Here is a 49,624-nt window from a genome sequence, read left to right on the forward strand (position 1 = left end):
CCGGTGACGGTCGCGGTCGTGGCCGCACCCCGGCACGCCGCCCGCCCGGTCGCCTTCGACGCCCCGCCCGCGGGGCTCGGCTATCCCGCGCCGACGGCCTACCGCCCGCACCCCGTCACGGGGGTGCCGACGCCGCCCGCGATCCCCGCGCCGGCCCGCACGCCCGCGGCGCCCCGCCGATCCGCCCGCCGCTCCGCCGGCACCCGCGCCCCGCTGACCGTCGCGGTCGCGGGCGCGGCCATGGCGCTCGTCGGCGTCGGCTCGCAGCTGCCCGACCTCGTCCACGCCGTCGCGACCACGGCCGCGAGCTCGCCGGCGCCCGCCGCCGCGCCGAGTGCCCCGGCGACGCCGGTGAACGCCCCCGCCGTCGCCCGGCAGTGCGCCGCGGTCGTCGCCGACGCCCTCGACGACACCGTCGCCACCCTCGGCCGCACCCCGAGCTCGCAGTGGACCGGTGTCCTCGACGCGCGCGGCGACGCGCTGGCCGCGACCTACGGCGAGACCTCGCCCGAGCACCGCGCCTTCGAGCGCGGCGCCGACGACATCCTCGCCTGGATGCGCGCCGACACCTCGGAGGACTACGGCGCCGTGACGATGCGCGTCGCCCGCTCCGTCGCCGCGACCTGCGGCGCCTGACCACTATGTGAGCGAACTTCGGTGCCATAGCACCAGAGTTCGCTCACGTACGGGGGCGGCGCGGGCGGACGATGCCCGCCGCGGCGAGCAGGGCGGAGACGCCGCCGGTGGCGACGGCGACGTGCTGCAGCACGATCGGCAGGAACACCACGCCCGTCGAGCCCTCGGAGATCAGGGCGCCCCGCATCTCGCGGAGGCCGGGCTTGCCGACCGCCGCGTCGGCGGGCGGCGTGCCGCCGGCCGCGGAGGGGTCGGTGCCCTCCGCGGGCACCGGGTGGGTCGGGGCGTTGTCGGCGGGCGCCGTGTGCGGCGGGGCCGTGTCGGTCACGAGCATCTCGTGGTCCGAGTCGCTCCACGCGTCCTCGAAGGTCGCGCGCGGCACGACGGAGACCGCGCCGCTGGGGTCGCCGGGGTCGGCGAGGTAGACGTTCTCGTCGTCGATGCCGGTCACGACCACCGCGTGGTTGGCGTCGGCGCCGCCGTCGCCGGCGTCGTCGTCCTGGTGGTACCAGATCTCGTCGGCGTCGACGTAGGCGATGATGTCGCGGTCCTGGTCGAGCAGGAGCTCGAGGTCCTTGAGGCTCCCGTGCGTCGTCGTCGCGGGGATGCCGTAGCTCTCCAGCAGCGCCTCGCCCTCGGACGAGGTCATCCCCGACGCGTCGTCGGGGCGCCCGTCGCCGTCGGCGTCGGTGGTGGTCAGCCAGCCGTGCCGCACGGCGCGGTCCACGACCTCCTGCTCGCCGACGTTGTGGCCCTGCCACTCGCCCACGACCTGCGCCACCGACGCCGGGACGCAGTAGCCGTTCGTCGACTGCGCGTACCAGTACGACGACGCCTGCGCCGGGTCGCCGTGCATCCCGTCGTCGCGCGCGGCGGAGGCGTCGGCCGGGAGGGCGCCGTCGCGGAAGTTGTCCTCGTGGCGGTACCAGTCGGTCGACCAGCCGCCGTCGGTGATCGGGTGCACCTCGTCGTCGGTGACGAGCCCGTCGCCGTCCGCGTCGGTCCACCCGAGGTCGAGCACGCCGTCCCCGTCGGTGTCGACCGCGGTGACGTCGACGCGCCCGTCGCCGTCGAGATCGGTGAACAGGTCCGTGGGCTCGGGGGCGTCCTCGGCGACCATCTCGGTGACGTCGTCCACGGCGCGCTCCCTCGTCGGTGACGCCACGCCCCTCCGGCACCGGCGTCGGCCCTTCGACGCCGCGGCGGACCGGGATTGTTCCCCGCTCAGGCCTGCGAGATCAGGGCCTCGGTGCGCACGGCGTTGAGGTGCCGCTCGCGCGCGGTGCGACGGGCCCGGTCGGCGGCCTGGTTCTGGGCGACGGTGACGCCCAGCAGCGCCCCGCCCAGGAAGATCACACCGACGACGACCACGGCCACGATCACGAACATCCGACTCTCTCCTTCGTCCCCCGAGCGCCGGGAACGCCCCGCACTCACGGATCCAGACGGGTGTCGGGCCCTCCGGTTGACGGTCACGCTGCGTCGGCAACGTCACGACCGCGAACCTGTCCGGTGGACGCAACCTCACCGCCGTGACGCGCCCGTGACCGGACACCTGCCCGTCACGCCCGCGGGCGCATCGCCACGGGCGCGCCCGGGTAGGCAGTGCCGTGATGGACAGCGAGCCCCGCACCCCCGACGAGCCGGATCGTCCCGACGACACGGCTCCCGACGCCGACCCCGACGAGGTCGAGCCGGCGTTCGACATCGACCTGGAGCCGGACGAGCAGGGCACCGCCGAGGCCGGCGAGGAGCCGACCGGCTAGCCGCTCACCAGCCCAGCAGCGCCGGCATCCGCTCGCCGACGACCGGCGCCATCGTCCGGCTGTACGATGCCGAGACGTGGTTGTCGTCGAGGTAGACGAGCACGTTGCCGATCTCGGGCGGGCAGCTCACCGGCCCGCAGAGCTCGCCCGACAGATCCAGGAACGCCACGTTGTCCGGCACGTCCAGCGCGGTCCAGGGCGGGTCGTCGGCCAGCAGTTCCGCCCGCGGGATCGCGCACTCATCGGCGCCCCGGCCGTACTTCTCGAGACATTCCGCGGGCTTGTGGTCGAAGCGCGGGTTGTCGCGCACGGCGAGCACCGGGACGCCGGCCTCGTCGAGGCGCTGCCAGCCGGCGACGAACCCGTCGGGGGTCTGCTCGGTCAGCCCGGCCCGGACGTCGCGGGTGGCGCTGACGACCACGGCGTCCGGCGGATCGGCCGCCAGGTGTTCGATCGCCGCCGCGTTCCAGTCGACGCACGTCACGTCGGCCGGGTCGGTCTCCGAGGTGGTCCCGAAGGGGCACCGGGCCCGGACGAGGGTGGTGACCTCCCAGTGCTGCTCGCGGGCGACGGGCTCGAGCGCGGGCAGGAACTGCTGCATGTGGGAGTCGCCCACCACCGTGATCCGCCGCGCCGGCTCCCCCTCGGCGCGCACGGGCACGCACTGCTCGAGGACGGGGTGGTCGGGCACCGGGGCGCAGCCGTCGCGGTACTGCGCCCAGTCGTCCTGGATGCGGGCCACCGACGGCTGCACCGGCACGCTCTCCCCGGTGTCGGCGACGTAGTCGGGGCCGAGGGCGACGGCCCCGGGGTGGCGCTCGTCGCCCACCGACGGGTCCGCGCCGGCCGCGACCACCGCCGACCACACGCCCAGTGCGGCCAGCGCCGGCGCCAGGCACGCCGCGACGACGAGCGGCGCGCGGACCGGGCCGCCGAGCCGCTCGCGGGGCAGGCGGCGCAGCGGTTCCTCGAGGACGTGGTGGGTGCCGACCGCGAGGGCGACCGAGACCGCCACGACCAGCAGGCCGCGCGTCACGCCCGCCGTCGCGCTGCCGGTGAGCACGAGCAGGGTGACGAGCACCGGCCAGTGCCAGAGGTAGAGCGGGTAGCTGATCCGGCCGAGGTACTGGGCGGTCGGGCTGGTCAGCAGCCGGTCGGCGACGCCCGCGCGCCCGGCCACGATGACCGCGACCGCCGAGAGCACCGGCCACAGCGCGAGGTAGCCGGGGAAGGCGGCACCGACGTCGAGCACCGCACCACACGTCACGAGCCCGGCGACACCGAGCACGCCGAGCACCGCGCGGGCCGCCCGGCCCAGCCGGATGCGGTCGGCGACCAGGGCGAGGACGCCGCCGACCGCGAACTCCCACACGCGGGTGCGGGCGTCGAAGTAGGCGACGGCCTGGTCGGACGCCGTCGCGGCCACGGAGTACGCGAACGACGCGAGGCCGGCGCCGGTGAGGACGACGAGCAGCGCGGCGCGCACATCGAACCCCCGCCACCGCGCCCACCGCGCGACGAGCAGCACGAGGACCGGCGCCAGCAGGTAGAACTGCGCCTGGATCGACAGCGACCAGAAGTGCTGGGCGACGCTCGCCGAGCCGTGGTTCGCGTAGTAGTCGACGGCGTCGGCCGCCAGGCGCCAGTTCTCGACGAAGAACGCCGACGCGAGCAGCTCGTGGAGGTTGCGCGTCCACGTCGAGGCCGGCAGCAGGACGGCCGCGACGACCGCGCTCACCACCAGGACCAGGCCGGCGGTCGGGACCAGGCGCCAGAACAGACGCGTCCACGTCGCGGCCACCTCGACGCGCCGGCCCCGGATCGCGGTGCGCGAGAGCATCCCGAGCACGAAGAAGCCCGAGAGCAGGAAGAACACGTCGACGCCGCCGGAGACCCGCCCGACCCAGACGTGGTACACGACGACCAGGACGGCCGCGAGACCCCGCAGGCCCTCGATCTCTCCGCGGCGCTCGGTCCGCGAGGTCGTACCGGGCGTACCGGGCGTGCCGGACGTGCCGTGGTCGGCGGTCGCGAGCCCGCTCACGTCCTCTGGTCCTCCTCGCCGGTGCCGGGATCTCCGCGTCCAGCCTCCCCGACGGCCCCGGGCGGGCCGACGGCGGGCAGGTCGTCGGAGTGATCATCCAACCGGGACACTGGTCGGGTGAGCGTGACGCGGCGCCTCGTCGTCTGCTGCGACGGGACCTGGAACACGGCCACCGACCGCACCAACGTCCGGCGGCTGTACGACCGGCTGGCCGCGACCGACGACCAGGTGCCCCGCTACTTCCCGGGTGTCGGCACCGACGGCGGACCCGTGCGCCGGGTGCTCGACGGCGCGCTCGGGCTCGGCCTCGCCGCCCACATCGCCGAGGCCTACCGCTGGCTCGCCGAGACCTTCTCCCCCGGCGACGAGCTGGTGCTGCTCGGGTTCAGCCGTGGCGCGTTCACCGTGCGCAGCCTCGTCGGGATGCTCGCGCGCTGCGGGCTCGTCGCCTTCACCGCCGACCAGGACGACGCCGCGCGGAACGCGGTCGTGGCGCGGATCTACGCCGAGGGCTACCGCGCGCAGCAGGACCTCGAGGGCCTCACCTTCCACCGGGGATTCGGTCCCGAGGACCGCGCGCCCGTCGCGTTCCTCGGCGTGTGGGACACGGTGGGCGCGCTCGGCGTCCCGAAGACCTTCGGGCTGGTCTCGTCGCTGGTCGGCGGCGAGCGCGTCCAGTTCCACGACCTCGAGCTCACCCCCGACGTCCGGAACGCCCGCCAGGCGCTGGCCCTCGACGAGATGCGCGGGCCGTACGTGCCGTCGGTGTGGCGGACGCCGCCCGAGGGCCGGCACGACTCGTTCGCCCAGGTCTGGTTCCCGGGCGGCCACGGTGACGTCGGCGGCGGCAAGCCCGACACCGACCTCTCCGACGGCGCGCTGCGCTGGATGATCGACGAGCTCGACGCGACGATCGCGCCGCGCTGGGCACCGGACGCCCCGGCCCGCCCGGAGGGCCGTCCGTGCGGCGCGCTGGACGACGGCGTCGACGGCGTCTGGCGGCTGCTGAGCCCGCGGCCCCGGTCGGCACCGCACGTCGTCGACGGCGCCGACGACGTCAGCGCCTCCGCCGCCGCCCGCCGTCGCTGCGACCTGACCCCGCCCTACCGGCCCGGGACGGTGCCCTCCGGCGACGGCGAGACGGTCACGGTCGGCGCGGCCGAGCCCTGGGTCGAGACGGGGCTCTACCTGCCGCCCGGCCGCTACGCGCTTGCGGTGTCGGGGTCGTGGCGCGACCACGGTGCCGCCTCCCCGGCGACGGGGGCCTCGCCCTGGCCGGTCACCTCGTGGCCGTCCTACGCGGTCGGGACGGTGCTCGACGGGGTGCGCGCGCTCGTCGAGCGGGCCACGGGCAACCCGCGCGGCGACGTCGTCGGCAGCCGCCGGGTGCCCGAGGCCCGGTGGCTCGAGCTGGTCGCCGCCGTGGCGGACGACGTCGTCGACCTCGACGGCACCGTGCACGAGGGCACGACCGTGCCGATCGGGTCCCGTGGCGAGCGCGAGCTGGTCCTCACCCGCGGCGGCTACCTCTACGCCTTCGCCAACGACGCCTGGACCGGCTACGGCTCCAACCGCGGTGCGGTGACGCTGCGGGTCGCGCGGCTCGGCTGACCCCGTCCACCCGGTCGGCTCAGCCCCTGCTCCCGCGCACGTCACGGCGAGGTTGTCCCTCGGTCGTGTGAGTTCCGAGATCGGGCCGTTATCGAGTCGTGACATCACTCGTTGGTCGACTCAAGGGAACGCCGCGTCACGTTCCCGGACGTCCAGGGTCTGCGACCCCGTGCGTCGACCACGCTTCCCACCCTGACGCGAGAGGTTCCCGAACATGGGCACGCACTCCGCCCGCCGCTCCGGCGGCGCCATGACCACCGTCGCGAGCCGCGGGCTCTTCACCGCCACCGCCGCGTTCGCGCTGGTCGGCGGCAGCGCCGGCATGGCGTTCGCCGGCGAGGCCCCGTCGCACGGCCACGAGAGCTCGAGCGACAGCGAGCACGGCAGCGAGCACAAGAGCAGCGAGAGCTGCGAGATCCCGATCGTCGACAAGAGCGGCGAGACGGTCGACCACGTCGCGAACGCCGCGACCGGCAACGCCACGGCCTCGACGCTCGAGACCGTCAACGCCGCGAGCAAGCCGGTGCACGACGCCGCCTGCCCGCCGGCGAAGGAGATCCTCGGCGCGGTCGACAGCAGCGTGCCCGGCGCCTCGCAGGCCTCGAGCACGGTGCAGTCCACGGTCGACACCCTGGCGGGCTCCGTGCCCGGCGGGTCGGACGGCGGCGACTCCGAGTAGGTCGCACCGCACGCAGGACCCTCACGGCCCGGGTGGCATCCCCGAAACGCCACCCGGGCCGTGTGCTGTCCGGGGTCGGATCCTCCCGACCGCGGAGCCGCGTCGGCCCCGGCCCGTCGGGGGTCGGGCCGGGGCCGTGCGGCGCCGGGGAGCGGAGTCTTTCCGGGAGGCGAGCGGGTGCTCCGCTCAGCGCACGCTGTGCGTGCGCCGGCTGCGGGTGTTCGCCTCGAGCTGCTGGCGCCAGAGCTCCCAGGTGTCGGGGTCCATCGACTGGCCCGCCGGCGGGGTGTGCGGGGCGCGCGGACCGGGCAGCGCGAGCTGGCGCCCGGTGGTGATGGCCGGGAACTGGCCGGTCAGCGGCTTCCAGGGCCAGGCGCTGCGGACCGCGCGGGACCGGTGGAAGCCCAGGCCCATGATGAAGCCGAAGATCAGGTGACCGATCAGCGACAGCGTCAGCGTCACCCAGGTCAGCGGGAACATCATCGTCTGTCCCCGCGGCGCGATCGCGACCGTGCCGATGAGGCCCGCCCACACCGGGAACACCGAGAACGCGACGGCCGCCCCCACGACGGCGCGCCGGGACCAGCTCTGCATGCCGACCGCGCAGGCGAGGGCGAAGAACGTGATCCCGATGCCGCCGCCGTCGCCGATGTAGCGCCACAGGTAGCCGACCACGGCGCCGGAGGTGAGGTCGTCCGGATTGCCGGTGATCCAGGTGCCCATGGTCGGGATGAAGTCGGCCCACCAGCCGAAGACGTGCACGGTGGTCAGGCGGAACCCGTCGTAGATCGCGCAGCCGACGACGCCCCACCACATGCCGCTCGCGACCACCCGGTCCCCGCCGTGCGGGGCGAGGACGGTCAGCGCCACGATGGCCGTGGCCAGCGGGATCACGAGGATGCCGGCCGAGTACTGCATCTTGATCACGCCGAAGACGTGCGCGGAGATCGCGAGGAGCGGCAGTGCCGCCAGCAGCAGGTGCAGCCCGATCCGCACCAGCCCGGCGCCGTCACGGAGCCCGGGGACACTCGTGGCGGCCGGACCCGGCCCCGCGGTGGGGCGCTCCGGCGTGGTCGTCGTGTTCATCGCCGGGAACGCTAGGGAAGCGCCTGGCCACGCACGGCGAACCTGAGAGACCCTGAGGACACCGACGCCCACGCGCCGCCGGGACGCGACGACCGGCCGGGCTGCTCACCCGTTCGGCCTACCTCACGCGACGACCGGGGCGAGGCCCTTTCAGGTCCCGATCCACGCCCCGGACGCGGCGACGACCCGCACGGGACGCGCGCCGAGCGGGGCGGTCCGACGACCCTCCGCGAGCCCGCCCGCCGCCCGTCGGACCGGTCGTCGACGCCGCGCCGACACCGGGCCGTGACCTCACCGCGATCCGACCCGGACGTTCTGGACAGCGCGGAAAGGGACCCCGGCAACCCGGTTGGCCGCCTGTGCAGGCAGGATGGAGCAGCCATCCGCCGCTATGAGGACGCCGTTCGGCCCAAGGGGTCGCTCGGGAGCACGCTTCGGTCACGGTCGGGTGACAAGCTGTTCATGAACGAGCACGATCCGTACGGCCGCGCGACAGGTGGAGGGCTCACCGGTCCGGACCGACCCGGAGGACGCCCTCGATGACCGACGTGGTGACCCACGCCGACCCCTCGCCCGGCGACGGGCGCCGCCGCGCCCGCGGGCACCGGGCGCAGCGTGGCCTCCGCACGCCGGGTAGCGGCCCTTCCGCCCATCGCGCGACAGGTCACCACGACACGGAGACGGTGTCCAGCGACGGCGGTTCCGCGGCGCGTCACCGCCGGGCCGCGGAGCCGGTCACCGCCGAGCCGGCCGCCGAGCCCGTCGGCACCGGGCGCCACCAGTCCCCGGGCGGCCGGCTCGCGTTCGATCCGTCGACCGGCAGCTGGTCGTACCGCGGGGACAGCGGGGATGCCGACGCCCCGACCGTCGAGACCCCCGTGAGCGCCCCGGCGGCCGTCCCCCACGCCGCGGGACCGCGGACCGGCGGCCACCGGGCCCCGGAGCCGGCTCCCGGCGACGCGCCGCGCGTCACCGGGCCCCGCACCGGCAGTCACCGGGCGCCGGAGACCACCGAGACGGTCACGGCGACGGCCGCACCGGCCCCGACGTCGTCGGCGGTGGCGCCCGTGACGCCGACCGGTCCCTGGTCCCCGGGCCCGCGCACCGGCGGCCACCGGGCACCGGAGACCCCGGCATCCGTGACCGCCGCGCACAGCGCCCCGGCCGAGCCGCGGACCACCCAGCAGCGGTTCAGCGAGCAGCGGACCACCCAGCAGCGGACCACCGAGCACCGCGTCAGCCGGCACCGCAGCGCCGACACCGGCCGTCCCACCGTGACGCCCGCCGCCACACCCGCCGTCACACCCCTCGCCGAGCCCGACGAGGCCGACGCGGCCGACGAGGCCGCGACCACCACCGTCCGCGCCACCCCCGACGAGGCCAGGACCACCACCGTCCGCGCCGCGGAGACGACGGCCACGAGCATCGGGCGCCCCGGGGCGCACGGCCGTCGCAGCGGTCCCGGCACCGGCGCGACGAGCGTCGTCAGCAGCACGGCCGGTGCGCACGGCACGACCGGCCCGTCCCACGCCGCGGCGCGCCGCAAGGGCCTGCCGTTGCGGGCGACGATCGGCCTGATCGGCGGCGGCGGGGTGGCCGCGCTCTTCGCGCTGACCTCGGTCGGCTCGCCGCTCGTCCCGAGCGCCCCGGCCGAGCAGATCCCGACGGCCTCGGCGCCGGCCGGGCTCTTCGAGCGCGCCCCCGATGCCGCGACGGCGCCGCCGGCCCTGCCCGTCGCGCCGCCCGCGAGCTCGACGACCCCGGCGGCGCAGGGCCCGGCCCCGGTGATCGGTGCGCTGTTCGACCTCGCCGCCGGGAGCCTGAGCGAGCTGTTCGACAACAGCGGCGACAGCGGTCTGGTCGAGAACGGGAGCAAGCCCCGGATCGTCGACAACCCCGACGCCCCGGGCCGGCAGGCGTGGCAGTTCGCGCTCGGCCCCGGCGGCAAGCGCAGCGAGGTGCTGCCGCAGGGCCCGGGGACGGAACCGCGGGACGGCGACGAGCAGTACGTCCGCTACACCGCCCGCCTCTCCGACGACTTCCCGACGAACACCGGCAGCTGGCAGCTGCTGCTCCAGTGGCACCACGCGCTGCCGAGCGGCTCGCCGCCCCTGGCCCTGCAGGTGACGCAGGGCCAGCTGATGATGGTCAGCAACGGGGACGACATGCGCTCGATCGGCGCGGTCCGTCCGGGCGACACGATCGACCTGACGATGCACATCCGGTTCTCCCAGGACCCGTCACAGAGCTCGGTGACGGTCTGGCGCGGCGGTCAGGCCACCGGTGTCACCGACTGGAGCCCGCGCCAGGGCACCATGAGCACGGCCTCGGCGTACATGAAGATGGGCATGTACCGGGACCCGAACATCCGCCAGGGCGGCTCGGTGCTGGTCACCGACCTGAAGATCGGGCGCGACGCCCGCGGGATCGGCGGCCTCGGGCCGCGTCCCGTCGACTGACCCTCCTCACGCCCCACCGGCACCCGGCGACCTAGCCTGGCTCGATGCCCCGCGTCCCCGACCTCGTCGCGGGACACCCGGATCCGGAGCTCGAGCCCCGCCGGTCGGGACCGCGCCGGGTCCTGGGGGTCGTCGGCGCGCTCGTGCCCGTGGTGCTGGCCGCCGTGGTGCTCCTCCCGGACCTCCTCGGCGGCCTCGACCACCACCTGCCCTTCGCGGTGTTCGCCGCCCTGCGCCCCGCACTCAGCGTCGGGATCGCGGCGGTGGTGCTGGCCGTCGTCGTCGTGCGGCTGGTCCGGCGGCGCCGGCCCCGTCGCCGGGCAGCGACCGTCGGCCTCGTGGGGGTCGCGGTCGTGGTCGCGGTGGCCGCGTCCTTCGTCGTGCCGCGGGCGGTCCCCGGCGAGGCGCCGCCGCCGGGCGGGACGCCGCTGACCGTCCTGGAGCTCAACGCCTTCGAGGGCCACGCCGACGTCGGTGCGCTCGCGGCCGTCGTCCGGCGGGAGCGCCCGGACATCGTGGTGCTGCCCGAGGCGGGCGAGCTGTTCCGCTCCCGGATCGCCGCGCTGCTGCCCGACTACCGGTCGTGGACGAATGTCCCGCCCCGGGCGGCCGACGTCCGGGGCATCACCGTGCTCACGGCGCCCCGGGCGGGCGACGTCACCGCGCGCACGATCTCGGACGCGCCCGGCTCCCCCACCGACACGCGCTACCCGTGGGCCGAGCTCACCGGCGGCATCCTCGGCCCGGTGCACCTCGGCGCGGTGCACGTCGTGTCGATCGTCCCGGGCTGGATCTCCTACTGGCCCGAGGAGCTCGAGCTGCTGTCGCGCTGGTGCTCCCGGGCGGAGGGGCCGGCCCTGGTCGTCGGCGACTTCAACGCGACCCCGGACCACTCGGCGTTCCGGTCGGGCACGCAGGGGTGCACGGACGCCGCGGCCGCGCGCGGCGAGAGCCTCACCGGCACCTGGTTCTCCGGCGTGCCCCGGGCCGTCGGCGCCCAGATCGACCACGTCCTGGCCAGCGGCGGCCCGCAGGCCCGCGACGTCACCGTGATCGACGTCCCGGGCTCGGACCACCGCGCGCTGCTGGTGAGGCTCCGCCTCGCGTGAGCGCTTCCGCGTGCCCGATCACGCGGACGTGCTGACGAGCCCGCAGGGCACCTCAGGACGCGCGGTACGAGGGCGCCGGGAGGGCGTGGGCGTGCCGGGGGCGCACGGGGCGTCCGTGCAGGTCGTGGTGGCCGCCGACCAGCCCGCACCACGAGCACGGCGGGCCGCTGGCCAGCACCACGACGGGCGCGGGGTCGGCCGCCGCGGCGGCAGCGTCCTCGCCGGCGGTCCGGCGCGCGCGGATCGCGCGCAGCAGCCGCCGGAACGCGAACCGCAGGACACCGACCACGACGACCGCGGCGACGGCGACCAGCGCGAGCCACTTGAACAGGAGCACCGCGCAGAACGCGATGAGCAGGCCGACCACGGCCGTCGTCACGCGCGGGTCAGGCTCCACGCGGGCGAGGGTACGTCGGTCGAGGGACACCGGGCCGTCACATCCACCCCGCGTGTCCCTGCGTGATCATGGACCACTCGAACGCGGGGCGAGTGCCGGTCACGGAGCGGTGAGGGCCCCAGGCACGAGAAAGCCCCGCGGGCCACCGGGTCGGGGGTCCGGTGGCCGCGCGGGGCACAGGGGATGTCGTCGGCGCCCGGATCGCTGTTACACGGCGCGCGGAGAATTCTCGTCCGGGATCTCCGGCCAGGAGACGGTGCGGGTCAGGACGCGGACGCCGTCGGGCGTGCGGCCGCCGGCCAGAGCCGCCGCCCGCACGCAGAACTCCACCCAGAGCAGGTACTGGATCTGCTTGGCCAGCCCGAGCCGGCTGTAGAGGACGTCGGCCACGACGTCGCCGGCCCGGGCCCAGGTGGTGATCCCGAACTCGAGGTCGTCTCCCAGGTCGCGGGCGGCGAACTCGATCTGCCCGGCCTCGAGGTGCCCGGTCAGCGTGCCGAGCCGGAACGCGGTCGGCTCCCGGGACAGCACGCGCACCGGCCCGTCCCACGGCCCGGGCATGCGGACCACCAGCTCCTCGCCGACCCGCATCGCCCCGCTCGCCGCGACGTAGTCGAAGCGCGCGACGCCAGGCACGACGGCGCGGTTCATGTCCCGCGCGAGGGCGTCGACGAGGTCGGGCGCGCTGCGCTGCGCGCCGACGACCCGGACCCGGAACTCGCGGTGGAGCGCGGGCCCGTGCCCGGCCTCGAGGGGCTGGTCGCGCGGGGTGGCGTCGACCAGGTGGGGCGGCAGGTCGCGGTGGTCGCCGACCTCCTCGACGACGTGCACCGCGACGTCCGGGCGCACGCAGCGCCACAGCATCCCGGCGACGCCGCGCGGGAGCCGGGTCAGCATCAGCGCCTCGCGCAGCACCTGCCGGGGCCCGGGGACCCAGTGCGAGGTGCCGAGCGAGGGATCCGCGGACTCCATGACGCTGGCATACCCGCAGGCCCGACGAGATCACCGCGCGGCGCCCGTGACGGCCCTGACGTAGTCCTGCCGCGTCACCCCCGACGCCGGGTCGTTCAGCACGCCCTCGAAGGCGAGGAAGAAGGCCAGCAGCGAGCAGCCGCGGGCGTACGCGGGGCTGCGCCGGATCTGCTCGCTCTCGGAGTCGCTGGTCGCCGTCCCCCCGGTCTCCGCGGCCGGCGGGCCCGGGTTCTCGCCCACCGCCGCCAGCCCGGCACGAGCGGCCTGGGCGCGGGCGAAGCGCAGGTTCGACCAGTTCTGCACGGGCGTGCCCGCCTGCACGCTCGTGGTCGCGTCCGATGCGGTGCACGTGTCCTGCGGCGGGGTCAGCGACCGCGCGGTGACCGCGGTGGCGTCGTCGACGCCGGTGAGGTCGACCACCACGGGCCCGGCGACGTTGCCCGCGAGCACCGGGAACTGGTCGACGTAGTAGAGCCCGCGGCCGAGCGAGCCGTCGCGGTCGCCGGTCCCGTCGAGGCGGGCGTTCGCGGCGGCCGTGAGGTCGGCGGGCAGCACCCCCTTGCCCGGCGACGGGACGTGCACCGCCCCGCCGTACCCGGCCGCGCGCAGGGCGTCGGCCTGGCCCTTGATCGCGTAGAGCAGCGAGCGGGAGTACCAGAGGAACCAGTTCTGGACCATCGCCGCGCTGACGGTCGTCCCGTTCCAGGTCGCCTGTCCCGGCTTCCAGCCCGGCATCGGGGTCCTGGGTGTCCCGGTGGCGAGCCCGGTCCCCTGCTGCGGTGCGGGGCCGAAGGCCCACCAGCTCTGGAGGAACCCGTCGCCCGCCTCGTTCGGGCCCGGGAAGCCGACCTCACCCGCGGTGCTCGTGCCGACGCGGATGCCGTCGAGGCGCGCCGAGGGCAGGTCCGCGACGATCCGGCGGAGGTAGTCGGCCTGGGCGCTGCGCACCGCGGAGGAGAAGACCGTGTCGATGGCGCCGGTGGTGGGGCTCTTGCCGCGCTGGTCGACGAGCGCGGCGCCGGAGAGCGCCCGGACCCAGCCCGGCGGGTACTGGGTGCCGGTGCCGAGGACGACGCGGATCCCGGCGTTCAGGCACGCGGTGACCCGGTTCCGGAGGTCGGTCACGTAGGCGGTGTTCACGCTCCCGGCGCCGCTCGGCAGGTAGCGGTCCCAGTAGGCCTCGACCTCGACGAGCCCGATGCCGGCCGAGCGGTTGGCCGCGATGTCCGACGCCGAGCACGAGGACGCGACGAGGCCCCACGCGGGTTCGGTGGCGGCCCGCGCCGGCGGTGGGCGGACGCCGAGCAACAGCAGGGGGACGAGCGCGGACAGGGTGACGACGGCGGTGGTCACGCGGGTGCGGGTGGGCCGGGCGGGGCCGGCGGTGTCGATGAGGCGCATGACGAGCCGAGTGGCACGCCATCACGTCGAACTCACACGACGGCGGGTCGCACCAACCGCTCGGCCCAGCATGAATACGCCGAAGAACCAACGAACGTTGGTCCGAACGGCCGGATCAGGAGACGCTCGAGGCAGTGGGCTCGGCACCCGCGCGGCGACGGGTCTCGCAGTGCTCCTTGAGGTCGCCGGCGAGCGTGTGCAGGTGGCCCTCGACGGTGCGGGCCGTGAGCCGCGCGACCGTGACGCCCAGCCAGCCGGTGCGCTCGTGCGTCACGACGAGCCGGGTGCGGGCGCTCTCCCCGGCGGGGCTCAGCGCGAAGCGCACCCGGGCCGTGCCGCGGACGCCCTCTCCGTCCAGGGCGAAGCGGTGCCGCCGGGGCTGGAACTCCCCCACCCGCCAGGTGCGCTCGGGCACCCGGGGGACGCGCAGGTGCACGGCCCCGCCGAGCGTCAGCGACCCACCGCCCATGAGCACCGACTCGCGCACCGCGGTGGTCCAGCGCGCCCATCGGTTGACGTCGGTGAGGACCGCCCAGACGTGGTCCGGGCAGGAGTCGATGTCGACCGCGATCTCGCAGCGCATGCCTCGCCTCTCCGATGAGACCTGACCCGCGGCGCACGCTGTGTCGACGGCCGCCCCGACGCCCACCCACGGTAGGCGGCCGTCGCTGCGCAGACCAGCCCGCCCCCCGGCCCGGACGGCTCGGGCGGCCTCAGGCGGCCTCGCGGCGGCCGAGGCCGATGCCGGTGAGGCCGGCGCGGCGCAGGGTGGCGGGGTCGAGCAGGTTGCGGGTGTCGACGACGGTGGGCTGCTTCATCACCCCGGCCATCGCCGACCAGTCCAGCTGCCGGAACTGCGGCCACTCGGTGAGCACCACCAGCGCCTCCGCGCCCTGGGCGGCCTCCACCGGGTCCGACACCACCGGCACCCCGTCGATCTCCCCGTTCACCATCCCGGGCACCGTCTTGTCCGGGTTGTCCGGGTCCGCCACCAGCGCCGGGTCGTAGGCCACCAGCTCAGCGCCGGCCTGCCGCAGCAGCGCCGCGATCGCCAGCGCCGGCGAGTCCCGCAGATCGTCGGTGCCCGCCTTGAACGTCAGCCCCAACAGCCCCAGACGCACCCGGGTCAGCGACCCCGCCTTCCGGCCCGTCACCGCCTGGCGCACCTTGTCCACGATCCGCTGCCGCTGCCGGGTGTTGGTGTCGATCGTCGCGCGCAACAGCCGGAACTCGAAGTCCGCCGCATCCGCCACCTGCAGCAACGCGTGGGTGTCCTTGGGCAGACACGACCCGCCCCACCCCGGACCCGGCGACAGGAACGCCTGCCCGATCCGCCGGTCGTAACCGATCCCCTCGGTCACATCACCGATGTCCGCCCCGACCCGCTCGCACAGCTCGGCCATCGCGTTCACGTACGACAACTTCATCGCCAGGAAGCAGTTCGCCGCGTACTTCATCAGCTCCGCCGACGCCGCATCCGTGAGCACCGTCGGCGCCCCCAGCCGCGCGTACAGCGCCGCCACCCGCTCCGCGGCCTCCGCCGCGTCACACCCGACCACGATCCGGTCCGGGTTCAGGAAGTCGTGCACCGCCGAGCCCTCACGCAGGAACTCCGGGTTCGACACCACCGACACGTCCGCGCGGTCCAGCAGCTCCGCGGTCCGCGCCGCCGTGCCCACCGGCACCGTCGACTTGTTCACCACCACCGTGCCCGACCCCAGCAGATCGCGGGTCTCCTCGACCACCGCCTCCACCGCCCGCAGATCGGCCACCCCACCCACACCCATCGGCGTCGGCAGGCACAGGAACACGATCTCCGCGTCCAGCTCGCCACGACCATCACCGGGGAAGCCGGTCACCGCGCTCGAGGCCCCCACCACGAACGACAACCGCCCCGCCGACACCTGCTCGATGACCAGCTCCGCCAGCCCCGGCTCCACGATGTCCACCACACCCCGGCGCAGCCGCTCCACCTTCGCCGCGTCGATGTCGCCACACACCACCTGGTGACCCAACGACGCCAGACACGCCCCCGTCGTCAGCCCCACATAACCGGTCCCCACCACAGCCACCCGGCGCGTGAACACGGCGATCCCCCTCGCGTACTCGGATGTCGAGCTCGATCGAATCAGCCCCACACGCTGCCAGATCACGCTCCGCGCCCGGGTGCCCGGTCCGGCAGCTCACACCCGGAGCTGACAGGGTGCGCGGGCGTGGCACCCGAGCCGGTCGACCTCCGCGGGTCCGAGGAGACGCTGCTGATCACGCTGTACCTGCGCGAGCGGGACGCGGCGTCGGCGCACCCGATCCTGGGCGACCCGTTCGCCGGCCCCGCCCTGGCCCGCGTGGCGTACGGCTCCGGGGCCTGGCAGTGGTTCAGCTCGGACACCGCGACGATCAACGCCCGCGCGAAGTGCCTCGACACCTGGGCCGCGGCGTTCCTCGCCGACCATCCCGACGGGCAGGTCCTGCACCTCGGCTGCGGCCTGGACAGCCGCCCGCTGCGCCTCGCGCGGCCGCCCGGGTCGCGCTGGCTCGACGTCGACGTGCCCCGCGTCGCCGATCTGCGTCGCCGGGTCTACGACCTGCCCGACGATGTCGAGACCGTCGCGGCGTCGGTCGGCGACCCCGGCTGGTGGGACCGCGTCGACGGCGACCGGCCGACGCTGGCGCTGGCCGAGGGCCTGTTCATGTACCTCGCGCCGCCCGAGGTGCACGACGTCGTCGACCGCCTGCTGGCCCGCTGCGCGAGCGGGGCCCTCGCGTTCGACGCGGTGCCGGGCTGGATCGTGCCGGCGTCCAACGCGACCCTCGCGGCGTTCCGGCTCGACGCCCGCTTCCGGTGGGGGTACGACGCGTCGGCGTTCCGGGCCCGCTACCCGCAGCTGCGCGAGCGCGACGACGTGACGGTCACCGAGCTCGCCGCCGCGGCCACGACCGGCCCGAGGCACGCGCTGTACCGCGCCGCGGACCTCGTGCCCTACCTCCGCGACGCGATGCGGCTGCACCGCTACACGTTCTGAGGGGCCCCCGTCGTCCGGCGCCGGTCGAGCAGCGTCTCGAGCAGGAGGAAGACGACGAGCGACGCCCCGAGCAGCGGGACCACCACGCCCACCGCCACGGTCGCGGCCACGACCAGGACGCGCAGGCCGACCGGCAGGGTGCGCAGGACGCCGTCGGCGGGCACGTGCCCGGGCCGGCGGCCGGGGCCGCGGCGGACCCACAGCACCAGCCCCCAGACGACGACGCACGCGAGCCCCAGGGCGAGGGCGGCGAGCACGATCTGGTTGGCGAGGCCGAAGAGATAGCCCATGTGCGCGTCGATGCCCCACGTGGCGAGCTTCGCCGCGAGCGGCCAGTCGTCGCCGCGCACGACGTCGGTCACCTGCCCGGTGGCGGGGTCGACGGCGATGGCGTCGTGGTGCTCGGGCCACGTGCGGTCGACCTGGCTGACCGTCGTCGCGGCGCCCGGCCCGTCGCCGGGGGTGATCTCGAGCCGGCCGTCGAGCCCGAACTCGGCGGCCGACCGCGCGGCGACGTCGAACGAGGCGGAGGGCACCTCGCGCGGCGGGGTCGTGCCGGCCGCGCCGCCGTGGTCGGCGTGGTCACCGGCGGTGGGTGTGGGGGCGGTCGCCCCCGGCAGCGCCGTCGTGGGCTCCGGGGTCTCCCAGGAGAGCTGCTCGCGCAGGGCGCTGATGTTGTCGCCGGCGTAGGTCGACCACGTCAGCCCGGTGGCCGAGAGGAACAGCAGCCCGGCCGCCGCCCAGAGCCCGACGACGGCGTGCCACGACAGCAACCGGGCGCGGCGCCCGCCGGAGACGCGGGGGACGAGGAGGGCACTCGCGCGGCGCGGGAGCGGAGTGGAGCTCGACCCATCGGCTCGGCGGCGCCGGCGGACCAGCCCGATCCAGAGCGCCAGGCCGGCGAGGACCAGCACCCACAGCCACGACGCGGCCAGCTCGGTGTAGAGCCGCCCGGCGTCGCCGAGGTGCAGGTTGCGGTGCAGCTGGTCGACCCAGGCGCGCAGCGGCATCGCCTGGCCCGAGCCGTAGGTCTCGAGCACCCCGCGCAGCGCGCCGGTGTGCGGGTCGACGAACGCGGTGCGGTAGTACGACTCGGGCAGGGCCGGGTCGGTCGCGATGACCTGCGTCGTGTCGGTCGGCGTCGCGCCCGGGCGCACGGCGTGCAGGTCGGTGCCGGGCATCGCCCCGAGGCCGGCGCGCACCTGCTCGGACAGCGGCACCTGGGCCGGCGACGCCGGCACGGTCAGCTCGTCGCGGTAGACCACGGGCTCGAGCGACGGCATCAGCGTGTAGACGAAACCGGTCAGGGCGGCGACCAGCAGGAACGGCCCGACCAGCACACCGGCCCAGAAGTGGATGCGCAGGACGAGGGGCCGCAGCAGGGTCCAGGTGCCCGGGCGTCCGGCCGTCGTCGGGGCGTGCGAGGTCTGCTGGTCGACGCTCACGGTCGAGGGCCTTTCGGGGAGCGGGTGTCTCGCCGGTGGACTCAGTGGACGAGGAGCATGAACGCCATGCCGGTGCCGGTGACGGCCTGGCAGCCGAGCTGCACGGCGGAGGAGTCGACGACGCGGCCGACCCGCGCGAGGGTGCCGACCGGACCGCCGGCTCCACCGGCCGCGACCGCGACGGTCGTGGACGACCGCACCATCGCGCCGACGGTGACCGCGGAGTGCACGAGCAGGTACACCGCGAGGGCCGCGCCGAGCGCCGACAGCGCGAGCGGCGGCGGCGCGTCGTGGCCGGCGTGGGCGGCCGTGTCCATCCCGGGCATGCCCGCCATGCCCGCCACACCGGTGGCCGCGCCGGCGGTCGGGACCATCGCCACGTACATGACCACCATCGCGGCGTTGGACAGCAGCAGGTGGGTGGGGTGCGCGGCGCACCGGTCGCCGCCGACCGGTGAGCCGAGGGCCCGGTCCTGCCCCCGCAACGCCACGAGGCGCACCGCCCACGCCGCGCCCAGCACGCCGAACGCCACCGCACCCGCCACCGGCGGCACCGCGCTCATCGTCGCGGGCAGCACCATGACCGCCATCCCGAGGCCCATCAGCACGTGGTTGGCCTCGGCGGCCGCGGCGGGGCCCTCGTGACGGCCGCGCCGGCGCCAGAGGCTCACCGTGCACAGCGCGGCGGCCGCCAGGAACAGCGCGGCCAGCGCCGCGGCGACGGGTGCGGGGGCGCTCATCGTGATCCGGCTCCGGCGAGCAGGTCGTCGAGGACGCCGTTCCGGGCGTCGTCGACGATCACGGCGAGCTGCGCGACGCTCATCCGGATGGCCTGGCCGAAGTCGTCGGTGATGACGACGCGGCGGTCCTCGTCGGCGGCGGGGTCGAGGTAGAGCTCGGGGCAGCCACAGGAGCACTGGCCGCAGAACGTGGTGACGTGCTGCAGGCCGGCGGTCGGGTCGGCGGTCATCGCGGTCCTCCGTGAGCTGTCGCGGGCGGGGCTGACGGTACGACGCGGGAACCCCGCCGCAGCCTTCTCACCTTGCCGCCCCGGCATCCTCGACCGGAAGGACCAGCGTTCTCAGGCGGACGCCGGTTCCTTCTCAGGCAGAGGTCGGAAGGCGCAGCACAGGTGGTCATGGCGGTGCTCCTCGGGGGCTCCTCGGATCTCCCGCCGGGCGGGGGCCTACCGTCGAGGGCACGGTAGGGACCGCGGGCACCACGACCACCCCCGTTTGTCGGGACGGTCACGGGTGGGAACTCCGGGCGGTCCCGCGACGACGGGCTCTGCGTGCGGCGCGGGATCCCTGCTCGGCGGCACGGACGAGGAGACACGGTGGACGACGCCCGGATCACCGAGCTGGCGCTGCGGGCCCGCGACGGGCACCGGGACGCCGCCGGGGAGTTCGTGGCCGCCACCCAGCAGCAGGTGTGGCGGCTGCTCGTGCACCTCGCGGACGCCACGGTCGCCGAGGAGCTCGCCCAGGAGACCTACGAGCGCGCCCTGGGCTCCCTGCGGCGCTACCGGGGCGAGGCGCCGGCCCGGAACTGGCTGCTCTCGATCGCCCGCCGGGTGGCCGCCGACCACCTGCGCCGCCGCGCCCGCCGTCCCGTCAGCCCTGCCGAGCCCGCGGAGGACGACCGCCCCGTCGGCCGGGCCCCGCGCGCCGATCCCGCCGAGTCGGTCGCCGTCCGGGACGCCCTCGACGGGCTCGCCGCCGACCGGCGCGAGGCGTTCGTGCTCACCCAGGTCGTGGGCCTGAGCTACGAGGAGGCCGCGGCCGTGTGCGGGTGCCCGATCGGCACCATCCGCTCCCGGGTCGCCCGCGCCCGCGCCGACCTCGTCGACGCCCTCGGCGAGCCGCCCGTCACCGAGCGTCCCCCTCGCTCCGGGTGAGCGGGAACCACACGACCCCCGGCGACGACCAGCACGGCATGGACTGCGACCGGTGCCGGGAGGCGATGTCGGCCGCGCTGGATGGTGAGTCCGACGCCGCCGAGCAGGCCCGCGTCGACGCGCACCTCGACGGCTGTGCGGCCTGCCGGGCGTGGCGGCGTGACGCCGAGGTGGTGACCCGGCGCGCCCGCACCGGCGTCGCCGAGCCCGGGCCCGACCTCGTCGCGCTCGTCCTCGACGCCGCGCCGGGCCCGCGGACGCGCTGGCGGGGGACGGCGGCGAGGGCGGGGCTCGCCGTCGTCGGCGCCCTCCAGGCCGTGCTCGGGCTGACCTCGCTGCTCGGGGCGTCGATGCACCACGACGCGATGGCCGACCCGCTCATGGTGCTCGGCGCCGGCATGGCCCACGCGACCCACGAGAGCGCGGCGTGGAACCTCGCGCTCGGCGTCGCGTTCCTCGCCGGGGCGCTGTGGACCCGCCACCTCGCCGGCCTGCTGCCCGCGCTCGGCGCCTTCATCGCGGTGCTCGCGGTGCTCAGCGTCGTCGACCTGCTCGCCGGGCGCGTCGAACCCGCCCGCGTAGTCTCGCACGTCGTCCTCGTCGTCGGCTTCCTGCTCGGCCTCGCCGTGGTCCGCGCCGCCCCGCGCTCCGGCCCCGCGCCGACCCCGGGCGGACGGTGGTGGGCCCGCAGTGAGAGCCCCGTCGCCCCGCCCGGCGCACCGGCGCCCGACGTCCCACGCTGGGAGCGTGAGTCCGACGTCGCGTGAGCCCGACCGCTCGCCGGCCGCGGCCGCGCCGGGTGGAGGTGGAGCGAAGGACGCCCTCGCTGCGTCCGGCGCAGCGGAGGACGCCCTCGGTCCGCACCCGGCGCGCGCGATGCTCGCCGGATCGCTGGTGCTCGTCGGGGTCGCCGTCGTCGGCGTGGTCCTCGCCCGCGGCGGTGCGCCCTTCACCGCGCTCGGGATCGGCGAGCCCCCGGCCGCGGTGCGGGTGGTGACGCCGCTGGCGCGGCTCGTGGTGCTGCTCGCCGGCGGCCTGTGCCTGGGCGGGCTGGCCGGGGCGCTCGTGGCGCGGCCCTCGACGGGCGGGGCACGGGCCCTGGGCGCGCAGGGCTACCGCGCGGTGCGCCTCGCCGGAGCCGCGGCGGGGGTGTGGGCGGTCGGCGCGCTGGTCGCGGCCGCGGGCACGGTGCTCGCGGGCACCGGCGGCGATCCGCGCGTCCTCGTCACCCCCGACGCGTTCCTGGAGGCGGCCGGTGCCCTCGAGGAGCCCGCCGGCTTCCTGGTCGCGGGCGTGACCGCCGCGGTCGTCGCCGTGGTGTGCCGGGTGACGCTGTCCTGGCGGACGGCCGCGGGCGCGCTGCCCCTGGCCGCGTTCGCGGTCGTGGCGCCCGTCGTCACGGGGGCGGTGGCGAGCGCGGGCGCGGGGCACGACATCGCCACCGACACGGCGACCCTCGGGGCCGTCGCGGCCGCCGTCTGGTTCGGCCTGTCCGCTCTCGAGACGCTCGCCCCGGCCCCGGACCGCGTCACGGCGACGCGGGCCCGCCCCGTCGCGCTCGCCGCTGCCGCGGTCGCCGTCGTGGGCACCGCCGTCACCGAGGTGGTCCTGGTCCGCGGGCAGTGGCTCACCGTGCACGGCGTGCTGGCGCTCGTCGCCCTCGCCCTGCTCGTGGTCGCGGCGGTGACGACGTCCCGCGCCCGGGTGCCGGGCACGACCGTCGCGCTCCCCCTGGTGCTCGCGGCCGGCGTCGGGGCGCTGCTGGCGGGCGAGCCGGCGCCCGCCCTGGCGGCGCCGACGACGATCCAGCAGACGCTGCTCGGCTACACCCTCGACCCGCCGACGGTGCTCGGCCTGCTCGGTCCCGGGCGCCTCAACGTGCTCTGGGCCGTCGTCGCGGTCGCGCTCGCGGGCGCCTACCTCGCCGGCGTCCGGCGGCTGCGCGCCCGCGGTGACGCCTGGCCGCCCGGGCGCACGACGGCGTGGCTGCTCGGGTGCGCGCTGCTGGTCTGGTCGACGAGCTCGGGGCTCGGCGCGCACGCGATGGCCACGTTCAGCGTGCACATGGGCGTGCACATGATGCTCTCGATGCTCGTGCCCGTGCTGCTCGTGCTCGGCGGGCCCGTGACGCTCGCGCTGCGGGCCCTGCCGGCACTGCCGTCCGGGGAGCGCGTGGACGGGCCGCGGGCCTGGCTGGTGTCGCTGGTCGAGGCGCCGTTCCCCCGGCTGCTGACCCACCCGGTCGTCGCGCTCGTGCTGTTCGTCGGGTCGTTCTACGCGCTGTACTTCTCGCCGCTCTACGCCGCGGCGCTGCCCTACCACTGGGCGCACCAGGCGATGTTCGTGCACTTCCTCCTGACCGGCTACCTGTTCTTCTGGCCGATCATCGGGGTCGACCGCGCGCCGCGCCCGCTGCCCCACCTCGGCCGGCTGGCGATGCTGCTGGCGTCGATGCCCTTCCACGCGTTCTTCGGCGTCGCGCTCATGAGTGCGGACACGCTCATCGGCGAGCAGTTCTTCCGCCAGCTCGCCCTGCCCTGGGTGCCGGACCTGCTCGCCGACCAGAGCCTCGCCGGCGGCATCGCCTGGGCCTCCGGCGAGGTGCCCCTGCTCGTCGTGCTCATCGCCCTGCTCGTGCAGTGGTCGCGGGCCGACCAGCGTGACGCCGCCCGCCGCGACCGGCACGCCGAGCGCGACGGCGACGCCGAGCTCGCGGCGTGGAACGCGATGCTCGCCGACCTGTCCCGCGGGCGCTGATCCCCGACCCGTTCCCCGACCCGCGGGAACCGGGTGGCCCCCTCGGACGACAGGAACTCGCGGGCGAGCACACTCGGTGCGGCCCCGACACGAGGAGGATCCCCAGGATGGCCACGCGCTCGAAGCGCCCCACGACAACGCAGCGCAGCAAGTCCAGCATGCCCACGATCGTCGGCATCGCGGTCGTGGTGCTGGTCGCGGTCGTGGTCATCGGCGGCGTCCTGCTCTCCGGCAACGGCTCGGACAGCTCGGGCGGACAGGCGATCCCCGTCGCGCCGGCGCCCGCCCAGTACCAGACGTCCGTCGCGGGCGGCGTCGTCACGGCCGGCGGACCCGCCCCGCACACCATCGACCTCTACGAGGACGCGCTCTGCCCCGCCTGCCAGTCGTTCGAGCAGAGCTACGGCGAGCGCATGGCCCAGGCGATCGCGGCAGGGAAGGTCCAGGTGCGCTACCACCTGGTCGACCTGCTCGAGCAGCGCTCGAACCCGCCCGGCTACTCGTCGGCGGGCGGCAACGCGATGATCTGCGCTGCCGAGAACAACGCGTTCCCGGCCGTGCACACCAGCCTGTACGCCGCGCAGCCCACCGAGGGCGGCAAGCCGTACGACACCGGCCAGCTCGTCGACCTCGGCCAGCGCGCCGGCGCCGGACCGGGCTACGCCGACTGCGTCACCAGCGGCCGCCACGTCGGCGAGATCAACCAGAACTTCCAGGCGGCGTCCACGGACCCGGCCCTCCAGCGCCAGGGCTCCTTCGGCACGCCGACCATCGTCGTCGACGGCAAGCTCCTGCAGCAGCAGAACACCGGGGACCTCGACACGGCCCTGGGCTGAGCGCGCCCGCCCGTCCTGAGCGGAGGGCTCCTTCGGTCGATCTCGTCGACCGGAGGGGCCCTTCGCTCGTTCCGGGCAAGGGCACAGCACGGGCGCGGGAGCCCCGGCGCGTGGCCCTCGGGACGGAGATCACCAGCGCGTCATGCACGCGGATCCGCCGCGCGGTGTGGATGACGCGCCCCTGATCACCAGCCCGACCTGAGCGAACCGCGCGTTCGGCAGGCCAACGCGCGGTTCGATCATGCGCAGCGTGCCCCTCGGGCCCGCGCGGACCGCCCTCAGCGACCCCGCAACCGCATGCTCGACGACACGACGAGCAGCGACGACAACGCCATCGCCAGCCCCGCGAGCAGCGGGTTCAGCAGGCCGGCGACGGCGAGGGGCACGGCGGCGACGTTGTAGCCGAACGCCCAGCCCAGGTTCACGCGGATCGTGCGGTGGGTGGCGCGAGCGAGCGCGAGGGCCTCGGGGACGGCGGTGAGGTCGTCGCGGACGAGGATCACGTCGGCGGCCTCGAGGGCCACGTCGGTGCCGGTGCCGACGGCGAGGCCCAGGTCGGCGGCGGCGAGCGCGGGGCCGTCGTTGACCCCGTCGCCGACCATCGCCACCACGGCCCCCGCCGCGCGCCGGGACGCGAGGAACGCCAGCTTCCCCTCGGGCAGCACGCCCGCGACGACGTCGTCGATCCCCACGGCGTCGGCGACGGTCCGGGCCGCGCGCTCGTGGTCGCCCGTGAGCAGGACGGGGTGCAGGCCGGCCTGCCGCAGCGCCGCGACGGCGGGGGCGGCGCTGGGCTTGACGTCGTCGGCGAGCACCACCGCGCCTTGCACCGCGTCGTCCCAGCCCACGGCGACGACGGTGTGTCCGGCGGCCTCGGCCTGCGTCCAGTCGTTCAGCAGCGACGACGGCACCCCGGACGCGAACAGGTCCGGGCGCCCCACGGTCACCGTCGTCCCGTCGACGACCGCCCGCGCGCCGAGGCCGGGCAGCGCGGCGAAGTCGTCGGGCTCGGAGGGCACCTCGGAGGCCTCGGCGACGATCGCCGCCGCGATCGCGTGCTCCGACCCGCGCTCGACGGCGGCGGCGCGCGCCAGCACGACGTCGGGCGACGGACCCAGCACCGTCACCACGGCCATCCGCCCGGTGGTCAGCGTCCCGGTCTTGTCGAGCACGACGGTGTCGACCCGGCGGCTGGTCTCCAGCGCGTGGTGGCCCTTGAGGAAGATGCCTCGCCGCGCGCCGCGACCGGACGCGACGACCATCGCCATCGGCGTCGCCAGACCGAGCGCGCAGGGGCACGCGATGACGAGCACGGCCAGGGCCGGCGAGAACGCCCCCGCCACCCCGGCGCCCGCGAACCACCAGCCCAGCGCGGTCAGCACGGCGAGCACCACGACCGCGGGCACGAACCAGGCGGAGATGCGGTCGACGAGGCGCTGGACGTCGGCCTTGTCGGCGCGGGCCTCGCGGACCAGCCGCACCATGCCGGCCAGGGCGGTGGCCTCGCCGACCGCCGTGGCCTCGACCACCAGGCGCCCCGACGTCGCGACGGTGCCGCCGACCACCGCGTCGCCGACGGCGGCGTCCGACGGCACCGGTTCGCCGGTGAGCATGCTGCGGTCGACCGCCGAGGCGCCGGCGACGACCCGCCCGTCGGCCGCGACCTTCTCGCCCGGCCGCACCACGAACCGCATCCCGACCTCGAGCGAGGACACCGGGACCCGTCGCTCCGTGCCGTCCGGATCGAGCACCGCGACGTCGCGCGCCGCCAACCGCGCCAGCGCGGCCAGCGCGTCCCCCGACGCCCGGCGGGCGCGGCGCTCGACGTAGCGCCCGGCGAGCACGAACGTCGTCACCCCGGCCGCGACCTCGAGGTACACGGGGCCCGACGGGTGCAGCAGGAGCTCCCACGTGCTCCCGGCCGGCGCCTCCGGTGCCCCGAGCAGCACCGCCCCCAGCGACCACACCGTCGCGGCGACGATCCCCAGCGAGACCAGGGTGTCCATGGACGTCGTGCCGTGGCGCAGCCCCGCGAGCGCGCGGCGGTGCAACGGCCAGGCCGACCACAGGACGACCGGGGCCGCGAGCGCCGCGAGGACCCACGCCCAGCCGGGGAAGCGCAGCGAGGGCACCGCGGTCATCGCCAGGGCCAGGTCGGCCACGGGCACGAACAGCGCCGCGGCCACGACCAGCCGCCGCCACAGGTCGCGCAGCTCGCCGTCGTCCGCGGGCTCGTCGAGCTCCTCCGCCGGGGGCCGCGCCGGCCGGGCCGTGTAGCCCAGCCGCCCGACGGTCTCGACGACGGTCGCGGTGGTGACGTCCGGTCCCAGCACCACGCGGGCGCCCTCGCCGGCGAAGTCCACCGAGGCGCTCACGCCCTCGAGCCGGTTGAGCCGGCGCTCGATGCGGGCGGCGCACGCCGCGCACGTCATGCCGCCGATGTCGAGGTCGAGCACGGACCCGGTGTCGGGCAGCGTCGACGTCACAGGCCCACCAGACCCGCGGCCCAGGCGGGGAAGGTGGCCACGATCGCGACGACGATCGCCAGGTACCAGGCCGCGAGCCCCCAGCCGTGGTGGCGCAGCGCCGCCGGCGCGCCGCCGAGGAGCCCCGCGCGCAGGTTGTGCACGGTGGTGAACCAGAACATGGCGATGGTCGCGACCCAGGCGACCATGCACCACGGGCAGAGCGCGCCGATCACCACGAGGCTCTGGACGATCAGCCAGTGGATGAGCAGCAGGCCGAGCGTGGTGCCCGCCTGCAGGCTCCACCAGGCCCACCGCGGGAGCGCGAGGCCGCCGAGCACGAGGGCACCCATGGCCGCGGCGACAGGGAAGGTCAGCAGGCCCAGCACGGGGTTGGGGAACCCGAGCAGCGACGCCTGCCAGGTCTTCATGATCGTGCCGCAGGACAGCACCGGGTCGATGCTGCACGACGGGACGAAGGCCGGGTTCTCGAGCAGGGCGATCTTGTCGAGCAGCAGCACCAGCGCGACCACGGCGCCGACCAGACCACCCACGAGCAGCACCGCGCCGACCGCGCGGGTCGGCACCGCGACCTCGGCGCCGGAAGCCTCCGGAGCGTCGGGACCCACGTCGGAACGGGTGTCGGTCAGGTCCACCCCCTCATGGTCCCCCTGCCGGGCGGCGGGGGAGACGACGGGGAGGACGTCGGTGGGCTGCCCGCTCGCGGGGACAGACGGGGTCGTGGCCATCGCCCGTGCAGGTCGTCGGCGACCGTTCCGGAGTTCCCGCCCCGGGGACGTCACGGCGCCGACGTGGCGATGGCGGCGACGTAGTCGGCGAGGGTCACCCCGGAGCGATCGGTGTGCAGGTCCTCCTCGAAGGCGAGGAAGAAGGTCGCGAGGCCGCAGTCGCGGGCGTAGCCGGGCGCGCGCCGGACCTGTTCGGTCTCGGGGTCGGAGTCCGGGGAGCCGCCGGTGGTGTCGCCGGGCGGGCCCGCGTTCTCCCCGACCACCGGCAGACCGGCACGGGCCGCCTGGGCGCGCGCGAAGCGCAGGTTGGACCACCGTTCGACGCGCACCGTCGGCTCCAGCGAGTCCGTCGCGTCCTCGGGCTCGCAGGTGTCCTGCGGCGGGTCGAGCGCTCGCGCGCGGACCGCGCTCGCGTCGTCGACGGAGGTGAGGTCGACGACGACGGGGCGGGGCACGGCGTCGGCGAGCGCGGGCATGGCGGCGACGTAGTCGAGGCCGCGCTCGAGGGCCCCGTCGCGGCCGCCGTGCCCGTCGAGCAGCGAGCCCATCGCCACCGACCGGTCGGCGGGCAGGACCCCGCGGCCGGGCATCGGCACGTGCACCTCGCCGCTGAACCCGGCCGCCCGGAGCGTGCGCGCCTGCGCCGCCAGGGCCGTCACGAGCGCGCCGGTGTACCAGCCGAGCCACTGCCCCGCGTCGACCGCGGTGACCGCGCGGCCCTCCCACGTCGCCGTGCCCGGCACCCAGCCGGGCAGCGGCGCGGCACGCTGGCCCGGGGCGAGGCCGACGCCCGTCTGCGCCGGTTCGGAGAACCCCCACCAGGAGGTGACGCCGTACCCGGACGTCTCCGGGCCCGGGTAGCCGATCTCGCCGGCCGCGCTCGTCCCCACCCGGATCCCGGAGACGCGGCCGGGCGGGAGGGCCGCCACGAGGCGGGTGAGGTAGTCGTCGAGCGCGGCGCGGGGCTCCGCGGCGAACACGGTGTCGAGCCCGCCCGTCAGCGGCGCCGCGCCGCGCTGGTCGCGCAGCAGCGCGTGGGGCAGACCGGTCACCCAGGACGGCGGGTACTGCGTCCCGGACCCGAGCACGACGCGGTGGCCCGCCGCCAGGCAGCGCCCGACCCGCGCGGCCAGCTCGGCGGCCGCGTCCGCGTCGAACGCCCCGGGCCGCGGCTGGAGCCGGTCCCAGTACGCCTCGACCACGGCCACCGACAGCCCGGCGCCGCGCTGGGCGGCGAGCCGGTCGGGGGCGCACGTCGAGTCGACCACGCCCCACGCGGGGTCGGCGGCGGGCGTGGCCTGCGACGGGCAGCCCGCCCCCGTGACCAGCACGACCACGAGGGCGAGGACGAGCCCGCCGGAGCGTGTCACCGGCCGGTCCGGGCCCCGGTGGCGTCCGCCCCGCCGGGCGAGGCCGCCTCCTCGACCGCCTCCTCGGTGCGCTCGGCGACGGGCTCGGCGGGCGCCTTCCTCGGTCGTCTGATCATCGAGCGCATGAGCCGCTGACCCGGGCGTTCGACGAGCACGAAGGCGAGCCACCCGCACACCCCGACACCGACGAGCAGCAGGACGATCCCGAGCCAGCCCCAGGCGCCGGGGAAGGTCCGGGGGTTGATCAGCAGCGACGACCCGAGCAGCCACGGCACGTGGGTCAGGAAGATCGCGACGCTGACCTCGCCGCCGAGCATGCTGGCCTTCGTCGACAGGACGCGGTCGAGCCACCCGCGCTCCTCCCCGAGCGCGAGCACCGTCAGGCCGACGACGGGCAGGGCGTACATCGTCGACAGCCCCAGGTTCGAGGTCAGCACGATGAGCGCGAAGCCCGCGATCGCGATCGGCCCGGTGAACCGGCCCGCGAGCCCGGGCAGGCGCCGGTCGACGTGCAGGAGCTGCTGCAGGCACGCGCCGGCGAGGAAGAAGCCCAGCGCGCGCGGCAGCGGCATCCCGTAGGTGATCGTGCCGTCGGCGAACCCGATGATCGAGTAGGCGACCAGCGGGATCGCGCAGGCGACGAGGTACCCGGCGACGACGGCGAGGCGGGTGCGCAGCAGCAGCACGAGGGGCTGCAGCAGCGGGAGCAGCAGGTAGCAGAACCACTCCGCCGACAGCGACCACACCGGCCCGTTCCACGTCAGCGCGTGCGCGCCGCCCCACCCCGAGGTGAGCGTGATCTGGCGGATCAGGTCGATCCCCAGGTTGCCGCCGTGCGGGATCTCCCGGCCGATCGCCCGGGCGCCGAGCACGGCGCCGACCAGCACGGCGAGCACCGCGAGGTGGACGGGGTAGAACCGCGACAGCCGCGCCCACAGGAACTTCCCGAAGGTGCCCCACCCCGGCCAGCGCGCGAAGACCTTCCGGTAGCCGGCCGTGACCACGAAGCCGGACAGGACGAAGAACAGGTCCAGCGCGACGTAGGCGTGGTGCCAGATCGGCAGGAAGAACGGCGCGGTCACCGGCGCGAGCGCGATCGCGAACGGCGACAGGTGCACGGCCACGACCACCACCGAGAGGTAGCCGCGGATGCCGACCAGGCTCCGGATGAGGCCTTTCTGCTTCGGGCTCATCGGGGCGGCCCCGGAGCCACCGGCGGGGTGCCGTCGAGCGGCTGGTTCAGGTCGTAGAGCCGCAGGTCGCCCGCGGTGCGCCCGTGCGCGGTGAACACGAGCGTGTACCGCCGGGCCAGCTCGTCGACCAGTTCGGGCGAGGCGGGGGCGAGGCCCTGCTTCGTCAGCTCCGTCGACACCAGCGCGTAGCGCGAGTAGGTCCGGCGGGCGGAGTCGATCGAGTCGAGCTCGTGGATGCCGAAGCCCGGCAGCACGAACTGTGCGGTGTGCTCCCCGACCGCGACCTCGTTCTGGACGTCGATGTTCGCGTACATGTACTGGACCAGTTGCTGGTAGGTGTCGTCGCGGTCGGTGCGCAGGGTGAACCAGATGATCGACGAGGCGGTCAGGACGAGGGCCACGGCGACGGTCAGCGCGACGCGCCAGACCCCGCGCCACGAGGCCATCTGCGTCACGAGCATCGCGACGACCACCGTGGACGGGACGGCGAGCAGGTAGAACGTCTGCTCCTCGACCTCGCCGAGCCCGAACGTGTAGACGATCGCGCCCAGCACCCCGGCCAGCCAGCACGTCAGCAGCCCGAGGTCGTCGCAGTCGCCCCGCCGTGCGTGCGTGCCGTGCCGGCGTCGTTTCCCGCCCTTGCCGCTCTTGCCCGGCGTGCGGCCGACCCGCAGCGACCGCCAGCCGATGAGCAGCAGGTACGACGAGTAGGTCACCGCCACACCGATGAGCAGGTAGGACGGGAAGAACCAGACGCCCTGGACCAGCAGCCGGTCGAGGAACGAGGACGAGTGCGGGGCGTTGAAGCCGGTCTGCTTGATGATGCCGACCGCGCGCAGCGTCCCGGCGATCGTCTGGTCGAACCACGGCGCGACGTTGCCGGTGGCGAGGACCCAGACGATGTAGGTCGCGTAGACGGAGGCCTGCACGGCGAGGACCCCGAGCGCCTCCTTGCGCCGCAGTCCCCACGACATGACGAGCATGAGCAGCAGCGGGAACGCGGTGATCAGCGCCGCGGTGCTCTTCGTCGTGATCGCGACGCCCCAGGCGAACCCGCCCAGGGCCAGCCAGGTCCAGCGCGCCGACCGGGTGCCCTGGTCGACGGCGACGAGGAGGGCGAGGACCCCCGCGAGGATCCCGAACATCATCGGGGCCTCGAGCATGAGGCGGCTGTCGAAGCGCACGACGAACGGGTCGAGCGCGTAGACGACCCCCGCCAGCAGCGCGGCCCAGGGCCCGACCACGCGGCGGGCGATGCCGACGACGAGCAGGACGTTGGCTCCGGCGAACATCAGCTCGATCGGGCGCAGCCCGAGCACGAACTCGACGGTCATGTGGGGCACGGGTTCGCCGATGAACAGCCCGAACAGCGCGAACAGCAGCGGCGGGTGCAGGAAGAAGGGCTCGTCGAAGAGCTGCGGCCCCACGCCGGCGGCGAACGAGTTGCCGACGTCGGCGTACTGGATCTCGTCCATGAACAGCTCGTACGCCGAGGACTGGTGCCACGCCCGCAACGCGACCGTGCCCGCGGCGAGCAGGACGAGCAGCAGCCAGAACAGGACCTGCCGGGCGATGCCCGACATCGCCTCGCGGTCGCGCACCGTGCGCCCGCTCCCGGGCGGGATCAGGATCTCCGCGGTCTCCGGGTCGCGCGGCGGGTGCAGGGAGCGGGTGATCGGATCCCGGGCGGGCCGCTCCTGCAGCGACACGAGCGAGGCCAGGGGGCCGGTGCGGGTGGCGCCGGCGGTCATCGGAGCTCCTCGACGGGTCGGGGCTGCAGCACCAGCGGCCGTCGGTAGCGGTTCGTGGAGGGTTCGGGGTCGAAGCGGGCGACGCCGGTCCACGGCGGGCCCGGGGCCGGCGGCACCGCCGGCGGGGGGTCCGCGTGCGGACGGTCCGGGACGCCGGCGGCGTCGCGCAGCACCCGCTCCTGGGCGCGGGCGAGGGCGTCCCAGTCGTGCACGGCGGCGAGGGCCGGACCCCGCTCGGCCGCGGCCTCGCGCAGCCCGTCGCAGCAGGCCACGGTGCGGATGGCCGTGGCGAGCGCGGCCGCGTCGGTGCTGTGCTCGTCGGTGTAGGGGACGAGGGCGCCGGCCTCGGAGGGCACGACCTCCCGCAGGCAGGGGATGTCGTAGGCCACGACCGCGGTGCCGCACGCCAGCGCCTCGGCGGCCACGATGCCGAAGGTCTCGAACCGGGACGGGACGACGGTGAGGCGCGCGTTGGCGACGAGGTCGTACTTCGCCTCGCCGGACACCCAGCCGACGAAGTGCACGCTGTCGCCGACCCCGTGGCGCTGCGCGCGGACACGCAGCAGCTCCTCGTCGGGCCCGGTCCCGGCGAGCACGAGGCTCCCGCCGACCTTTCCCGCGACACGCGCCCACGCGTCGATCAGCAGGTCCAGTCCCTTCTGCGCGATCTCGAGGCGCCCGACGAACACCACGTCGTATCCGGGGCCGCGGCGCCGCGCCGTGAAGGCCTCGGGGTCGACGCCGTTGCCGATGACCCAGGTCTGCACCCGGGGGTTCATCGCGAGCAGGGCGTCGGCGACCCCCTGCGACATGCCGATGAGCCGGCGGTGGCTGCCCACCCCGAGCCGCTCGACCCAGTGGACCGGCACCCGGTACTGCACGGCCTTCTCGCGGGCGTTGAGCCACTGGACGATGCCGATCGTCGGCGCCGGTGACCACCACGGCACCGCCATCGACGAGATGGGGGCGAAGAAGTCCTCGACGACGACGTCGGCCTCGACCGACCGGACGTGGACGGGCACGCCGGCGACGTAGCCGAGCAGGCGCGTGAGGCGGTTGCCGCCGCTGGCGGTGTGCACCCACCGCACGACGCCCTCGCCGTAGTACTCGGTGCGGTTGCGCGCTCCGGGGAAGCCCTGGGTCACGACCGTGAGGCGGTACCCGGCGGCGGCGAGCCGGCGGTCGATCTCGGCGGTGCGCTTGGCCCCGCCGCCCGAGCCCGGCATCTCCGGGTCCTCGAACGCGAGGTGCAGGACGTGCAGGCCGCCCGGCGCGGGGTGCAGCTCGCCCTTCGGGTCGACGGCGGCGCGGACGCGCGCCACGAGCACGGGGAACCCGACGACGCCGAGCCCGACGACGGCGACCGCGACCAGCCACGGCAGCAGGGCGCCCCGGGTCAGCGCCAGCAGCCCGACGACGACCCCGGCGTAGAGCACGCCCCGCACGGCAGACGCGACGAGACCGGCTCCGGCGCGGCCGGCCCGCGGTCGGCGCCGAGCACCCAGCGCGGCCAGGGCGAGCGCCCCGACGAGCGCACCCGCCGCGGTGCCGGTGGCGAGGCCCGGCGCCCCGCCCCGCAGGCCGAGCACCACACCGGCGACGAGCGCCGCGGCCGCGACGACGAGCCCGCTCCCGAGCGAGCGGCGTGCCCCGACCGCGAGCAGCAGCGTCGCGAGCACCGTCGTCGCCCCGAGCCCGAAGCCGGCTGCGGCGAGCGGGCCGAGCAGCGCCACCGACGGCGCGTAGGCGGCGGGCAGGATGAGCCCGACGATCACCGCCGGCACCGTCGCCACGACCGCGGCCGCGGGGACGGCGAGGCGGACGAACGTGGTCAGCGCCTCGCGCATCGCGCGATCGCGGGTCTCCGCGGCGCCCGCGGGGGGCAGGGCGCGCAGGACCGGGAAGCTGACGAGCGCGGTACCGACCGCGACGTAGACCGGCGCCTTGGCCAGCGTCGCGACGGCCTGGTAGCCGGCCGCGGCGACGACACCGACGCGGGACTCGGCGACCCCGGCGACCGCGACGACGTCGGCGACGGCCAGCCCGGAGAGCACCAGCTGGACCGCGGCGACCCCGCCGGTCTCGCGCCAGCGCGCGCGGTCTAGGAGCACCCGCCGGACCCGGGCGGCACCGGTCTCCGGGGCGGCATCGGTGGCGTCGGCAGCCTCGGTCGAGGGAGCGAGGGCGTCCTTCGCTGCGTGCGGGGCACCGGGTGCGGGAGCGAGGGCGTCCTTCGCTGCGTCCGGGGCACCGGGTGCGGGAGCGAGGGCGTCCTTCGCTGCGTGCGGGGCACCGGGTGCGGGAGCGAGGGCGTCCTTCGCTGCGTCGGGCGCAGCGGAGGCGTCCCTCGCTCCACCGCGTCCCGCCTCCGCGCGCCCCGCCCCCGCGCGCCCGGCGGCGAGCAGGACGACGAGCGCGCCGACGGCGAAGGCCCCGACCGCGCCGGCGGCGCCCGCGCCGAGCAGCACCGCGCCGATGCTGACGGCCAGCCGCACCGCGACCTCGGCGACCGTGAGCACGGCGTAGCGACCGAACCGCGACTGCCCCTGCAGGCGGCCCCAGACGGGCGCGATCGCGAACAGCGCCCACGCCGAGACGCCGGCGGCGAGCGCCGTGGCGGCGGCCGCGAAGCCGGCGGTCACCGCGCCCAGCACCAGCCCGGCGAGGAGCCCGACCAGCACCGAGACGCCCCTCGCGAAGGTCAGGGCGTCGCGCCGCGCCGCGCTGCCGGCGGGGTGGGCGCGCACGACGTGGGCCAGCGGGAGCGGCACCAGCGCCGCGGACGCGACCCCGGCCGTCCCGACGAGCGCCGCCGCGCCCGCGAACGCCGTGTAGTCGCCGGGCGCGAGCAGATGGGCCATGACGAGCGTGCACGCGTAGCTCAGCAGCCCGACCAGGCCCGCCGAGGCGGACAGCAGCGTCGCGTGCCCGCCCGTGGGAGCGGGTGGCGCGCCCGTCGTGGTGTCCGCCCCGGTCGCCGGGTCAGGCACCACGGCGGCGACCGGGGGGACGATCTCGGTGGCCGGTCCCGTCATCGGGCCGGGCCGCGCGCCGTCGCCCGGTCAGCTCGGTCGGCCCGGTCGGCCCGGTCCCCCCGGGCGGCCCGGGACTCGACGAGTGCCGGCCCGCCGAGCAGCTCGTGGCGGGAGGCCAGGCGCACGCGCGGGTCGACGGCGCCGACGCGGGCCAGCACGGCGAGGGCGTCCACCTCGTCGCACCCGCGCAGCAGCGCGGTCACCTGGTCACCCCGCACCGCGCACTCGTCGGTGAGCCGCAGCGCCGCGGCCGCGGCCGCGGAGTCGTCGTGGGTGAAGCGGGCGAGCACCGTCATGTCCGAGCGCGCCTGCCGGCGGGTGGCCGCGCGCGCCAGCACCGACCGGTCGGCCGGGGGCAGGTGGGTCTCCTCGGCGCCGGAGCGGTGGAACGCGCTCGTCTCGGAGACGAGCACGCCCGCCATCAGCTCGGCGGTGCGGTCCCAGGTGAAGCAGCCCGCCCACGCGCGGCAGTCGTCGGCGACCTCGCGGGCCCGCACCGGGTCGGCGAGCTCGCCGAGCACGCGCGGCAGCGCCGCCGCGAAGTCGTCGACGCCGTCGACGAGCCAGCCCGTGACGCCGTCGACCACCGAGTCGCGGATGCCCGGCGCGCGCAGCGCGAGGCAGGGCACGCCGTCGGCGGCGGCCTCGAGCACCACGATCCCCCAGCCCTCGCCCTCCGAGGTGCTGGTGGTCAGCCAGGCGGTGCTCATGAGCCGGTCGCGCTCCTCGTCGGGCAGCCGCCCGTGGAACCGCACCACCCGGGCGAGGCCCAGCTCGACCGCCATCCGCCGCAGCGCCGTGAGCTCGGGGCCGCCGCCGATCACCTCGACCGCGAGGTCGGGCACGTCGGGCAGCGCCGCCGACACCGCGTGCAGCAGCAGGTCGAGCCGCTTGTGCGGCACGAGGCGGCTGGTGACGACGATCGTCGGCGTCGGCGCCCGGTGCTCGGACGTGGCCTCGATCCCCTGGTGGCCGGAGCCCCCGTTGGGGACGACCTCGATGACGTCGGAGAACTTGAGCCGGCGGCGCAGCTCCTGGCGCGTCGAGGCGGACACCGCGACCGTGCGCCGCCCGCGGTAGACGCGACGGGCGACACGGCCCTCCAGCAGGCGGCCGACCGCGGCGCCCGCGGTGGAGAAGCGCGTGGAGAACTGGTCCTGGTGGACGTGGTGCACGACCTGGATCACCGGGACGTCGCCGCGGGTGAAGAGCGGGGAGAAGAACGGGATGCCGTTCTGGCAGTCGAGGATGGCGTCGAACCCGGTGCCGTGGCGCACGAGGTCCATCGCGGCGCGCAGGTACACCGACAGCGAGCCGCCGGCGCGCTGGATGCGCACGCCGTCGATGTCGTCGCGGGCGGACTGCCCGGCGTCGCGGGCCGTCAGCCAGGTGACCTCGGCGCCGGCGGCGACCCAGCGCTTCGAGATCTCGTGGGCGTAGGTCTCGGCGCCGCCGGCCTGCGAGTGCCGCACGTCGCGCCAGTTGAGGACGAGGATGCGCCGCCCGGCGATGCGGGAGAGCGCGCGGCCGTCGACGAGGACGGCGCCGTCGCGCGCGGCGGTCGGGTCGGGACGGTCGGGGCGGGACGGGACGGTCGTCGTCATGCGGGGCTCCCGGCGGCGGCGCGGACGGCGGCGCGGTGGGTCGGGCGGGCGGACGGGTCGCTGGACGGCTCGGCGGCGCCGCCGAGCTGGTGGTGCAGGCGCGCGACGGCGCCGAACGCGGCGAGACCGTCGCGGATCGGGTGGAAGCTCGACCCGGCGACGTCGGTCCACGTCACGGGGACCTCGACGATGCGGCCGCCGTCGTCGCGGATGTGGCGCAGCAGCTCGACGTCGAAGGCGAAGCCGATCGATCGGGAGCGCCAGAGCGCGGACTGCACGACCGCGCGGTCGAAGAACTTGAAGCCGCACTGGGTGTCGTGCACGCCGGGCAGCAGGGGCCGGGACAGCGCCCGGAACGCCGCCCCGCCGAGACGGCGCCCCAGTGGCTGACGTCCGGCGATCTGGGCGCCCGGCGCGTGCCGCGACCCGATGGCCGCGGCCGCGCCGTCGTCCAGCGCGGCCATCACGGGCAGGAACGTCTCGAGCGGCGTCGAGAGGTCGGCGTCGGTGAACCCGACGTGGCGCGAGCGGCTGGTGCGCAGCCCGCGGTACACCGCGGCGCCCTTGCCGGCCTTCGAGCAGCCGATCGCGACGACCTCGACGCACCAGCCGGTCAGGACGTTGCAGGCGCGGCCGTCCACGGCGAGCACCGAGGCGGCGGTGTCGTCGACGCTGCCGTTGTCGACGACCACGACCCGCGAGGTCCACGGCTGCTCGGAGAGGAACGCGACCATCGCGGTCAGGGTCGCGGGCAGCCGCCCGGACTCGTTGTACGCCGGGATGATCACCTCGAGGTCCACGGGGTGGCGGAGCTCGCGGGGATCCCGGCCGGCGTCGGCGCCCGTCGCGCCGTCCCGCGCGGCGTCGACGAGGGCCTCGCTCGCCTCGGTCACGCGCGCGGCGACCTCCGCGACGACGGCCTCGTCGACGGCGTCGACCAGCTCCGTGCTGCCGACACCGGCGACCACCTCGGCGGTCCCCAGGCCTCCCCGCGCCGCGGTCAGCGCTGGGTGCGGTGCGGTCATGTCGCTCACCGGCTCCACTGCGTTCTGCACCCCCAAGGAATCGACCACATGGCCCAACACTTAACCCGTATGCCTCGCAGCCGTTCGGTGGGTCGAGCGTTGAAATCCCTGGTCGAACGGTGGGCGTCCTCCGATCGAGATGCATCGGCTGGCCGCGATTTCCGCCCCTTCGGGTGAGGCCGCGAACGGCGTGTCGTCCAGCGGACGATCATCGGCGTTTCGCGGTGCGGACACGGCCCCCTCGGCCGCCGGCGTCGGGATCTCCGCGCCCGGCCTAGACTCGGGCGGGGAGGACGTCCCGTCCCGGGACGACGCGGGAGGACCCAGCAGGTGGAACGGCACGCGCCATGAGGCACCCCACGAGGCCTCGATGACCCAGCCCACGGGGCCGGCCGGGCCGTCGTCCGGCGCCACCGGCTCGCCGATGCCCCGGTACTCGGCCCTCGCCCGCGCCCGTGACTGGTGGCAGGCCCGCGCGGACGCCCGCGCCGGGCTGCCGAGCCTGGAGCCGGGCCGGCCCGTCGGGACGCCGGCGCTGGAGGAGTACCACCAGGACTTCCTCGCCCGGTCCCACCGCGAGCGGGTCCGCCTCGACGTCGAGGTCGCGCCCCTGCACCAGTCGCGCGCCGCGCTGGCCGCCCGCATCCCCGCCGCCGAGCACGACCTGGTGCGGGTCCGCGCCCGGCTGGACGCCATCCCCGTGCTGCTCGGGACCGGGCAGCTGGCCGTCCGCCGCGGGGGCGAGGCGGACACCCCGGACGACGTCGTCGCCTCCCGCCGCGCGCGCGAGCACGAGGCCACCCGCCGTCCGCTGGTCGACGAGGCGGGGCGGCTGCACGCCCAGCTCACGCAGATGCGGGTGGAGTACGCCCGACTCGGCAGCACGATCCGGGCGTGCGAGGTCGTCAGCGCCACCCGCGTCCGGCGGCTGCACGCGCAGGTCATGCGCCGCATCAGTGCCTACGAGCGCCACCTCGTGCGCCGCCACCCGGCGGGCGACCGCATCGGTCCGGCCCTGGCCGCCCAGCACCCGGTCGTGCCCGGCTGGGTCGCCGCGGCCGAGGCCACGGAGCAGGGCACGGAGCCGGGCACGGAGCCGGGCACGGAGCCGGGCACGGAGCAGGGTGCGGACGAGCCGGAAACGTCTGCCCCCGAGCCCACGATCCCCTCCCCGACCCCACCTCCCTCGTCCCGCGCGACGACCCCCCAGGAGTAGCCATGGCCACCCGCAGGTTCTGGCCCGGGCGCCGCGCGGACACCGCCCGTCCCCCGACGCCGACCGCCCCGTCCGGCGGCGCGGCGCCGCCCGGGACGCCGCTGTCGAGCCTGCCCGGCCTGCCCGGGACGTCCGGCTCCCCGGAGGAGCACCGGTTCCAGCAGGTCTACGCCGCCGACCGCGTCGGGCCGATGCCCTACCCGAACCAGGCCACGCCGGACGTGAGCGCCGCGCGCGGCCGGGTGCGGACGCTGGTCGGGGAGCTGCTCGACGGCGTCGACGAGGGCACGGGCGCGGCGCTCGACCCGCTCATCGCGTCGTGGGCGTCGGGCTGGCTGTCCCGGATCGACTCGCAGCACGCCGACCACCAGGCCGTCATCGACCGCCTCGTCGGCGGCGCGCGCCAGCAGCTGGCCGACGCGGAGGCATCCCACGACCGGGACCGCCGCGCGCTCGGCATCGCCCGCCACGACTACGAGGAGGCCCGGGAGCGGCTGAGCGAGCCGGTCGGGTCGCCCGCCGCCGAGGAACCGCCGGCCGGGCGTCACCGCACGGCCCGCGCGGACCCACCGTCCGAGCCCCCCGCCGATCCGCCGACCGGCCCGATGCCCCGTCCCCCGGTCGCCGGGGCGCCCTACACTGCCTCGTCCCCCGACCGTGGAGATCCCATGACCCCGGACCCGCGCCGATGAGCACCGGCGGCCTGCGCGGGCGGTTCGTCCGCGGCCGCGACGCCGGGGAGGACCGCGGGGTGGACGACCGGCCGGACCGTGCCGGCGGGCCGCGTCCGCGCTCGTACCGCGACGCGACGCTGATGATCAACCGCTCGCGCGAGGACCTCCTCGCGCTCGTGATCATCCTGCTCGCGATCGGCGGCGACATCGCGGCCTTCTACGTCGTCCTCGCGCGGGTCTTCCGCGGCTCGCCGTTCCTCATCGTCATCGGCACGGTCGGCTTCGCCGCGGCCGCGGTCGGGCTCGCCCACCTCGTCGGCCAGGGCCTGGCCCGGCGGCGCTGCGGCGACCCGCGGTCCTCGGTGACGCTCACCGTGCTCGCCGCGCTGACGTGGCTGACCCTCGGTGCGGCCGCCTTCTACACGCGGCTGCTCACCCCGAGCACCACGTCGTCCGGCGGGTTCGGCTCCGGCTCCGGGGGCGGGTTCGGGTCGGGCGGGTCCGGCGGCGGGTTCGGCTCCGGCGGGGGCGGCGGCTTCGGCTCGGGCGGCGGGGGCTTCGGGGGCTCGTCGTCGGGCGTCGAGCTCTCCGCGCTGCTGCCCGCCCTGCTCTTCGGCGCGCTCTTCCTCGCGAGCGGGATGGCCGCCCTGGTCGCGACGTTCGTGTCGTTCAACCCGGTCGCCTCCGCGCTGCGCCGGGCCGAGAAGCGGATGCAGCAGGCCACCGAGCGCGAGCGGGCCAGCCGGGCCGAGCTCGAGCGCGCCCGCGAGGCGCTGCGCCAGCAGGAGAACGAGCGCGAGCGCGAGGACCAGCGCTGGCGCGCCGCCCGCCAGCAGGTCGTGGCCGAGATGCTCGAGCTGCAGAACTACGCGCGCACGCTCATGGCCTCGAAGAAGGGCAACCCGTCGATCACCGACGGCCTCACCGGCTCGTCGTTCTACCCCTTGTTCACGCCGGCGAGCGACGTCGTGCCCGGCGAGGAGGCGCCGCCGGAGATGCGCCCGTTCATCCCGGCCGCCCCCGACCCCAGCCCGAACGGAGACCATCGTTGATCCCTGCGGCACGCAGCGGAGCGGAGCCGACGCGTCGAGGGTGGGTCCGCCCGGCGGGCCTGCTCCCCCTCGCCCTCGTCGGCGTGCTCCTGGCGGGGTGCTCGAGCTCCGACGACGCCGCGGGCGGGGGGTTCTCGGGCGGGGGCGGCGGCGCCCTCTCGTGCCCGGTGCCCGTGGGGCCGATGGCGTTCGCGGTCTCCGGGCGCGCGAACAGCCCGTCGCCCGGCCTGCCGCAGGCCGTGCAGGACGCGACGGTCTCGGTGCTCTCGCGGTCGGTCGACCAGGGCTACCGGCCACGGATCACGCTGATCGACGTCGACGGGCGGCCCACCACGGCGGGCAGCGACACGTACTCCAGCGACGCCGGGAACGGCATCGCCGCCGAGGACGACCGCAACAATTTCCTCAGCGGCTTCGGCGACGCCCTGACCGGTGTGCGCGCGCAGCAGCCCGAGGTCGACGTGCTCACCGCGCTCGACCTCGCGGGGCGCTCCGCGGGCGGCCAGCGGCCCGGCACCGTGGTCCTCGTCGACTCGGGGCTCTCGACGGTGAACCCGCTGGACTTCCGGCAGCGCGGGCTGCTCGACGCCCCGCCCGCCGAGACCGTCGAGGCGCTGCGGGCCGCGAACGCGCTGCCGGGGCTGCAGGGCGAGACGGTGGTGCTCGCGGGCCTCGGGGACGTCGCCGAGCCGCAGGCGGCGCTGAGCCCGGCGCAGCGTTCGTCGCTGGTCGCCCTGTGGACGGCGATCGCGCAGGCGGGCGGGGCGTCGTGCGTGGCCGTCGTCGACGAGCCGCGCGGCGGCGACGCCCCCGACGACGTTCCGCCGGTGAGCACGGTCGACGTCCCGCCGCCGCCGACGATCACGCCCGGACAGGCCACCGCGCTGCCCGACGACAATTCCGTGGGGTTCCAGCCCGACACCGCCGAGTTCCGCGACCGGAATGCGGCGCGGGCGGTGCTCACCCCGTTCGCGCAGTTCGTGACGGCCGCGCCGAACAATCGGCTCGCCCTCACCGGGACCAGCGCCCGCGCCGGCACCCTGCCGGGCCAGATCGACCTCTCGACGCGGCGCGCGGAGGCGGTGAAGTCGCTGCTCGTGGACCTGGGCGCCCCCGCCGACCGCGTCACCACTCGCGGCGTGGGCAGCGAGTTCCCCGGCTACGTCAACGACGTCGGCCCGGACGGCCGCCAGCTGCCCGGTCCGGCGAGCGCGAACCGGACCGTCATCGTGGAGCCGTCCGGGTAACCGGGCGGTGACGGACGGTCGAGGGACGGGCGACAGACCGTCCGACCGGTATTCCGGGCGAAACGTGGCTGCCATCACAGCACGATGTGGTCACGGAGATCCGGGCTCGTGCACACCCGGTCGGAGCAGCCCTGATGGATCGTTCTGCCGATCGCGACACAGTGGCGCTGTATCGATTCTGTCGACCGTACAGCCCCGGGGGGTGGTTCCGGGACGGCGCCGGACTGCCTAGCGTCGTCTCTCCGGAAGCGTCACCGACGTCCGGAGGACACATGACCGCAGCCGCAGACCGGAGCCCCGACACCGCGGCTGGCCTCGACGAGTACACCGAGGCCGACGTTCACCAGGAGTTCGGCGAGAACCCGAACGAAGTCCGAGACACGAACCACTACCAAGAGGAATACATCAAGGGGTTCGTGGACAAGTGGGACGACTACATCGGCTGGGACGACCGGGCCGCCAGTGAGGGCTCGTTCTTCATCGACCAGCTCTCGGCCCGCGGGGTCGAGAAGGTGCTCGACGTCGCCACCGGCACGGGCTTCAACTCGCTCCAGCTCCTGAAGGCCGGGTTCGAGACGGTCTCCGCCGACGGCAGCGCGGAGATGCTCGCCAAGGCGTTCGAGAACGGCCGCCAGCACGGGCACGTGCTGCGCGTGGTCCAGGCGGACTGGCGCTGGCTCAACCGTGACGTGCACGGTGAGTACGACGCGATCATCTGCCTGGGCAATTCCTTCACGCATCTGTTCAACGAGCGCGACCGCCGCAAGGCCCTCGCCGAGTTCTACGCGATGCTGAAGCACGACGGCGTGCTGATCCTCGATCAGCGCAACTACGACGAGATCCTCGACCACGGCTTCTCGTCGAAGCACAAGTACTTCTACTGCGGCGACACGGTGACCGCCGAGCCGGAGTACATCGACGACGGCCTCGCCCGTTTCCGGTACACGTTCCACGACGACGGATCCGTGTACCACCTCAACATGTTCCCGCTGCGCAAGGACTACGTGCGCCGGCTCATGCGCGAGGTCGGGTTCCAGAAGGTCGACACCTACGGGGACTTCCAGGAGACCTACGGCGACGAGACGCCGGACTTCTGGATCCACGTGGCCGAGAAGACCTACCGACCGGACGATGAATTGACTGAGAGCTACTCGGCCGCGGTCCACACCGCGCGCGACTACTACAACTCGACCGACGCCGACACCTTCTACCACGAGGTCTGGGGCGGCGAGGACATCCACGTCGGGCTGTACGACAGCCCCGACGAGGCGATCGCCCCCGCGTCCCAGCGCACCGTCGAGCGCATGGCCCAGGACCTGGGCATCACCGACAAGACCCGCATCCTCGACATGGGTGCCGGCTACGGCGGCTCGGCGCGCTGGCTCGCGAAGACGTTCGGGTGCCACGTCACGTGCCTCAACCTCTCCGAGGTCGAGAACGAGCGGAACCGCGAGAAGAACCGGGCCCGGGGCCTCGACCACCTCGTCGACGTCGTCGACGGGTCGTTCGAGAGCATGCCGGTGCAGGACAACTACTACGACCTCGTCTGGTCGCAGGACGCCTTCCTGCACTCCGGTGAGCGCCGCCAGGTGATCGCCGAGATCGAGCGCGTGCTCACCCCCAAGGGCCAGGTCGTGTTCACCGACCCGATGGCCGACGACAACGCCGACACCTCGGCGCTCTCGCCGATCCTGGCCCGGCTGCACCTCGACACTCTCGGCTCGCCGGGCTTCTACCGCGAGGAGTTCTCGAAGCACGGCTTCAACGACTTCTCGTTCGAGGACCACACCCAGCAGCTCACGACCCACTACGGGCGCGTCCTCGCCGAGCTCGAGGCCGCAGAGCCGAAGTTCAAGGGCACGATCTCCGACGAGTACGTCTCGAACATGAAGACGGGCCTGAAGAACTGGGTGAACGGCGGCAAGAGCGGCCAGCTCGCCTGGGGCATCTTCCGCATCCGTCGCTGACGGACGCTTCCCCGCACGACGCGCACGGGGCCGGTCGGATCTCCTCCGACCGGCCCCGTGCCGTGTTCGAGGCGGCGGCGGGGGTGCAAGCCTGGCGTCCACGCTGATGTTCAGCGTCAGGAAATCCACCCGCTCGCGGGGCCGAGGGCCGCGGCGAGCGCGTCGGCCACGGCCTCGCGACGCCCGGGATCGCGCCGCAGGGACCGGGACAGCTCGAGGTGCACGAACGCCGCCCCGGCGCGGGCGGCCGCGCGGCCCTGGACGTTGCGTCGTCCGAGGAGGTCCGCCCAGCGCGGGTCGTCGCCCTCACCGATGCGCTCCCCCGCCGCCTCCAACCTGACGCGCACGGCGTCGACGAGGGCCCCGGGCGCCGCCGCCCCGGGCGAGAGCACGACGTCGACGTCGCCCCGGTCCGCGAAGCCGTGCAGCTGGACCTGCGGGAGCCGCCTCGCGGCGAGGACGGCGGCGACGCGGGCGAACGGGCTGTCCTCGCGGACGACGACGTCGGCGGGGCAGTCGACGCGGTCGGTCGCCGTGCGCGGTGCGCCGGCGATGCGGTGGGCGCCAGCCTGCAGGACGAGCGTGGCGAGACGTCGGTCGTGGACGGCGAGCGCGATCCGCTCCGTGTCGAGGTCGGCGTTGGGGTGCGGCACCTCGACCACCGCGTCCGGCTCCACCCCGGACCGGAGCACGAGGACGAGCCACGCGCGCTCGGCCGTCGGGTCCGACGACAGCACGAGCTCGCCGTCGATCTTCTCGGCCGTGAGCCCCAGGCGCTCCCCCGTCCGGCACACCCGGGGGACGTCCGCCGTGGCGAGGGCGTCGGCGAGGTCGTCGAGGTCGTCCACCTCGGCGCCGACGGGCGCCCGGTACGGGCCGCGGCGGCTCATGGCGGCGGCGAGGTCGACGATCCGCGCCGTCACCTCCGCATCGCCCACCGCCCGGACTCTGCCAGGTGGGGCGCGCGTCGCCCGTCGAGCACGGTCAGCCGGCGATCGTGGTCCCCGGCGAGATCGAGATCGAAAATCGGCGCCGGGCGACCGCGCTCGACGCGGTGGAGACGCCCGCCGGGAGTACGTCGATCGTCCGGATGCCGCCCGGTCGGGGACATGAACGGCGCTCTCGCTGCATCGGAAGCAGCGAGAGCGCCGTTCGTTCGTCTCCGGGGCCGGGTGGGCTCAGCGGGCGGGCTCAGCGGGCGGGCTGCGGCGGGCCCCAGACCGGTCGTGACCCGGCCATCGGCGTGCCGGGCACGGGCTCGCGGCGGATCGGCGCCCGCCGGCGACCCGAGGACGCCGGCCCGTCCGGAGCCGGCGGCTCCTCCTCGGCGCCGCCGGGCGGCGGCGGGACGGTCGGCGGCGCGGTGAGGGTGCGGGGCCGCGATGGGAGCGAGGACTGCGCGACGGCCGGGCGCACCGGTGGCTCCGCGGCCGCGGCCACCGGGCCCCGGCCGGGTGCGGGCGAGCCGGACGGCGCCGGCCCGACCGCCGGACCGGGCATCGGCCCGGGACCCGGCGGGGACGCCGCCCCGGCCGGTGGTCCGACGGGACCGCGGGACGGCGCGGGGCCGGGAGACGCGGCCGGCGCACCAGGCCCCGCCGGCGCACCAGGCCCCGCCGGCGCACCAGGCCCCGCCGGCGCACCAGGCCCCGCCGGCGGCACGAGCCCACCAGGAACGGGCCCGGCGCCCGGCGGCGGCACGGGACGCAGGCCCGCGACGCCGGCCTGGGCCGTGGGGGCGGCCGGCGACCCGGGCAGGAGCGCCGTGGTGCCCGAGCCGTCGGGTCCGGCCGGGACCGAGGTCAGGCGGCGGGACCCCAGCACCGAGGTCGGCGCCGCGGCGGTGACGGTGTCGTCGCCGGACGGAGCGGCAGGCACCGCGGCGAGCGCCGGGGACGACGGCACGGCCGCCAACGCGTCCGAGGACGCCGCGAGCGGCCAGGGCTCGCGGACGACGGTGTCGGTGTCGGCGCTCCCCGGCACGGCCACGGGCTGTTCCGAGCCGGAACCCCGCGCCGGCTCGGGCGACGCCCCGTGCCGACCCCCGCGCGAGGGCGCATCTCCCCCGGACACCTCGCCCGGCGACCCGTGCCGTCCTGTGACCACCGAAGACCCCGCGGACTCCGCGGACTCCGCGGCACCGCGGCGACCGCGCGGCTCGGCGTCACCCGGGACGGCGGGCACCTCGTCGGCCGGGGCCGCGTGCCGTGGACCCGACGACGGGCGGGCGCCGTCACGCCGCGCGTGGCGCCCGTTCGGCCCGAGAGCTCCTGCTCCGGGGGGTTCGGCCGGTGCTGCCATGTGGACCAGTGTGTCGCGTCCACGCAGCGCGTCCTGTCCGGGGGACCGGTGCTGGGCCGTCGGGGTGGCGGGACGGCGTTGCGGCACACTTCCCCCGTGACGCCACGCAGCGTGTCGAGGCCGACACGTTCCGCATCGGGTGATGCTCGTCCCTCACGGAGCAACGCTGCGCTCACCCCGGACGTCGCATGATCGGGCCGGACGCCGAGGACGCCGCCGACCACCGCCCGACCCCGCCCGACCCCCGCGCGGCCCGCACGCGTCGACCAGGGAAGCTGAGGCCCATGACGTCCGTGTCGTATCCGACCGGTCCGGAGACCGACATCGAGCTCACCGAGTCGAACCGCCTGCAGTCCCGCCTGCACGACCTCGTGCCCGGCGGCGCGCACACCTACGCGCGCGGCTCGGACCAGTACCCCGAGCACATGACGCCCATCCTCGAGCGTGGTCGCGGGGCGCGGGTCTGGGACGTGGACGGCAACGAATACGTCGAGTACGGCATGGGCCTGCGCGCCGTGACGCTCGGCCACGCGTACGAGCCGGTGAACGCCGCGGTCCGGGCCGCGCTCGACGACGGCATCAGCTTCTCCCGCCCCCACCGCCTGGAGCTGCAGGCCGCGGAGGACTTCCTGGGCCTCGTGTCGGGCGCGGACATGGTCAAGTTCGCCAAGAACGGGTCCGACGCGACCACCGCCGCGTTGAAGCTGGCGCGGGCGGCCACGGGGCGGGACATGGTCGCCATGGCCGACCAGCCGTTCTTCTCCACCGACGACTGGTTCATCGGCCACACGCCGATGAACGCCGGCATCCCCGAGACGGTGCGCCACGAGACCGTCCGCTTCGCCTACAACGACGTCGCGTCGCTGCGCGCGGTCTTCGAGGCGTACCCGGGCCGCATCGCCGCGGTGTTCATGGAGGCCGCCACCGGGCTGGTCGAGCCCGCGCCGGGATTCCTCGAGGGCGTCCGCGAGCTGTGCACGGCCCAGGGTGCGGTCCTGGTGTTCGACGAGATGATCACCGGGTTCCGGTGGTCGGAGCACGGCGCCCAGGGCGTCTACGGCGTGACGCCGGACCTCTCGACCTGGGGCAAGGCGATGGGCAACGGTTTCCCCGTGTCCGCGCTGGCCGGGCGCCGCGAGCTCATGGAACTGGGCGGTCTGCGCACCGACCGCGAGCGCGTCTTCCTGCTCTCCACCACCCACGGCCCGGAGACCGCCGGGCTCACCGCCTTCCGGGCGGTCGTCGAGGCCTACCGCCGCGAGGACCCGGTCGCGACGATGCGCCGCCAGGGCACGACGCTCGCCGAGGCCGCCAACGAGGTGATCGCGGCCGCCGGCATGACCGAGTACGTGGACGTCGCCGGCCACCCGTCGTGCCTGGTGTTCCGCACCCGGGACGCCGAGGGCAGGCCGTCGCAGGAGATGCGCACGGTGTTCCTCGCCGAGATGCTGCGTCGCGGTGTGCTCGGGCAGTCGTTCGTGATCTCCGCGGCGCACACCGACGCCGACGTCGAGCAGACCGTGGCCGCCGTGGCCGGCGCGCTCCCGGCCTACGAGCGCGCGCTGACCGAGGGCCCCGGATCGGTGCTCGACGGCCGTCCCGTCGCACCGGCCCTGCGTTCGATGGCGGCCCCGCGACGGCTCTCCTAGGCGAGCCCGGACGAGGACGGCCCCGCGGCGGCCCACCCGGGAACCGCCGCGGGGAGCGGTCACGCCATGACGACCGGCACCGCGGCGCCGTCGTAGGCGGCCGCCAGCTCCTCGGGCATCGGCGCGAGGTCGGACGCGCGCACGAAGTCGCGCAGCGTGGTGCCCGTGCACCGGCAGTCGAGGTTCGGCGAGCCCCGCCGCGCCGCGACGTCGTCGATGTCGACGACCCGGAAGTCGATCGAGAACCGGGTGCGCCCCGAGGTGTTCGGCACCGACGAGTGGAGCTGGTTGCCCGAGAAGACCATCATCCCGCCGACCTCGGGCACGACGCGCACCTGCGGGTCGAGCTCGATCGGCTCCTCGGGGGTGGGCTGGTCCCGGGTGTCGGTGCCGACGTGCTTCGCGGCCTCCTTGCGGCTCGTCCGGTTCCACTCGACGTAGTCGTAGCGGTAGGAGCCGTTCGCGATCCCCTGGGTCATGTACTTCGGGTGGAAGGCCATGACGTTGTCGCTCGACGCGGGGTAGACCGGCATCCACCAGTTGGTCTGGCACAGGGGCGCCGAGTACCAGGTGTCGCGGTGCGGGTGGAACGCGAACGCGATGCCGGTGGTCAGGTAGTCGTCCGACGTCGACGTGCGCAGCCGCGGCACGTCGAAGTAGGTGCGCTCGAGGTCGCACCCGCGCTCGGAGAGGATCCGCGGCAGCAGCTCCTTGCACCGCGGGTGGTGGATGAACCGCGGCTTGAGCTCGGCGAGCAGCGCCGCGTACTCGTGCACGTCCATCGTGTACTGCGCGAGCTCGGGATCGCGATCCCCGAACGCCTCCTGCACGAGGTCGCGGGTGAACTCCACGAGCGCGAGCGTGCTGGGCCCGGCCCCGTAGACGAGGACGTCACCGCGGTAGAGGTGCTCGCGGCGGGTCGCATCGTCGAACGGCGGGTTCGACAGCACGTTGGTCATGTCCTACCTCCTCGGCCCCCGGCCTCCCTCCCCCGGCCGCGACGACGGACCTCGCAGGGAGACACCGGATCGGTGGTTCTGCAGTGGTGGTGTCGGTCCCATTCAACGATTCGTTTCTCCGTCTGTCACTCGTTCGTGGTAATGCGACAATTCGGACGGGGCATTGCGTGACGATCACAGTCACGCTCCGCGCACATCACGGGACGATCAATCGGCTGCCCGCGGGCGCCTCGTAACCTCGTCGCCCGGGAACTCGTCCGGTGACACGCGAGGGGAGCGGCGAGTTGGCGCAGCGGTGGCTGGTGACCGGGGGTGCGGGCTACATCGGCGCGCACACCGTGCGGGCGCTGCGGGCGCGCGGCGACGACGTCGTGGTGCTCGACGACCTCACGAGCGGGCTCGCCGAGCGTGTCGACGACGACGTGCCGCTGGTGCGCGCGACCGTCCTGGACACCGACGCCGTCGCCGGGGCGATCACCGCGCACCGCCTCGACGGCGTCATGCACTTCGCCGCGCGCAAGAGCGTCCCGGAGTCGGTGGCCCACCCGCTCTGGTACTGGCACGAGAACATCGAGGGCCTGCGCTCGGTGCTCGACGCCGCCACCCGCGCCGGCGTCGAGCGCCTCGTCTACTCCTCGAGCGCCGCGGTCTACGGCGCGACCTCCGGTGCCGCGGTCGCCGAGGACGCCCCCTGCGCGCCGGTGAACGCCTACGGCAGCACCAAGCTCGCCGGGGAGTGGATGCTCGCCGACGTCCACCGCTCCACCGGCCTGCGCTATGTCGCGCTGCGCTACTTCAACGTCGCCGGCGCCCGCGACGCCCGCCTCGCCGACCGCGGCCAGGCCAACCTCGTGCCGATCGCGCTCGACGCCGTCGCCCGCGGCGCGGCGCCGGCGGTGTTCGGCACCGACTACGACACCCCCGACGGCAGCTGCGTGCGCGACTTCGTCCACGTCGACGACCTCGCCGACGCCCACGTCGCGGCGACCGCGCTGCTCGACGAGCCCGGCGGCGAGACGCTCAACGTCGGCGTCGGGCGCGGCTACTCGGTGCTCGAGGTCGTCGCGGCGATCGCCCGCGCCACCGGGCGGCCCGTCGAGCCCGCGGTGGCCGACCGCCGCCCCGGCGACCCGCCCGCGGTCGTCGCCGACGTCACCCGCATCCGCGAACGCCTCGGCTGGACCGCCCGCCGCGACCTCGACGACATCGTCACGAGCGCGCTACGCGCTCGTGAGCAGTTCGGCGTGCT

General features: G+C 75.6%; 41 protein-coding genes. 18 read left to right on the plus strand and 23 right to left on the minus strand.

The genetic code is table 11. The annotated features are described in order from the left end of the window. The first annotated feature begins 18 nt into the window (after positions 1 to 18). The gene (locus ACR9E3_RS17115; RefSeq protein WP_460381546.1) at positions 19 to 636 is read left to right on the plus strand and encodes a hypothetical protein; all 618 of its coding nucleotides are present in this window, start codon (positions 19 to 21) and stop codon (positions 634 to 636) included. 43 nt (positions 637 to 679) lie between these two features. Here the strand turns inward: ACR9E3_RS17115 and ACR9E3_RS17120 are convergent, their stop codons facing one another. Beyond that, positions 680 to 1,774, minus strand: coding sequence for a C39 family peptidase (locus ACR9E3_RS17120; protein ID WP_460381548.1), 1,095 nt, complete (start codon positions 1,772 to 1,774; stop codon positions 680 to 682). Positions 1,775 to 1,860: 86 nt separating this feature from the next. Beyond that, positions 1,861 to 2,025: a hypothetical protein gene (locus ACR9E3_RS17125; RefSeq protein ID WP_285657230.1), complete on the minus strand. Its 165-nt coding sequence runs from the start codon at positions 2,023 to 2,025 to the stop codon at positions 1,861 to 1,863. A 224-nt stretch (positions 2,026 to 2,249) separates the two neighbouring features. On the opposite strand from ACR9E3_RS17125, the gene ACR9E3_RS17130 reads away from it, so the two are divergent. Next, positions 2,250 to 2,402, plus strand: coding sequence for a hypothetical protein (locus tag ACR9E3_RS17130; RefSeq protein ID WP_460381550.1), 153 nt, complete (start codon positions 2,250 to 2,252; stop codon positions 2,400 to 2,402). 4 nt (positions 2,403 to 2,406) lie between these two features. On the opposite strand, the gene ACR9E3_RS17135 is transcribed toward ACR9E3_RS17130, so the two are convergent. Beyond that, positions 2,407 to 4,446 carry an acyltransferase family protein gene (locus tag ACR9E3_RS17135; protein ID WP_460381551.1) on the minus strand — a complete coding sequence of 680 codons (2,040 nt, stop codon included), beginning with the start codon at positions 4,444 to 4,446 and terminating at the stop codon, positions 2,407 to 2,409. Positions 4,447 to 4,563: 117 nt separating this feature from the next. On the opposite strand from ACR9E3_RS17135, the gene ACR9E3_RS17140 reads away from it, so the two are divergent. Then, a complete protein-coding gene (locus ACR9E3_RS17140) occupies positions 4,564 to 6,057 on the plus strand; it encodes a DUF2235 domain-containing protein (RefSeq protein WP_460381553.1) in 1,494 nt (497 codons plus the stop codon). Positions 6,058 to 6,271: 214 nt separating this feature from the next. Then, positions 6,272 to 6,736: a hypothetical protein gene (locus ACR9E3_RS17145; RefSeq protein WP_460381555.1), complete on the plus strand. Its 465-nt coding sequence runs from the start codon at positions 6,272 to 6,274 to the stop codon at positions 6,734 to 6,736. 186 nt (positions 6,737 to 6,922) lie between these two features. Here the strand turns inward: ACR9E3_RS17145 and ACR9E3_RS17150 are convergent, their stop codons facing one another. Then, positions 6,923 to 7,822 carry a hypothetical protein gene (locus ACR9E3_RS17150; RefSeq protein ID WP_460381557.1) on the minus strand — a complete coding sequence of 300 codons (900 nt, stop codon included), beginning with the start codon at positions 7,820 to 7,822 and terminating at the stop codon, positions 6,923 to 6,925. 539 nt (positions 7,823 to 8,361) lie between these two features. Between ACR9E3_RS17150 and ACR9E3_RS17155 the strand changes: the two genes are divergently transcribed. Both ACR9E3_RS17155 and ACR9E3_RS17160 read left to right on the plus strand, forming a co-directional pair. Next, positions 8,362 to 10,281: a heparin lyase I family protein gene (locus ACR9E3_RS17155; protein ID WP_460381558.1), complete on the plus strand. Its 1,920-nt coding sequence runs from the start codon at positions 8,362 to 8,364 to the stop codon at positions 10,279 to 10,281. Positions 10,282 to 10,325: 44 nt separating this feature from the next. Beyond that, a complete protein-coding gene (locus tag ACR9E3_RS17160; RefSeq protein WP_460381560.1) occupies positions 10,326 to 11,390 on the plus strand; it encodes an endonuclease/exonuclease/phosphatase family protein in 1,065 nt (354 codons plus the stop codon). 52 nt (positions 11,391 to 11,442) lie between these two features. On the opposite strand, the gene ACR9E3_RS17165 is transcribed toward ACR9E3_RS17160, so the two are convergent. The 5 genes from ACR9E3_RS17165 to ACR9E3_RS17185 all read right to left on the minus strand — a co-directional run bounded on the left by ACR9E3_RS17165 (position 11,443) and on the right by ACR9E3_RS17185 (position 16,247). Beyond that, positions 11,443 to 11,787, minus strand: coding sequence for a hypothetical protein (locus ACR9E3_RS17165; protein WP_460381562.1), 345 nt, complete (start codon positions 11,785 to 11,787; stop codon positions 11,443 to 11,445). Between the two features lie 207 nt (positions 11,788 to 11,994). Next, positions 11,995 to 12,759, minus strand: coding sequence for a DUF1990 family protein (locus ACR9E3_RS17170; protein WP_460381563.1), 765 nt, complete (start codon positions 12,757 to 12,759; stop codon positions 11,995 to 11,997). Positions 12,760 to 12,789: 30 nt separating this feature from the next. Next, the gene (locus ACR9E3_RS17175; protein WP_460381565.1) at positions 12,790 to 14,160 is read right to left on the minus strand and encodes a hypothetical protein; all 1,371 of its coding nucleotides are present in this window, start codon (positions 14,158 to 14,160) and stop codon (positions 12,790 to 12,792) included. Positions 14,161 to 14,275: 115 nt separating this feature from the next. Continuing rightward, complete coding sequence (locus tag ACR9E3_RS17180; protein WP_460381566.1) at positions 14,276 to 14,743, minus strand: SRPBCC family protein; 468 nt, start codon at positions 14,741 to 14,743, stop codon at positions 14,276 to 14,278. Between the two features lie 130 nt (positions 14,744 to 14,873). Further along, the gene (locus ACR9E3_RS17185) at positions 14,874 to 16,247 is read right to left on the minus strand and encodes a UDP-glucose dehydrogenase family protein (protein WP_460381568.1); all 1,374 of its coding nucleotides are present in this window, start codon (positions 16,245 to 16,247) and stop codon (positions 14,874 to 14,876) included. A 126-nt stretch (positions 16,248 to 16,373) separates the two neighbouring features. On the opposite strand from ACR9E3_RS17185, the gene ACR9E3_RS17190 reads away from it, so the two are divergent. Then, on the plus strand, positions 16,374 to 17,183 hold the full coding sequence (locus ACR9E3_RS17190; RefSeq protein WP_460381570.1) for a class I SAM-dependent methyltransferase: 810 nt from the start codon (positions 16,374 to 16,376) through the stop codon (positions 17,181 to 17,183). Here the strand turns inward: ACR9E3_RS17190 and ACR9E3_RS17195 are convergent. The 3 genes from ACR9E3_RS17195 to ACR9E3_RS17205 are packed head-to-tail and all read right to left on the minus strand — an operon-like array spanning position 17,171 to position 19,598. Beyond that, the gene (locus tag ACR9E3_RS17195) at positions 17,171 to 18,628 is read right to left on the minus strand and encodes a PepSY-associated TM helix domain-containing protein (protein WP_460381572.1); all 1,458 of its coding nucleotides are present in this window, start codon (positions 18,626 to 18,628) and stop codon (positions 17,171 to 17,173) included. The two genes, ACR9E3_RS17190 and ACR9E3_RS17195, sit on opposite strands and share 13 nt — an antisense overlap. 41 nt (positions 18,629 to 18,669) lie before the next feature. Next, positions 18,670 to 19,368 carry a DUF5134 domain-containing protein gene (locus ACR9E3_RS17200; protein WP_460381574.1) on the minus strand — a complete coding sequence of 233 codons (699 nt, stop codon included), beginning with the start codon at positions 19,366 to 19,368 and terminating at the stop codon, positions 18,670 to 18,672. Next, complete coding sequence (locus tag ACR9E3_RS17205; RefSeq protein WP_460381576.1) at positions 19,365 to 19,598, minus strand: hypothetical protein; 234 nt, start codon at positions 19,596 to 19,598, stop codon at positions 19,365 to 19,367. The genes ACR9E3_RS17200 and ACR9E3_RS17205 overlap by 4 nt, the downstream gene beginning before the upstream one ends. A gap of 366 nt (positions 19,599 to 19,964) precedes the next feature. Between ACR9E3_RS17205 and ACR9E3_RS17210 the strand changes: the two genes are divergently transcribed. The 4 genes from ACR9E3_RS17210 to ACR9E3_RS17225 all read left to right on the plus strand — a co-directional run bounded on the left by ACR9E3_RS17210 (position 19,965) and on the right by ACR9E3_RS17225 (position 24,118). Continuing rightward, positions 19,965 to 20,525 carry a sigma-70 family RNA polymerase sigma factor gene (locus ACR9E3_RS17210; protein WP_460381578.1) on the plus strand — a complete coding sequence of 187 codons (561 nt, stop codon included), beginning with the start codon at positions 19,965 to 19,967 and terminating at the stop codon, positions 20,523 to 20,525. Continuing rightward, a complete protein-coding gene (locus tag ACR9E3_RS17215) occupies positions 20,522 to 21,292 on the plus strand; it encodes a zf-HC2 domain-containing protein (RefSeq protein ID WP_460381580.1) in 771 nt (256 codons plus the stop codon). The genes ACR9E3_RS17210 and ACR9E3_RS17215 overlap by 4 nt, the downstream gene beginning before the upstream one ends. Further along, positions 21,273 to 23,282 carry a cytochrome c oxidase assembly protein gene (locus ACR9E3_RS17220; protein WP_460381582.1) on the plus strand — a complete coding sequence of 670 codons (2,010 nt, stop codon included), beginning with the start codon at positions 21,273 to 21,275 and terminating at the stop codon, positions 23,280 to 23,282. The genes ACR9E3_RS17215 and ACR9E3_RS17220 overlap by 20 nt, the downstream gene beginning before the upstream one ends. 107 nt (positions 23,283 to 23,389) lie before the next feature. After that, positions 23,390 to 24,118 (plus strand): DsbA family protein, encoded by a 729-nt coding sequence (locus ACR9E3_RS17225; RefSeq protein WP_460381584.1) that lies wholly within the window; start codon positions 23,390 to 23,392, stop codon positions 24,116 to 24,118. 278 nt (positions 24,119 to 24,396) lie between these two features. Here the strand turns inward: ACR9E3_RS17225 and ACR9E3_RS17230 are convergent, their stop codons facing one another. From ACR9E3_RS17230 to ACR9E3_RS17265, 8 genes are all read right to left on the minus strand, one after another. After that, positions 24,397 to 26,604, minus strand: coding sequence for a heavy metal translocating P-type ATPase (locus ACR9E3_RS17230; RefSeq protein ID WP_460381586.1), 2,208 nt, complete (start codon positions 26,602 to 26,604; stop codon positions 24,397 to 24,399). Further along, a complete protein-coding gene (locus tag ACR9E3_RS17235; RefSeq protein WP_460381588.1) occupies positions 26,601 to 27,239 on the minus strand; it encodes a vitamin K epoxide reductase family protein in 639 nt (212 codons plus the stop codon). The genes ACR9E3_RS17230 and ACR9E3_RS17235 overlap by 4 nt, the downstream gene beginning before the upstream one ends. Positions 27,240 to 27,382: 143 nt before the next feature. Further along, complete coding sequence (locus tag ACR9E3_RS17240; RefSeq protein WP_460381590.1) at positions 27,383 to 28,702, minus strand: hypothetical protein; 1,320 nt, start codon at positions 28,700 to 28,702, stop codon at positions 27,383 to 27,385. After that, positions 28,699 to 29,895, minus strand: coding sequence for an acyltransferase family protein (locus ACR9E3_RS17245; RefSeq protein WP_460381592.1), 1,197 nt, complete (start codon positions 29,893 to 29,895; stop codon positions 28,699 to 28,701). The genes ACR9E3_RS17240 and ACR9E3_RS17245 overlap by 4 nt, the downstream gene beginning before the upstream one ends. Then, positions 29,892 to 31,646 carry an ArnT family glycosyltransferase gene (locus ACR9E3_RS17250; RefSeq protein WP_460381594.1) on the minus strand — a complete coding sequence of 585 codons (1,755 nt, stop codon included), beginning with the start codon at positions 31,644 to 31,646 and terminating at the stop codon, positions 29,892 to 29,894. The genes ACR9E3_RS17245 and ACR9E3_RS17250 overlap by 4 nt, the downstream gene beginning before the upstream one ends. Then, the gene (locus tag ACR9E3_RS17255) at positions 31,643 to 34,681 is read right to left on the minus strand and encodes a glycosyltransferase family 4 protein (protein WP_460381596.1); all 3,039 of its coding nucleotides are present in this window, start codon (positions 34,679 to 34,681) and stop codon (positions 31,643 to 31,645) included. Before ACR9E3_RS17255 ends, ACR9E3_RS17250 begins: the two co-directional genes overlap by 4 nt. Beyond that, complete coding sequence (locus ACR9E3_RS17260; RefSeq protein WP_460381598.1) at positions 34,678 to 36,285, minus strand: glycosyltransferase family 4 protein; 1,608 nt, start codon at positions 36,283 to 36,285, stop codon at positions 34,678 to 34,680. Before ACR9E3_RS17260 ends, ACR9E3_RS17255 begins: the two co-directional genes overlap by 4 nt. Continuing rightward, positions 36,282 to 37,310 (minus strand): glycosyltransferase, encoded by a 1,029-nt coding sequence (locus ACR9E3_RS17265; RefSeq protein WP_460381600.1) that lies wholly within the window; start codon positions 37,308 to 37,310, stop codon positions 36,282 to 36,284. The genes ACR9E3_RS17260 and ACR9E3_RS17265 overlap by 4 nt, the downstream gene beginning before the upstream one ends. 370 nt (positions 37,311 to 37,680) lie before the next feature. Between ACR9E3_RS17265 and ACR9E3_RS17270 the strand changes: the two genes are divergently transcribed. From ACR9E3_RS17270 to ACR9E3_RS17290, 5 genes are all read left to right on the plus strand, one after another. Further along, a complete protein-coding gene (locus ACR9E3_RS17270) occupies positions 37,681 to 38,526 on the plus strand; it encodes a hypothetical protein (protein ID WP_460381602.1) in 846 nt (281 codons plus the stop codon). A 2-nt stretch (positions 38,527 to 38,528) separates the two neighbouring features. Further along, complete coding sequence (locus ACR9E3_RS17275) at positions 38,529 to 39,218, plus strand: hypothetical protein (protein WP_460381604.1); 690 nt, start codon at positions 38,529 to 38,531, stop codon at positions 39,216 to 39,218. After that, on the plus strand, positions 39,215 to 40,252 hold the full coding sequence (locus tag ACR9E3_RS17280; RefSeq protein ID WP_460381606.1) for a hypothetical protein: 1,038 nt from the start codon (positions 39,215 to 39,217) through the stop codon (positions 40,250 to 40,252). Before ACR9E3_RS17275 ends, ACR9E3_RS17280 begins: the two co-directional genes overlap by 4 nt. Further along, on the plus strand, positions 40,249 to 41,499 hold the full coding sequence (locus tag ACR9E3_RS17285; RefSeq protein ID WP_460381608.1) for an OmpA family protein: 1,251 nt from the start codon (positions 40,249 to 40,251) through the stop codon (positions 41,497 to 41,499). Before ACR9E3_RS17280 ends, ACR9E3_RS17285 begins: the two co-directional genes overlap by 4 nt. A gap of 272 nt (positions 41,500 to 41,771) precedes the next feature. Next, positions 41,772 to 43,466, plus strand: a complete 1,695-nt coding sequence (locus ACR9E3_RS17290) for a glycine/sarcosine N-methyltransferase (protein WP_460381610.1) — start codon at positions 41,772 to 41,774, stop codon at positions 43,464 to 43,466. A gap of 116 nt (positions 43,467 to 43,582) precedes the next feature. Here ACR9E3_RS17290 and ACR9E3_RS17295 read toward each other — a convergent pair whose 3' ends face one another. Together ACR9E3_RS17295 and ACR9E3_RS17300 are read right to left on the minus strand one after the other, a co-directional pair. Continuing rightward, positions 43,583 to 44,404 (minus strand): hypothetical protein, encoded by an 822-nt coding sequence (locus ACR9E3_RS17295; RefSeq protein ID WP_460381612.1) that lies wholly within the window; start codon positions 44,402 to 44,404, stop codon positions 43,583 to 43,585. Positions 44,405 to 44,657: 253 nt separating this feature from the next. Then, entirely contained in the window at positions 44,658 to 45,455 is a 798-nt protein-coding gene (locus tag ACR9E3_RS17300; protein ID WP_460381614.1) for a hypothetical protein, read from the minus strand. Between the two features lie 596 nt (positions 45,456 to 46,051). Here ACR9E3_RS17300 and ACR9E3_RS17305 point away from each other — a divergent pair. Then, positions 46,052 to 47,416: a glutamate-1-semialdehyde 2,1-aminomutase gene (locus tag ACR9E3_RS17305; protein WP_460381616.1), complete on the plus strand. Its 1,365-nt coding sequence runs from the start codon at positions 46,052 to 46,054 to the stop codon at positions 47,414 to 47,416. Positions 47,417 to 47,475: 59 nt separating this feature from the next. Here ACR9E3_RS17305 and ACR9E3_RS17310 read toward each other — a convergent pair whose 3' ends face one another. After that, positions 47,476 to 48,375 carry a phytanoyl-CoA dioxygenase family protein gene (locus tag ACR9E3_RS17310; RefSeq protein ID WP_460381618.1) on the minus strand — a complete coding sequence of 300 codons (900 nt, stop codon included), beginning with the start codon at positions 48,373 to 48,375 and terminating at the stop codon, positions 47,476 to 47,478. 284 nt (positions 48,376 to 48,659) lie between these two features. Between ACR9E3_RS17310 and galE the strand changes: the two genes are divergently transcribed. Continuing rightward, positions 48,660 to 49,624: UDP-glucose 4-epimerase GalE (galE, locus tag ACR9E3_RS17315; protein WP_460381620.1), on the plus strand; the 965-nt coding region annotated here is incomplete at its 3' end.

Source organism: Actinomycetospora sp. C-140, from assembly GCF_054796175.1.

What these genes read in the sequence shown, in the direction of transcription:
- ACR9E3_RS17125 (WP_285657230.1), bottom strand. Translation starts at nt 2,025, where the DNA reads ATGTTCGTGATCGTGGCCGTGGTCGTCGTCGGTGTGATCTTCCTGGGC.
- ACR9E3_RS17130 (WP_460381550.1), top strand. Translation starts at nt 2,250, where the DNA reads ATGGACAGCGAGCCCCGCACCCCCGACGAGCCGGATCGTCCCGACGAC.
- ACR9E3_RS17145 (WP_460381555.1), top strand. Translation starts at nt 6,272, where the DNA reads ATGGGCACGCACTCCGCCCGCCGCTCCGGCGGCGCCATGACCACCGTC.
- ACR9E3_RS17150 (WP_460381557.1), bottom strand. Translation starts at nt 7,822, where the DNA reads ATGAACACGACGACCACGCCGGAGCGCCCCACCGCGGGGCCGGGTCCG.
- ACR9E3_RS17155 (WP_460381558.1), top strand. Translation starts at nt 8,362, where the DNA reads ATGACCGACGTGGTGACCCACGCCGACCCCTCGCCCGGCGACGGGCGC.
- ACR9E3_RS17160 (WP_460381560.1), top strand. Translation starts at nt 10,326, where the DNA reads ATGCCCCGCGTCCCCGACCTCGTCGCGGGACACCCGGATCCGGAGCTC.
- ACR9E3_RS17170 (WP_460381563.1), bottom strand. Translation starts at nt 12,759, where the DNA reads ATGGAGTCCGCGGATCCCTCGCTCGGCACCTCGCACTGGGTCCCCGGG.
- ACR9E3_RS17175 (WP_460381565.1), bottom strand. Translation starts at nt 14,160, where the DNA reads ATGCGCCTCATCGACACCGCCGGCCCCGCCCGGCCCACCCGCACCCGC.
- ACR9E3_RS17180 (WP_460381566.1), bottom strand. Translation starts at nt 14,743, where the DNA reads ATGCGCTGCGAGATCGCGGTCGACATCGACTCCTGCCCGGACCACGTC.
- ACR9E3_RS17200 (WP_460381574.1), bottom strand. Translation starts at nt 19,368, where the DNA reads ATGAGCGCCCCCGCACCCGTCGCCGCGGCGCTGGCCGCGCTGTTCCTG.
- ACR9E3_RS17205 (WP_460381576.1), bottom strand. Translation starts at nt 19,598, where the DNA reads ATGACCGCCGACCCGACCGCCGGCCTGCAGCACGTCACCACGTTCTGC.
- ACR9E3_RS17225 (WP_460381584.1), top strand. Translation starts at nt 23,390, where the DNA reads ATGGCCACGCGCTCGAAGCGCCCCACGACAACGCAGCGCAGCAAGTCC.
- ACR9E3_RS17245 (WP_460381592.1), bottom strand. Translation starts at nt 29,895, where the DNA reads ATGAGCCCGAAGCAGAAAGGCCTCATCCGGAGCCTGGTCGGCATCCGC.
- ACR9E3_RS17250 (WP_460381594.1), bottom strand. Translation starts at nt 31,646, where the DNA reads ATGACCGCCGGCGCCACCCGCACCGGCCCCCTGGCCTCGCTCGTGTCG.
- ACR9E3_RS17255 (WP_460381596.1), bottom strand. Translation starts at nt 34,681, where the DNA reads ATGACGGGACCGGCCACCGAGATCGTCCCCCCGGTCGCCGCCGTGGTG.
- ACR9E3_RS17260 (WP_460381598.1), bottom strand. Translation starts at nt 36,285, where the DNA reads ATGACGACGACCGTCCCGTCCCGCCCCGACCGTCCCGACCCGACCGCC.
- ACR9E3_RS17265 (WP_460381600.1), bottom strand. Translation starts at nt 37,310, where the DNA reads ATGACCGCACCGCACCCAGCGCTGACCGCGGCGCGGGGAGGCCTGGGG.
- ACR9E3_RS17270 (WP_460381602.1), top strand. Translation starts at nt 37,681, where the DNA reads ATGACCCAGCCCACGGGGCCGGCCGGGCCGTCGTCCGGCGCCACCGGC.
- ACR9E3_RS17275 (WP_460381604.1), top strand. Translation starts at nt 38,529, where the DNA reads ATGGCCACCCGCAGGTTCTGGCCCGGGCGCCGCGCGGACACCGCCCGT.
- ACR9E3_RS17280 (WP_460381606.1), top strand. Translation starts at nt 39,215, where the DNA reads ATGAGCACCGGCGGCCTGCGCGGGCGGTTCGTCCGCGGCCGCGACGCC.
- ACR9E3_RS17290 (WP_460381610.1), top strand. Translation starts at nt 41,772, where the DNA reads ATGACCGCAGCCGCAGACCGGAGCCCCGACACCGCGGCTGGCCTCGAC.
- ACR9E3_RS17305 (WP_460381616.1), top strand. Translation starts at nt 46,052, where the DNA reads ATGACGTCCGTGTCGTATCCGACCGGTCCGGAGACCGACATCGAGCTC.
- ACR9E3_RS17310 (WP_460381618.1), bottom strand. Translation starts at nt 48,375, where the DNA reads ATGACCAACGTGCTGTCGAACCCGCCGTTCGACGATGCGACCCGCCGC.